We start from the raw sequence: 48,818 nt of genomic DNA, 5'->3' as shown, positions 1-48,818 counted from the left end.
TTGGTCTAAAAAGTCCGAAATTTTTAGCAAATAGAACCACTATTCACTAAAAATTTCCGACTTTTTATCCTCAATTTTCTGCCATCCTCGCTACGGGCGCTATTCTCGGACAGCCTCCTAGTCCCCCCCTGTCTTTTTTGCTGAAAAATAAACCACCATTCTGAGTGTTATTTAATTTGATCTCTTGATCGGGTGCATCCCTATGTATTACTGGTTTATGCTGTTTCTGGCCATTATTACCGAGGTGGCCAGTACCTCCTTTATGAAAATGGCTTCAGGAAGCAACCCTGTTATGGGCTATACATTGATGGCTATCCTGATTTCCATTTCCTATTTTTTCCTGTCACAGGCAGTTCGAAAAATCCCCCTGGCCATTGCCTATACCATGTGGGAAGGACTCGGTCTCCTTCTGATCAGCCTGATGTCCTGGTATTTCTTTAACGAAACGTTCTCAGCCAATAAACTCATTGCCATGGCCTCTCTGCTGACCGGCATGGTGCTGATGAACCTGGGAGAGAAACTGGCGGAAAGACGGGAAAATAAAGAGCCACTGATTAACGAGAAGGAGCTGCAGCCATGTCAGACCATCTGCAACTGATTGCTATTTTCTGGGTCGTTGCCGCTTCCAGCTGCGATATTATTGGCAATGTACTGACCAAGCTCTCCAACGGCTTCACCAGGAAGCGGTTTGCCGTGATGGTGATGGTCGTTCAGATTGCGGCCTTTGTTTTCCTGTCCTTTGCACTGGAAAGCATTGACCTTAGTGTTGCCTATGCACTGTGGGGAGCGCTGGGTATTATTGCCACTTCAATTATTGGCAGAATGATGTTTGGGGAAAGTCTCCACCCGGTCAAAGTGCTGGGTATAGCGGTAACATTGGTTGCCATTGTTTTTCTTAAACTGTCAATCTGAACCCGACTATTACTGGCTCGCCAGAAAGACGAGCCAGTATACCAGCAGCCGCTAACTTTCCCGGTGCAGATAGTCACCAAAATAGATGTCCGGTTTTTTCATTCTAAGCTCATTACGTTCCCGGGTTACATTTTCAAACTCTTTTGCCAACGGCATAAAATGGTAAAGGTTGCAGTCATCTTCCGAAGTACTCATCAGGGTCAGCCCGACGGGCATACCATGAACTTTATCATGACCTACAGGCAGAGTAATTGCGGGCACATCAAGCAAGTTAGCCAGACTGGTGAGCTGACTCAACTGCAATGAACTCCGTAAGTCCGCCATACCGTATTGTTTTTCGCCCCTGATAATATCTCTGCTCACTTCAGGAATCGTGGGCATCAGAATCACATCAACGCCCCGATCTTTGAGTGATTTAAGGTGCTGTTTGAATTGCCCACGGTTTTCTCTGGCAACGCGCTTCATCCGATCAGTAAACGATTTGGCCAAATTCATATTCAGCTTGAGTTCCGGATCGGCCTGGCTCCGTTGATCATCGGATAACACAGATGAATTAAAGGCTTGCAGTTCTTCAGAGCCAAACAGTACCACATGGGACAGAGCCAGTGACCTGGCATTCCCTGGAGAATTCTCAAGATCCATAAGATGGACTTCCTGCACATTTCTGGCCTTGCCATATTTACTCTGCCAGCAGCCAATGGCCTGTAGACATTTTTCTGCAACGGCCGGATTGGCAATGCCCATGGCATCCAGATCAATCGCCAGACCCAGCTTCTGGTAATCCAGACAGCGTTTATCCGGCCTGACACTGCTGGCCGCCAGAAACGCCTTGGCAATATCGACCACCTTGAGTCCTAAAATTCCTGACTTAACCATTGACTCCGGGTTATCTTTATAGGCTCCCCCTGTCTGATCAAGAAACGATTCAGCACGAACCTCTGCCTTGCCACACATCCCCCCGCCAATGCCCGTTGCTCCCGCGGGAATACGGACAGAACCACCACCATCACTGCCGATGGCTATGGGCACCAGACCACTGCTGACCGCGACGGCACCGCCAGAAGTGGAACCACCGGGAATTTTAGGTCGGCCATTTTTTCCCAGATAGGTATTCGCCAAAGGACCATCTTTGGGATTGATACCACTGGCACCGGCACCCAGTGCATGCTGGGTGTTGGTTTGCAGCAGGCAGAATTCATCAGAAGCACCAAGGATATCGAGAAACCTTGTGGTTACCGCTTGCTTAACGCCCTCCCCTTTCATTCCATGGGTTGCTGTCACCCCCTTTAAGTGAAATTCAGCCTTGACCGAAACGGGTATTTTATTATGTTGGAAATCACTGGCTTGCAACGGCTGCTCAAAAATACCCTGTTCGCTGATACACCCTCTCTGTGACTCTGATAGTTGATCTGATTGGCAGGCTTTTTTAATAGCATCTGAGATATTCTCAACATTAACGCCACACCAGTCAGACAATGGCTTATCCAGATGGCTATCAGGCTCCCGGTCAGGCTTGATTTCCGATAAAAATTGCAGATATTCAGTGTCGGTTATTGTCTCTTCATCACCAGCGGCCCGAGACGTAACAGCATTATCCGAACTCAACTGGTTTATCCCCTGATCATTGAAAGTCACTCTTTCGGGCATTGAATTCGATAATCCGGAAATAAACCGCATACCCGGTGTAGCGAATTCAAGACGAGACAGCGGTTCAAGAACATATTTCAGAAAAGGGCCTTTGTTTCTGTGGCCCGAAGGAACCAGATTCTCAGCCCGGCATTGAGGGTATTGTTTTATTGTGCGGTGGCAGAAGAACCCGGAGTCATTATCCTTTGATTGTGAACAGAACTCACATTCAAGAGCTGATAACTTTGACGCTGATAGTGCAGTTGACGCATCCATTTTGACCCTTTGCCCCTTGCTCTGTATGTTTATGTGTGTGCCAGTCGAATTTTCTCGCAAAGGCTTGAACAGTGAGTTTAGACAGTGAACCAGTAACATTAGTTCATTGACAATATCCCCCCTGAATTTGCCCTGTGAACTTTGAAAAAACATCATTGTCCAAGCGCGGGCTTTATCAAACTTATCGCCATACGACTATTTAAAAACAAGTACCAGCTAACTAACCACTTTTGTCTTCATATGATTTTTATATTAAGCAATTACACCTTTTAACCACTGCTGATTTTCATTCGGGTACATACAATGGATATCCCCATCGGGCAAAGTGGCTACCACCATAACAGTACAGTAACGCTTGCAGGCCAATCGGATGCAAATCTTTCGTATTCGGGTGAACAGCGGGATAATCAGAAAAAAGGTACTCCTGTCTGCCAGGCTGTACCAGTAACTCCGATGGTAGCGGCAAGCGACAATGCATTAATAAAACAAAACAAGTCACTGAGTGAGTATATTGCGCAACATTGTCACTCATTACGAAATCTGATGTCAGTGACAACACCGCAACCAGAAGTATCCCTATTGCCAGAAAACCTGTTGGATACGGCGGAACAGAGGCTGTTGTCAATAGCCGAGCTTGATGAGATGCAACGGCATATCCGCCTGCAAACGGACATCACGATTAATGGTAAACGCTATAAGCTGGAAACACTGCCCGATGATACACCGCTGTTTTACCAGTTTTATTGCCGGGATCAAAAGGCAAGCATTGATGATGAGTCCATTCGCATTTTCCAGAATAATTGCCTTATTGAACAATCCCGTGCTGCCATCATTCTCATCAATAACGATCTGATCAATAAAACAGTGGCCGCTCAGGTCAGGCAGTTGGAACAGACAGTTAAAAATGTACGTGTCGTTGATGTGGCAAAGTTGCTTCCTGAGGGCGACGTGGCCGGTATAAAAGTCACCCAGAACATGGAAGACCAATTTTATCTGGAACTGGATGCCCGGGTTTGCACACTGAAACAACATTATTTTACCGATGGCCGCATAAGAACTTACTCGAGCTTTCATGACATCATGGACATTCTCCAATTCGTAGCAATGTACCATTGTGATAAGGTCTGTGAATTAGCAGGAATTAAAACCAACAGTCGGGGATGCATAAAAATCGACTGGGATATGGAGTTAATAGCGCCCATTGGTACTGTTAAATGCCCGGATGGTATTAGTACTTTTGTTATGGACAGGATTCAAAGGACAGATGACGCCGGAAATAATGAGTTAATACATACTCTGCGATCGGAGAACAGCCTGGTAGCAGTAACCAGACCACAGCACCCCATCATGGCTGAGTCAGTTTGCCCTTACCCTGCAAGTATATTCTGTCAATTCTCTGGTGCTATCAATCAATCATTCAGTCAGTCACTCCACTCTCCAGACTATGATGTCAAACAATTCACCATAAAGGGGGATGGTGAGATCAATTCCCTGAAGATGTTATGTCGTTTGAAAGACCGGGAAAAGATTGCCGGTAATATTGACCCTGCTCAGCAACTAAGCCTCAGCTATAACCCACGGGACAGCTGGAAGCAGAAAATTGCTTTTCCATTAACGGGCATCAAAGCAGATCAAAGTCGGGTCCGGGGTATCAGCTCATGGCAGAAAAAGACACCAGAATCATAACCTGTGAGGCCCTGCGAAGATAAAAATATTCGTCACCCGGGCCATCTCTATGACCTGACTCCAAACAGGCTGAGCAGTGGCTCTTTTCAGCAAAAAAGCCCCTGTTCGATGAAGTTAGCTACTTGCTATCCCGCCTGCTTCAATTTTCTGAATATGGGCTTTCACTTCCTCTGGAATACTGGTCTTGCGATTGGTCAAGAAGTTAAACATAACGCCCGTTGCGGTACCGGTTGTGGTCACTCTGTTCAGGCTTTTACTGAAAATCGCATACTCCATGGTAAAACGGTCTTCCTGCACATCACGAACTCTTGAGCCCACCAGCAAGGTGTCTGGATAGGTAACCGGAACCTTATAAAAGCATTGGGTATGACTGATCACCGGGCCAATGCCACTGCCTTTCGCTTTTTCCATCATCTGCATTTTGCCGAAATAATCGATCCGGGCTGATTCAAAATAACGGAAATACACGACATTATTGACATGCTGAAGGGCATCCATATCCCCCCAGGCTACGGGTATCTCAGTGATGACGGGATAGTCTTCCAGCAGGTGCTCCACAGTAATGACTCCTTTTTTTTCTATTATTGTGTGCATTTAACAGAAATGCGCGTGCAACCATAAAGGGAATTCAGGCAATTAACAACAGGTTCCATCCTAAGGTAATTTCCGCAATCGGCTTCGGTTTATCATTGACTGACTTCGAATGACCGTTCTGTTAGCATGAATATCCGGCTATCAGGCCCTCAACCTGTTTCTTTATTGGAGGACCAATGTCGGAATATTCCCAGGATTACGCTCACGCTCCCGTTTCAGCTGCTGCCCGTAAAGGCTTCTTCCCCATTTTGGTGGTCATGGTCGGTTTTACCTTCTTCTCAGCCAGCATGTGGTCCGGCGGAACCCTGGGACAAGGTCTGGACTTTTCCAGCTTTCTGATCACAGTGATGATCGGCAACCTTCTGCTCGGTGCCTACACGTCAGGTCTCGCCTGGATGGGCAGTAAAACCGGCCTTTCCACTCACCTTCTCTCTGAATACGCTTTTGGTAAAATCGGCGGTAAGCTGACCTCCCTGGTGCTGGCCGCTACCCAGGTGGGCTGGTTCGGTGTGGGCGTGGCCATGTTTGCCCTGCCGGTGAACAAGGCCACCGGAATTAACACGGAGATTCTGGTCTTAATCTCAGGATTCCTGATGACCGTCACCGCTTTTTTCGGTTTCAAGGCTCTGACCATTCTCAGTTTTATCGCAGTTCCCGCCATTGCCCTGCTGGGCGGTTTTTCGGTCAGGGAAGCCGTGGCGAGCGCCGGTGGCCTGTCGGCATTGATGGCGATTGAACCGGCCGCCACTATTACCTTTGCCAGCGCCATCAGTATCTGTATCGGATCGTTTATCAGTGGTGGTTCCCTAACCGCGGATTTTACCCGTTTTGCCCGCACACCGAAAATTGCGGTCAGTGCGACACTGATTGCCTTCTTCCTTGGCAACAGCCTGATGTTCACCTTTGGTGCCATCGGTTCCATGGTGACCGGTCAGGCGGATATCGCCGAGGTGATGTTCCTGCAGGGTTTGATTTTGCCAGCTGTGATCACACTGGGCCTGAATATCTGGACCACCAACGATAATGCCCTGTACGTTTCCGGCCTGGGCTTTGCCAGTATTACCGGCAAGAGCAAAAACCTGATCGTGATGATCAACGGTGCCCTGGGAACCTTGTTTGCCCTGTGGCTCTACAACCACTTTGTCGGATGGCTGGGCCTGTTGAGTTCTGCACTGCCACCCGTCGGTGCAATTCTGCTGGCTGATTACTTTCTGGTAAGAAAAGGCCATTACCCGGACTATCAACAAGCATCTTTTGCGACTATCAACCCGTCAGCACTGATCGCCTGGGTTGCCGGCATTGCCGCCGCAAGCCTGTTGCCGGGTATTGCCCCCATCAATGGTGTTGTGGTGGCGGCTATCAGCCATGTCCTGCTCCAGAAAGCGCCCATTTTTCAGGGCCGCATGGCTCACACTGAGACTTCGATATGAGACTTGAAAACGTCCGTCTGCACCAGCAAGAAGGCCTGTTTGATATTGACATGGACAATGGCACGTTTACTGCCATCACACCTGCTGCCACGGTCCGAAATACTGCCCGGAACGAAGGAGTCGAGGTCATCGACGGTCATGGACGGCTGGTCCTGCCGCCATTTATCGACCCACATGTACATCTGGACACCGCTCTGACCGCCGGAGAGCCGGTGTGGAACCGCAGCGGCACCTTGTTCGAAGGCATTCACAACTGGTCTGAGCGGAAAAAAACGCTGACCCGGGACGATGTTAAAAACCGGGCCGCAAAAGCCCTGGAGTGGTATATCGCCCAGGGGGTTCAGCACGTTCGCAGCCATGTGGATACCACTGACCCATCGCTCACCGCTTTGCAGGCTCTGCTGGAACTGAGAGAAGAGATGCGGGAGCTGATTGATATTCAGCTGGTCGCCTTTCCCCAGGAAGGCATCCCCTCCTTCCCCAAAGGGGCTGAATTGCTGGAAGAGGCCCTGAAGCTCGGGGCAGAAGCCGTTGGCGGCATCCCACATTTTGAATACACCCGTGAATACGGCATTGATTCCCTGAAAACGGTGTTTGATCTGGCCGAGAAATACGATCGCCTGATCGACATCCACTGTGATGAAATTGATGATGAACAGTCACGCTTTGTAGAAACAGTCGCCACCCTGGCCCTGGAACGTGCCATGGGGCAACGGGTCACCGCCAGCCATACCACGGCCATGCACTCTTACAACAATGCCTATGTTGTTAAATTGATGCGCCTGCTGACAAACTCCGGCATTCACTTTATTGCCAACCCGGTCACCAACCTGAATTTACAGGGGCGCATGGATAGCTATCCAAAGCGCCGGGGTATTACGCGCATCCCTGAGTTGCTGGAAGCCGGGGTTAACGCCTGTTTTGGTCAGGACGACATTGTCGATCAGTGGTTCCCCATGCAGGGCGGCAATATGCTGCTGGTGCTGTTCACCGGTCTGGTCGGCTGCCAGCTTACCGGCTTTGACCAGATTAACCGGGGCATCGACCTGATTACCCACAACAGCGCCCGCTGCCTGAATATTCACGACCAGTACGGTATTGCGGTTGGTAAACCGGCAAACCTTATTATGCTGGACTCCGAGAGCGTATTTGATGCGGTACGCCGCCAGGCTTCGGTCACCCACTCTATCCGCCGGGGTAAGTTGATTGCCAGCACCGAGCCAGCCCGAACCAGGCTCTATCACTCTGGCCAGTCCAGGGATATTGACCTGAGCTGGTCGATTTAACCGGTCCCCTGCTCACCATATTTCGGGGAGCAGTCACTTTCTCCGCGCCATTTGCAACCCTTTCCCCATTTATCTGTCTATATTGTCTGAGGCTTCATGAAACGCTGGATTCACTGAGGAAGTACAGATGGCAATAACAAGATGGCTGATTTTCACTCTCCTTTGCGGGATAACCGGACTCGCCGCCGCTTATCCTGAAGCTGACCAACAGGGCGCTGTATTTAAAGGGCTGCAGGATGTCCATACCATCGCAGAGATGCAGGGAATCAACCCCCGGGATACAACAGTGCGATGGGAAATCGGCGACAATAATCTGCAGGAGTGGCTGCTCGCTCCCTGGAACAAACAGAAAGTGGACGAAGCCCTTGCCACTTACCAACAGCAGTACGGCTCCATCACCCAAACGGCTGCCAGAGTGGTCATTGGCGCTATCAGCAATAATTTTGATGCCTCTGGCCATCTGATTACCGAAGCTGAACGCCAGCAGCTTTTAGACCGGATTCAGCAGACTCAATACCTTCAGGGCTTTCATCCCGGAGCCCGGGCCATAACCATCGCTGATGCTGATGCACAGTTTTTCCCCAGTGATGTATTTTTTACCAATAATCTGGCTCAGGCTTCCAATGTTGCCGCTAACCAGAAATCATCCAGTACGCTTATTCTGAGAAACACCCCGGTCTTTGTGCTTGGTCAGTTAACGACTATTGACTCAGTCGGCCTGGAGTCAGCCGAAGATAGCTGGGTAGCCCTGTGGCGTCCGGAGTTTGGCCTTAAATTCACCAAGGCAAGGCATATCGCCTTTGTCGATGACTCTCTGGCTGGTGAACTTCCCGTTTCATCCCGGGATCCTGATCACCAACTGAAACTGACCGTCACCAGCCGGGTCAGAAGTCAGGACCTGAACCAGCGGTTGCCTTTAGGCACCCCGGTATACAGCCTCAGTGGCAGGTACTTTTTCGCTGCGCGAAACCATCAACCTCCGGCATCCCGGCAGATAGAATCGTCAGAGTTACGGCTTTATTCTGCCCAACTGTCCCCTGTGGAATTATCGGTTGATCCTGCGGGAAAACTGGATAACCAGGTTTTAAAAGTACCACTTCCCCTGAGTTACCAGAACTATCTGAACCAGCTGAGTAATACCCTGTTAAAATACCCGTCAGAATATGTTGCGCCGGAACACAACGAGAACCGTTACTTTGCCTTTGGCGAAGGAACCATTGGCCCTGACGGCGAAAGGGGAATGGACGCTTCCACTTTCGTCCTGAAGCTCATTCAGCCCTTTGGTAAATGGCTTCCCAGGTATTCCGTTCACCAGGTTGAAGAAGGCATCAAAAACCGTCTGATCAAGACCACTCAAAATGCATCCCCGGAGGAAAACTATCAGGCCATGCTCAATCACTGTCAGGTGGGTCATTTCGTCTCGGTGGGTCGTGGCAGTAATATGGCCTGTCTGGGCAGTATTACCCTGGATCAGCTGGGACAGCTCAGTGATCAAGCCTATGCGGATGCAGTAACTACCGGAGGGATGACAGTTCAGGACCGTATTCCACTGCTGGCACTCAGTACCGTCGGACTGACAACCATAGAGGATGTTATGATCAATAAACCGGCAGGTTCTATGGAATTCCAGGCAACCGGTGAAACGCTGCCGCTGTATCTGGCGGTAAAAACATCAATGGCCGTCTGGTATATCACTGGCAAGGCGGCGGTCTACCCCGTCTTTAAATCGGGCTATCTGAGCAGCTTTATCCGCGATGGCAGATCACTGACATTTTACCGTTATTTTGAGCCTGTAGGAGCGCCCCCCCAGTGATTGAGCTTCAGGGCACAAACTTTATGCAGAGAACCGATAGGAAGGCGCATTCCTGCCTTCCTGTTGTCTCATTCGGCTGATACATCACATTCCAATGAGTTTGATGAATACTATCTCCGTTCACCCTGAGCGGAATCTGGACTTCATTGATAGAAGGAAACCATCAATGGAACCTATTAATTGTTTTGAGGTCAAATTCCGGAATTTCCATTCCATGCGTGAAAGGTTTCATTCTGAGAGCAACAGCACCACCTTTCTACCCTTCGGGATCAGTTGATCGACGAGCTGCTTCAAGCGGGACTCCTCACCGCTCCCGAAGTGCATTTAACGGTAAACGAGTATCAAACCATCAGTCTCAGAGAAGTACGGCACCTCTCCATGTCGATAGTAAATGCGTTGAAGATGCCTTTTGGGATAAACAACCATTACAGGGACGTCAAGTCACCACGGCTGTTGTGCTTAACGCCTATGGGAACGATACAACGTCCCTTCGACCTGGCTTCTTCCTGCAAAAACTGTGCTTGCAGAATATTCTCCATGGCAATAGAAAAGTTACCCCGGATCAGGTTATTCAAGAATTCAACCGTAAGCCGGATCGAAATAATAAGTGCAAATTAGCCTTGGCGCGCTTTATGCAGCACTGTCTCCACAGGGGCATGCCGGTGAAGGGCCAGAACGTCACGCCGGATATGGTGGTTAAGTATTTCCCGGATAGTCCGGAAGGCAAACTGGGGTTAGCAAGGTTCAAAGAAGAATGTTGCCTGAATCGCCTGCCGTTAAATGGCCAGCAGGTCACGACGGAAGCGGTGTTCAGGAATTATCAGGCCGCCGGGGCAACACTGGAGCTGGTACGCTTCAAATCGGAATGTTGCCTGAGGGAGTTGTCGTTGCATGGTCGGCGGATCACCCCGGAGGCAGTGGTTAGAGGTTGTCAGGCTGCCATGGCAACACTGGAGCTGGCGCGCTTTAAGGAACAATGTTGCCTGAGGGGTCTGCTGTTGAATGGCAAGCAAGTCACACCGGATGCCGTGGTTAAGGATTATCAGACCGCCAACGCAACACTGGATCTGGCACGCTTCAAGCAAAAATGTTGCCTGAAGGGCCTGGCGCTGAATGGACAACCGGTCACACCGGACGAGGTCGTTCAGAGTTACCCGGATAGTCCGGAAGGCAGGCTGGGGATAGCGCGCTTCATAGCGGAGTGTTGCCTGCAGAAGCTGCCACTGAATGGTTGGGAAGTCACAACAGATATGGTGGCCAGGAATTATCATGCAGCCAATGCAACACTGGAGCTTGCTCACTTTAAGCAACACTGTTGCCTGATGCGGCTGCCGTTGAATGGTCAGCTGGTCATACCGGATGCGGTGGTTAAGGCTTTCCCGGACAGCCGGGAAGGCCAACTTGGCAAGGCGCGCTTTAAAGCAGAATGTTGCCTGAAGCGACTGGTGTTGAATGGCCAGTTCGTCAACCCGGATGAGGTGTTAAGGGGGTTTCAGGCAGTCAATGCAACACTGGAGCAGGGACGCTTCAAAGCGGAATGTTGCCTGAAGGGCCTGACGTTGAACGGCCAGCAGGTCTCACCGGATGCTGTGGTCAGGGATTATCAGGCAGCCAGGGCAACACTGGAGCTGGCACGCTTTACAGCGGAATGTTGCGTGAGGGGCCTGACATTGAATGGCCAGCCCGTCGCACCGGATGCAGTGGTTAAGAATTATCAGGCAGCCAGGGCTACACTGGAGCTGGCGCGCTTTAAGCAACAATGTTGCCTGAAGGGCCTGGCGTTAAATGGCCAGCCGGTCACCCCGGATGAGGTGGTCAGGGATTTCCCGGATAGTCCGGAAGGCAAACTGGGAATAGCGCGCTTTAAGCAATACTGTTACCTGAGGGGCATGGCATTGAATGGTCAGCAGGTTACATCGAATGAGGTGGTCAGGGGTTATCTGTCAGTCAGGGCAACACTGGAGCTGGCACGCTTTAAGGAACAATGCTGCCTGAAGGGGCTGCTATTAAATGGCCAGCAGGTTACCCCGAAAGAGGTGGTTAAGGGGTTTCAGGCAGCCAGAGCGACACTGGAGCTGGCGCGCTTTAAAGCGGAATGTTGCCTGAGAGGCATGCCATTGGGCGGCCAACAGGTCTCAACGAAAGCGGTGGTCTCTGCTTATCAGGCAGTTTCAGCAGTACTGGAGCTGGCGCGCTTCAAAGAGGAATGTTGTCTGAGGGGCCTGACATTAAATGGCAAGCTGGTTACAACGGACGAAGTGGCCAGGGGGTTCCCGGACAGCCCCGAGGGCAAACTGAGATTAGTGCGCTTTAAGGAAGAATGTTGCCTGAGGGGCCTGACCTTGAATGGTCAGCAGGTCTCACCGGATGCGGTAGTTAAGGATTATCAGGTAACCGGGGCTGTGCTGGAGCTGGCGCGCTTCAAAGCGCAATGCTGCCTGAAGGGCGTGCTGTTGAATGGCCAGCCGGTCATACCGGATGCGGTGGTTAAGGCTTGTGAATGCGGCGGCTGGTTACTTCAAAAAGCCATTTTTTATGCTCAGCTGGCATTGAATGGCAGAGAATTGGACAGCGCCTGTCCGGATGACCAGGAAGTATTAACAGCGTTTAATGAAGTACCCGGTAATCATTCTTCAAGGCAAACCAGGTATCTGATGCTAAGGCTGCAACAATCTCAGCGGAACCATGAAACCGGTGAAGCCCGGAGTTTGCTGCAAGAGGCCTGGCAAATCCTGAACAGCGTATCGGTCAAAGGTGAAGAGGAACTACGACTGGAATGTGTATTGACATTCATGGCTATGTATTATGAGCTGCCAATCAATCACCAGAGAGTGTCAGCAGAGCAGGTATTGCAATCCATCAAAACCCTGAGAAGTTCAGTTCAGACTTTACGTCTGCATTTCTTCTTCATGGCACACTGCTGCATCACGAAACAACCTGTAGATGGACAGGAAATCCATGAGGAACAGGTTCTGGAGTGTCTGCAGAGTTTTTCTGAAGGCAGCAAGATGTCCCATGCTTTAGGCTGCTGGTTTCAGTCTGGCCCCGAAGCCAATGTCATGGATGAGTTACTGTTGCTTCGGGAAAATTCCATAGCCCTCGACAGTGATTGGCAGCTGTGAGATGAGTTCTGATGCCAGGCTTTTTCAGGCTCTCAGGTAACTGGCTTGCTTTGAAGAATGATCCCCGGTTGTGATGATCAGGCGTTCTCCTTTAATACACGACGATATGCTGTGAACTGATGACCAAACGTGTCAATGCCTTCCTGGCGAAGTGCAGGAGCAAGGTGTGCCAGGTAGTGATCCAGCGCACCCTGCCCAGACACTCGATAGCGAATGGAAAAACCCGTTGAATAAGGTCTTGCTGTCAGCTGATCATCTACCGTCAGCTTCAGTATTTCCGCACTGTGAAACCCTTCGGCCTTCAGCACGGCATCAACATGTGGCGTTAGCCAGGCCCTGAATTCATCCACAATATCATTATCCACCAGACAATTGACTTCATAGATAATCATGAACGCCCCCTTTTTAAATACCCATTGGCCAGTAATGGATAATAGTGGATAAATGGCAGAAAGGCAGAAGTTCAGACTTTTCGCACAATATTTAAACCATGCCGGATGGGCAGCAGCACACTCTCAAGGTTTGGGTGCTGATAAATGTAACGATTCAGATCGGCAATCACCTGATCACGCTCCTCCTGAGGGTCAAGCACCTTCCCTTTCCAGAGGGCATCATCAATAACCACAAGCCCGTGAGGGTTCAGCATGGGCAGTACCAGTTCCAGATAATCGCGGTACTTCTTCTTGTCTGCATCAAGAAACACCAGGTCCAGTTTTTCCGCTGTTAATTCCGGGATGGTATCCAGCGCCCTGCCAAAGAGCACTTTGACTTTATGTCCATGGGGAGAGCGGTCAAAAAACTCCTGTCCAATGGCGATGGACCGTGGGTTGGTTTCACAGGCATACACCACGCCATCATCGGGCAAACCTTCTGCCATGGATAGCGCTGCGTAGCCGGTAAACATACCAATTTCCAGCACAGTTTTACTGCGGCTGATCTTAACCAGCATTTTCAGGGTCTGCCCTACCAGCCGACCGGAGAGGTTAACGGGGTAACGGGTTCTGTCCACCGTGGCCTGAGCCAGCTCGGCCAGAAGCGGAGACTCACCGGACGTCATCGTCTGGCAATAGTTTTCAATTGCTGGATCAACCATCCAATCCATGCACTGTACCTTTCTTGATAAAAGAACCTTGATAAAAGAATCTTGATAAAAAGGGCACTCTCCATGAAGATGAGGCCACAACTTATAAAGCGTTGAAAAATCAGCGGCGAATTTTAAGCGAGGGAGCCATGACAGAAAAGCCCGTTATTGAGATAGAGTACTGCAGTCAATGCCAATGGCTGTTACGTTCTGCCTGGCTGGCACAGGAGCTGCTAAGTACCTTTAGTACTGATATAGGGGAAGTTCGGTTAAAGCCGGGAACAGGGGGCATCTTTATTATAAAGCTGAATGGCGAAGAGATCTGGGAACGGAAAAAGAATGGCGGTTTTCCTCAACCCAAGGAAATTAAACAGAAAGTCAGGGACGTGATTGCCCCTGAAAGAGATCTTGGCCACAACGACCGTTGAGGGAGGTCAGATTCATTCTAACCTCACCTCTATGAACCCTGAGATAAACCCTAAACCCAGGCGCTCTCTTTCTTGCGGATTTTCAACATCGGCAGGAACAAACCAAGCAGAATACCCAGCAATATTGTGCCACCACCAAAGAGATACCAGCGCAGGCTGGTGTCTCTTAGCAGCTGACGATTTTCCGCCTGCAGCACCTGCAACTGGTTTTTCAGCCGTTCGTTTTCCTCAACCAGCTGCTGGTTACGACGATCTATCGCCAGGGGCTCAGCAGAAATATCCTGAAGTCGTTTCAGCTCCACCTGCTGGCGATCCAGTTTATTCTCCGCCTTGCTGAGCTCGGAGGTGACCTCTTGCAGCTGACCATCCCGTTCCATCAGGCGTATTTCCAGCGCTTTATTGTCAGCAGCCATTTTACTGGCCCGATCCAGGGCCGCGGGTAACTGGCGAAAAGCCGGTGGGTTGGTCATCAGATATTGTGTCGGTACATAACCTTCCTGATCACCGTGTTTCACTTTACTGAAGCCCTTGCCGGAATTTTCTTCCAGCAATACCAGTGAAGTACCGGTCTTCAGTCCACGGTGCAGAATCCGGTATTCATTACCGGGCCCGGTGCGCATGGGCACATAGGTAATATCAGTGATATATCGTGTCTCTGCACAGACCTGTCCGATCCATAACAACCCGAACAGAACAGCCAGCCAATGTTTTTGCATTTTCACAGGTATCAGCATCTCAAATCACGGCAGAACTTTTTTAAATGGCTTAACGATAACCTGTCGATAAACGCCAGCCTCAATATAGGGATCTGCATCTGCCCAGGCCTGGGCTTCGGTTAAACTGGCAAATTCGGCAACCACCAGACTGCCGGTAAAACCAGCCTCTCCCGGATCATTGCTGTCTATGGCAGGACAGGGACCAGCCAGCACCAGCTGCCCTTTGTCCTTTAATTGCTGAAGCCGCTCAAGGTGTGCGGGGCGCGCCTTCATCCGCAATGGCAGGCTATTATCGACATCTTCACTGAAAATAGCGTAGAGCATTTATTTCTCCTCAGTCTGAATATGTTTTGAAATCACCAGAAACTGACCAATCACAAACAGGAATGTTAAAATAAGGCTGCCGAACACTTTAAAGTCCACCCAGATATCGTGGAAGGTAAATGCCACAAAGAGGTTGGCCGCCCCCAGAAGAATAAAAAATATCACCCAGCTGATGTTCATCTTGAGCCAGATATTGTCCGGCAGTGTCAGGGCGTGTCCCATCATCCGTTCCAGCAGGGTCTTTTCACCAATAAACTGACTGCCCAGAAAAGCAACCGCAAAGATCCAGTTGACGATTGGGGTTTTCCACTTCAAAAAAGCTTCATCGTGAAACGTCAGTGTCATGCCCCCAAACAGCATAACCGCCGCGAGAGTAACCACATGGCTTTTCTCCAGCGCACGGTTTTTCAGATACAGGCTGCCGTACACCAGAATGGAAGCAACCATCAACACCAGAGTTGCGCTGAACGGTCCACCCAGTTCAAAGTCATTTGCCCCCAGACTGACCGTTCTCGGGTCCATTTTATAGACGACAAAGAAAAGAATCAGAGGAATAAAGTCAATTATTTGCTTCATATTTGGCCAATCAGAGTAGAATAGGAGGCACCAACTTATCACCACGTTAGTGAATAACGGTCAGGGAGTTTGAGCCTGCTGGCAATAAGTAGTTAACTACATAATAAACTAATTGAATTTCAGGGTAAGAGGCAATTTTGATTTCCATTGATTTACACAGCCACACCACCGCTTCCGATGGAACTCTTGACCCAGTTGAACTCTACCTGCGGGCTCAGGAACGACAGGTCCATACTCTGGCCATTACCGATCATGACACTGTTGCTGCCCACTACTTCCTCAGAGACCACCAACCTGAAGGGGATGTTCGATTAATCACCGGCATTGAACTCTCCACTACCTGGTCCGGCGCAGAAATTCATATTGTCGGTTTGAATTTCTCCCTCGATCACCAGGATCTGGAGCTGATCATAAAAACCCAGGGCGAATCCCGCAGAAAACGCTCACATCATATAGCCGAACGGCTGGCCCGTCGTTTGCCAGAATGGAATGCCGATCAGATTTTCCGAAACGTCCTTGAGGTTGCGGTTGAACAACAGCAAAACAGCCATTATGGCTTTATGCTGAAACCGGACGACGTGCAGATTGGGCGGCCACACTTTGCCCGCTGGCTGATCAGTGAAGCACGATGCCATGATATGGATACTGCGTTTCGCAAGTACCTCGACAACAGCAAAATTGGCAACCTTAAAGCCTTCTGGCCTAAGATGAGTCAGGGCGTTGCCTGGATTCGGGCACTGGGAGGAACGGCCGTTCTTGCCCACCCCGGAAAATACCGGATGACCGCCACCAAACTCCGGGCTCTGATCAAAGACTTTACCCTGGCAGGCGGGCACGCCATGGAGGTTCAGGGCTCTAACCACCCACATAGTCAGGTAGAGCAAATGGCACGCTATTGCCGGGAGTTTAACCTGATGGCATCACAGGGCAGTGATTTTCATAACCCGGACTATCCATGGGTTGATATTGGTCGATTGCCTCCTTCTCTCCCTGAAAGTCTGACACCGGTCTGGGCCATCTGGCAATAGGGCCTGCTGCGCCAAATCATTGTTCATTGGAACCAACAGGTTGTGCTGTGGTCTACGGTATTTTAAGCACAATGAAATATGGTAATTATGGATAAAATCAACAATGCCGCTGTTGCAGAAAAAGCTGTTTACCCTCCCCCGGAACAGCCAACCGGAGAGGCTGGGGCTGCATTTGCAGGCCATGACGTCAATATTACGAATCGGTCCGCTCCACCCCCTTATTCAGTGGTCGACCCGGAACCACCGCCTGCTTATACTCCGGTTTGCGTTGACATTACTGAGCGCCTGTGCGCAACCTCAATCAACGACGCTCCTCCTGCGTCCCTGGAGGAGTGCTTCTTTGCCCTTGAGCAAGCCTACAACACTAATTTTGAATATCTGGCAAATACCCTGAGCCTTTGCAGGGACTACAGTAGTGCAAGTGTTATCAATCCATTCTGGTGTATCCTGAATGAAGTTATTAACAAAACTCTGCCGCCAAATAACAATAATAAAAACCTGAAGCTATTGGCTGAAAGGTTATGGACATTTGTCCTGGATGCCTATAATACGCTGTCAGGCCACTCATATCGAAAACTCAGTCAGTTGACCGTCGTAGCCAGCATGTACTTCCTCGAAGAACATTTCAAGAGCCAGTATCCGATGCCAATCACCAGGGATGATAAGGTGAAACCGGAGAGCGTGGCAGGTGCTTCAAGCGACGATGAAAGTTTGTTGCCTGCCATGGTCAGAAGAGAGTTTTTCTGCAAGTTGTATTCAGCCATGCACAAGTGCAACAGGGCTGATGCCCTGGACTATTTAGACGAGTTTGTGGCAACAAACCCGTCAGGGTTAAAGAAGGATCTGGACCATCAGCAACCGGTTACCGTCAACCTGAAGTTTTCCGGACTACGGTACGAAGATATTCCTGGTACGACCCTATCGAAAAAATATACGCCCAAGCTTGAGGAGTTTAGTCGAGCATATAAGATCGATCTTGCCCGTTTAGTGGAGGTAATAGGTCAAACACGGCCAGCATGCTCCGCGAGCAAGGACATTTTGGGTGAATCCATGAAACAGGTTGCTCGTGAAACGCTTAACAAAAGTTTTCATCCAAAAAGCTTCTTCGCAGACCAGTCAGAACTCTTCCGGGATCGAAATTCGAGGTGTATTTTGACATTGATGGACTATTGTCAACGTCAGGTTTTCAATGCCGCCCGTAATTCAGCAAGACCTGAAGCACCTGAAATTGGCGAAAAATGTAATGTTGCACGTCGGCCCGCTCACGAATCATCCGCAAGCAGCCAGCGGGACATTCAGCAGGTGCTGGATAAACTCCTTGAACTGCTGGTAGTGGCCGAAAAAATAAAACTCTACCCCCATGAAAAGGATCCCGAAGTATTACAACATATAAAAACTTTTTTTGAAGCAGCAGCCGCAAACAATGGTTGGGGGTGAATACATAAGTTTAAGCGCCCATGAGCGGATTTCTGATGTTTTCCAGTAAATAAAAAACTATGTCATGGAGAAAAAAATCTTTTCCTCTGTGCCTGACATTATTACGGGGCAATTCCCAAGTACGACATGCTACGAGAACAGCAGTCTATTTTCGGACAACCTGTCGGGCACTTCTTTCCTATTGACCTGAGTGTTATGATGCGCCACCGCTTTCGCGCAACCACCACAGTGCTCTTTCGCTGAAGCATTACTCTTTAGGCTGAAGGCTATTTGCTTAACTAAAGGCTATTTCCTTAGCTAAAGGCTTCATTCCTTCATCACTCTGAGTTATGGCCGACAAACTTTTGTGTTTGTCACCCCAACACCCCGGGCCATAGGCAGAGTGAATAACCCTGATGCTGACGATTGCCATGAGCCAGTTCTTTCAGATTCACCCCGACAACCCACAACTGCGTTTGGTCCGTCAGGCTGTCGATATTATTCGCGATGGTGGTGTGATCGCCTACCCTACCGACTCAGCCTATGCCCTGGGTTGTCACATTGGCGATAAAAAGGCGGTTGAGCGCATCCGGAAAATACGCAGGCTGGATGAAAAGCATAATTTTACCCTGGTCTGCAGAGACCTCTCCGAACTGGCGACCTATGCCCAGGTGAATAATACGCAATATCGAATGCTGAAAAATCACACACCGGGCCCCTATACCTTTATTCTGAAAGGGTCCAGGGAAGTACCCCGACGGTTGATGCACCCGAAGAGGAAGACCATCGGCATACGTGTGCCTGAGGGTGCCATTGTGCAGTCGCTGCTCAGCGAACTGGGCTGCCCCATTATGAGCTCAACACTCCACTTGCCTGGTGACGAGTTCCCCATGATGGATCCTTACGATATCCGCATGACTCTGGAACCCCAGCTGGACCTGATTATTGATGGCGGATTCTGTGGCATGGAGCCGACGACGGTGGTCAGCCTGATGGAAGATGTCCCGGAACTTCTCAGGGTCGGCAAAGGTAATCCTGAGCCTTTTATGATTGATTAGTTTTTCTTGCGGTAAAGTAAGAATCAGCTGTTAGTTCACACAACTATCCATGACATGCCATGATATGGAATTAACAGCAAAAACTATGTTTCTACTATTCAGAAAAATCGTCTAGGATTGTAAGTCTGATTCCAAAGCCTGAATCCCACGCTGCATCCAACAATCAAGAATTAATCAGTGAATAGCCGAAATCAATCAATTAACAAAGCATTTATCAAACCATGCCAATATCAGCAGTCAAAAAACCGGAAACCAAAAGATACCAAAATAAATTATTCATAATAATCTTTGGATTTCTTATACACCCTTTAGATATTCAGGCTGGACTTGGTATAAAAAACACCTATCAAACATCACAGCAACACTTTTCTCAAGCCTACCCGGACTCTAATGAAAAAATTGAATCAAAAGAAGTTAAAGGTGAACTTCCTGATATTATTCTCACACCCGGAGAAAAAAGAAAAATCGTATTAAAATCACTCACCCAACACACCGTCGACCAGGCCAGTTCAACAAACAAAATTCTGACACATTACGCCGTTAAAGACCTGGATTTATTAAATGGATCAACGCAGTCACCCGACCACAGCATTCTGAAAAGCCTTGGAACCCCGATTACCGTATCCGGAGAAATCATGTTAGCCAATATGCTGATTACTCCAACAACCGATATCAACGTACTGAAAAAAAGACAATCCACCATACAATACCTGATCGATCATCCAATAATCATGGCCAGGCTGGAGAATCATTTACAACGGTTCTCCACCAATGAGGATGGCATCATTTCTCTGCTTGACCCCTCCGATACTGTCTATAAAGGACTTTTCCAGAGCCTGGATGCTACCACTCAATTTGGTATGAACCCGAAGACCAGCAATGAAAAAGAAGCCTCCCGTCGTTTTATTGAAAGCCTGAATTTACTGGGTCTCGGGTTTATGCCTACCTACCTTTATTACAATTCATCACATCCATTGCATCTGGTCAGCGGCCTGACACTTTATGGCCTGACACTTTATCTGACACAACGAAGTGCCAAAAGAGAGAAAAATTATTACACCTACGTAATGGAACGTAGCAGACGCCCGGGTCTTGCCTTATTTGAAGCCAGAAAACTCTGGATGACACTTGAGAACCATCCACCGCTTCATGAAGTGTTGTTATCCTACCCGGAGCTTTCAAGGCTGGATTACTCGAAAGAATTCCGTGAAATACTCACGCTATTGAAAGAGCCCCCTGAAAGCCCTGTCCGTTCCACCTGGCAATACTACACCTCTCATATGGGGTGCTACCACATGGCATTAGAACTTATGCAGAAGCACAAAAGTTCTATGTTATACATCCTCAAGGCAGTGGGTGAAGTGGATGCCTGGCTGACCATTGCCAAACTGGTAAGCCAGGGTCAGCAAAGAGAAAGCAACCCAATTACCTTGGCAAAATACATTCCGGAACACGCTTCACCCTACTTGAGACTCGACCGATTCTGGAATCCACATTTATCACCAGCAGTAGCCGTGCCAAACAGTATTGAAATAGGCGCGCAATTACCGTTGAACACCATCATTACAGGCCCTAATGCCGCCGGAAAATCAACCAATATGGAAGGCATTGCCATTGCCGTCCTGCTGGCACAGACCTTTGGAATTGCACCAGCGCACCATATTGAAATAACCCCGTTTTCACTGATCCATACCCATATGGATATCAGCTCAGAGGTTGCTGCCGGGCTGTCAACATTCAAGGCAGAATCGGTGAGAGCTATTGAACTGATGGAGCATATTGAAAACATGGCAGAGTATCAGTTCAGCCTGACACTGATGGATGAGATTTTCAGCAGTACCAATCCGATAGAAGGTGAGGCTGGCACTTATGGCTATCTGAAAATCATTTCCAACAACCGGAACTGCATTAATATCTGCACAACCCACTACCCCAGACCCACATTGCTGGCTGATGAATACCCCGGAATATTCCAGAACATGCATGTTCACGCAGACATCACCAGCGACGGCAGACTGGTTTATGACTACCTTTTAAAGTCCGGTTTTTCTGAACAGCATATTGCCATCAAGATTCTTGAAGATGAGGGCATTCAATCAGAATTTCTTGATATCGCCACTGACATCATCAAATATCCAGAACGATACCCTCTTCAGAACCGGAGGCACTAACCAAACGCTTTATCAATGTCTTGTTCAGGGGAGCATCCCGTCTTTTGAAACTGGCAAAAAGATCAATCATATTATTGGCCACTAAAGCCAGTAATGCGCGGCAGGTAATACTGTCCTGCCCCTCTTTCCCCTGGATTAAAACTATCGTACCCTGTCCTCTCAGGACTAATTTGGGAGAGCCCTTTGAGCGCTGTAGACCCTCAGTCGCGTGTTTTATCTGGCATGCGACCCACTGGCCGATTGCATCTTGGCCATTATCACGGTGTTTTAAAAAACTGGCTGGCACTGCAACACGAATACGACTGTTTTTTCTTTGTGGCAGACTGGCATGCATTGACCACTCACTATGAAGATACCCAGCACCTTCAGCAACACATGCTGGATATGGTCACTGACTGGCTGGCCGTTGGTGTGAACCCTGGCTCTTCCACCATTTTTATTCAGTCCCGGGTACCGGAGCATGCCGAACTTCACCTGCTGCTTTCCATGATGACACCGCTGTCATGGCTGGAACGGGTTCCAACGTACAAAGACCAGCAGGAAAAACTCAGAGAGAAAGATCTTTCTACCTATGGTTTTCTGGGATATCCCCTCCTGCAAAGTGCTGACATTCTGGCCTATCGGGCAGGCAGTGTGCCCGTGGGTGCGGATCAGGAAGCCCATGTGGAGATTACCCGGGAAATTGCCCGCCGTTTTAACCATCTCTATGGCCGTGAACCCGGTTTTGAACAAAATGCCGAAATGGCCATCCGGAAAATGGGCAGAAAGCAGGGTGAAATATACCGGAAGCTGCGCAAAACCTATCTGGAAAAAGGCGATGAACAAGCCCTGGAAACAGCCAGGGCCCTGCTGAAAGAACAGAACAATATTACCCTGGGTGACCAGGAACGCCTCTTCGGTTATCTGGAAGGCACCGGCAAGGTTATTCTGCCAGAGCCACAGGCATTGCTGACACCGCAAGCCAGAACGCCCGGGCTGGACGGACAGAAAATGTCCAAGTCCTGCAACAACACCATCAGTCTCAGAGAGAGTGCTGACGAGGTGGACACCAAGATCCGGAAAATGCCCACGGACCCGGCCCGTATTCGCCGGAATGATCCGGGTGATCCCATAAAATGCCCGGTATGGCAATTTCACCGGCTCTATTCTGACCAGCAACGTCAGGACTGGGTACACAGTGGCTGTACCAGTGCCAGCATCGGTTGCCTGGACTGCAAAAAACCGGTTATAGAAGCGATCCAGGCCGAGCTGGAACCGATACGGATTGAAGCCCTGGAACTGGAAAATAATCAGGATGTGGTCAAGAGCATTATTACCGAAGGGTGTGAGAAAGCCCGCGATGAAGCCCAGGACACCCTGAAGGAAGTCCGGGATGCCATGGGACTGCATTATCGCTAGTAGGCTGACCGAGAATAGACTGCCCTACTGCGGTGGCAGCAAATTGGTCTAAAAAGTCGGAAATTTTTAGCAAATAGAACCACTATTCACTAAAAATTTCCGACTTTTTATCCTCAATTTTCTGCCATCCTCGCTACGGGCGCTATTCTCGGTCAGCCTCCTAGGAGGCTGACCGAGAATTGGTACAGTTCCTCTCTGGACAGACACCACCTCTGGCAGGCATGATGGAACTGATCAGCAAATAAGCCATCTAACCTCCCAGGAGGTACCGGCCCAGCAAGAGGTGAACTGCCCATGACCACGACGGAAGCCGTGGCCGAACAACCAGCACAAACGTCAGCCCCATCGGAAGCAGAATCCGTTGCACCTGAAGCTCCTCATATAAGAGCGGAAAAATCGCTGGCACTGGTAAAGGGTCAACCATTCACTAAACTGCCTGACGATCTCTACATTCCACCGGATGCCCTGGAAGTCTTTCTGGAAGCCTTTGAAGGCCCGCTGGATCTTCTGCTCTACCTGATCAAGCGCAATAACATGGATATCCTCGATATCCAGGTGGCCCAGATCACCCATCAGTACATGGAATACGTCAAACTGATGGAAAGTTCCCAGTTTGAGCTGGCGGCAGAATATCTGGTGATGGCCGCAACGCTGGCGGAAATCAAATCCCGAATGCTGTTGCCACGAACCGCAGAGGCTGAAGAGGAAGAAGACGACCCCCGTGCTGAGCTGGTCAGGCGACTGCAGGAGTATGAGCGCTTTAAGAAAGCAGCCGAAGACCTGGATGACCTGCCCAGAATGGGCCGGGATAACTGGCCAGCCAAAGTTCAGCCTCCTGAGTTTGAGCGGGTTCAGATACATCCGGATGTTGATCTTCAGGATATTCTGGTCGCCCTGAGCGAAGTCATGCGTCGGGCTGATATGTTTGAGCACCACCATGTGGCGGAAGAAGCACTGTCCGTTCGAGAGCGGATGAGCGAGGTGCTTGCCATGCTCTCCCCTGAACGCTTCACCCCCTTTGTGGCACTCTATCGGGTCAGTGAAGGCCGGCTGGGCGTGGTGGTCACCTTTATGGCCATTATGGAACTGATCAAGGAATCCCTGATCGAGCTGGTACAAAGCGAACCCTTTGGACCAATTCATGTGAAGGCCCGGGTTGAATAACATGGAACATATCAATGAGCGAAAAGCCTGATCTCTCACTGATTCTGGAAGCAGCGATCATGGCCAGCAGTCGTCCACTGACGATTGAACAGCTGGCGGCCCTCTTTCCGGAAGACAATCGCCCTGATGGCAATGAAATCCGTGCAGCCCTGGTCAAAGTATCTGACGCCTGCGAGGGCCGGGCCTTTGAACTGAAGCAGGTAGCGTCCGGCTTCCGCTTCCAGGTTCGTCAGGCCATGGCTCCCTGGATAGGTGGCCTGTGGGACGAAAAACCTCAGCGCTATACCCGTGCCCTTTTGGAAACCCTGGCCCTGATCGCCTATCGTCAGCCCATTACCCGGGGAGAAATTGAAGAGATTCGTGGCGTCAGTGTCAGCAGTAATATCATACGCACCCTGCAGGAGCGGGAGTGGGTTCGCGTTGTTGGCCACCGGGATGTTCCCGGCAGACCCGCCATGTTTGCCACCACCCGGCAATTCCTGGATTACTTCAACCTGCAGAACCTGAATGAACTGCCGCCACTGTCGGAAATCCGGGACCTGGAAGAAATCGCCAAGGCTCTGGAAATCCCGGAAGAGATTGCTGAAGCACTGGCAGCAGCAGGCGGTACGTTAGAACAGCCGGAGCTGGCAGACCAGGAGGTCATCAAAGAGCGTTCGGCCCAGGAGCTGTTCGATGAACTGGATGCCATGGAAGCCGAATTGCCCACTGGCTTTAATGACTTGATCAAGAAGCAGAAAATACCGGCCCTGCAACTGGAAGAAGATACCGAACAACAGAGTTCTGAACTCACTGAAGATAATTTAACCACACCTTCAGAAAACCAGACGTCTGGTGAGCAATCCTCTGAAGAAGCCATTTCTTCTCAGTCTGAAGATCCCGATAAAACCTTTCATTAATCAACGACACTCTTGAAGTATTCTTCCAGAGTGTCTTCTGGAATAGCCCCACCAACCTCAACCAGCGCCTGAAATACCGGTTGAAAATAAGCATCCAATTCACGGGCAAGGTGGTTCCAGTCTTTATTTTCATCGCCATCAAGAAGGTAAGTGAAATCGGGTAATTCTTCGCCATCAAAAAGCAAATCCGGAGATGGTGAGACTAATAGATTTTCCTGATAAAACGAGAAGGAAAGTATTGGCTTATGGACTTCTTTGCTCATATCTGTGCAAAGGCGGTGGCGGTGGCGTAGCATCGTTACATCACACCCCCCCAGATAACTATCAATTTTATCAAGCCCTTCGCCAAGACCAGACATAACACCTGTATTAACCATACCGTTGATAAGATCATCGAACTTTATTGGAACCATTCCACGGGTATTGAGATCGGGTATGTAAGTGTCGAAGGGGTTAACTTTACATTTTTCAAGTAATCTGCAATTCGTTTTCTGCCACGACTCGAGTCTACAGGCAATTGTATGCAATTCTTCCAGTCTGGCTGTTGTGAAAGAGTCAGCTATCGTTTGACCAAGTTCTTTCCTGACACTTTCAACGGCCTTATCTTTACCGCCCTTCCCCGCAGAAAACAATGACGCCAGTTTATTCAAGCTTGATGTCAGAGACTCCTCCAGAATCAGCTCACCTCCACCATAAACGCAGCCCCCTACAGCACCTTCAGCGGAATCCGCCTCCTTTACCAGAAGCAGGCTCTCTAAAGTTTGCTCCAACCCCATGAGGCCGCCAGGTTCTGAACCAGGACCTGAACTGAGGGAGGATAAGGGTGAAGCATCGTCATCAGAACTCTCATCATCTGAGCCAATCGTAAATCTCACAGCCGATGGATTATCAGTTCCACTTCCACCCAATGGTGGATTCATATAATTATGGGCGGGCAAAACAGGACTTGCAGCTCGAGCACCAACGGCCAGACTGTGTTGAAGGTCTTCAGTGGCACGACTCCGAAAAATACCGCCCGCATGTTGAGCATTCGCTGGCAAGGCAGAATCATTCTGGTCATAGCTGTTGCTTTGTGGTCCGTTAACAGAGTATGCCAATCCGGTATTTGCATTTAGCGGAGTCATAAATAAACCTTCTAATGATAGATATTTACTCCCCATAGACCACTTGCTTTCTCAATAGGTTCACCAGTCACTGGAATAATCTGGAAACGGTGTACGCCTTGCCCGATCAAGGGGATTATGCCAATGCCCGGGACCAGAACGGTTCACTACTGCATTATGCGGTACGGGAAGGTCAGAGTAATATTGTCGAAGTCCAGACGAATCAGGGTGCATCATCGCAAGCAGTGATTTGACAAATTCCTTCTTCTTGATTTGGTAATCATTAACTGGCTGAAAGGCCGATAGCCAGCCATTTACTCTGCGTTCAAAACCCTTACGCCACACATGGCTGAGCAATTTCATGTGAAGATTCTGAGTCAATGCATATAGGCGTTGCGGCTCTTCCTGCAGCTGGTAGGTCCGGTCGTCAGTTTTTTCGGGGTTTCCTTGCGAGTACAGTGCAATAAACTGCCTGGCTTTATTCAGGGTAAGCAAAGAGCGTATCAGCAAACCATAAATACGCTCACCGGTGTTTTGGGGGGTGTTAAAAAGAATGGTTCGAGGCAGGGCTAATGCCGCTCCTTTTTGCAACTGCTCAGTCAGCGAATCGAGGTTATCGGTGAAAAATTTCAGCGTATCGTTCAACAATCTGGTTTCTTCAGCAAACGACAAACACCACACCAACTTCTCTACGCCGGGAACATGAACGGCCAGTCGAGCCGCATTTTGATAGCCTACTCTGTCGTCCACGCTGACCTGCAGCCCCATTGCCCTGGCACCCAGATCACCGTCTGTCAGATGAATATTGAAAGCTTTTGGCAGTTTAATCGTCGGACATCCCGGGACTGGCCCGATGATGACACTTTTGGGGATTTCTGAATCCCTGTCGACATTCAATGCCCGCAGCTGTCCAAACAGGGCTCTGGCAGGCTCTTCTGCGGTGCAGATAAGGTCTATGTCGTTGAATGATGAGCAGCGGTTTTGTAAGTAACGCGCATAGGAACCGGTAATCAGGATGGGGGGAGAGGGATAAGCGTCATTGATTACCTGAATAATCTCCAGTGTTCTCAGCGTTAGCGCATTTAACTGCGGAACCTGATGATCCGGAAAACCCGCTCTGCCTGTAGTGAACGTATTTTCTGCTTTTTCTGCTTCACACCAGTATTCACGGGGCGGGTAAGAGAATGGATGTTCCCTGCCGGAATTGGCCACGGATGCTTCTACCGCTTTTTCTCTTCGACCAGGGTATTCTAAATTCGGGATCGCGTTGGGCAGTGGGCCTCTATAGCCATATCCGGCGTTATTGACACAGTTGGCTGAATATCTGTTTTCATGACCAAAGCCAGACCAGAAGTTATCTGTGGTCTGTCTATACGATTCAGGTCTGTACGATACCGGGCACTCTCTACGAACGGCAACAGAAGCCGCATGCTGACTGGCTGAGGCTGAGTATCTGTACCGACTATCACAGGCGACAGCATTTTCCCGATTAAACAGAAACTTATTCACTGTACCTGTTTCGTAGAGGCACTGTTCAAGGCCACGCCCTAAAGCATGGCGCAGTTTACTTCCTTCAGGAAAACCCTTAAGGCATTCCAACACCTGATGTCTTTGGATTCTTCGTCCATAAACAGGCTGTCCAGTGATATAGCAGTGTTTCAGGAAAAAGAAATAGATGCGCGAATTCTGAAATGAGGGCCTCAGTGTCTGGATGGATTGCAATACCTGTTCTGCGGACAATCTCTGATGATTAATGGTCAATCCATTCTGCATAGCCATGAATATCAATATACACCGCAATCGTTGTTGCTTATCTTTGATCAATATGCTGTCCAGAAGTTGCCAGGCCTTTTGGATGACATCCTGAGCATCATTGCTTTCATCGTATCGCTGAGGTTGTTGCAACCTGTGCATCAGGTATTCAACCTGCCTTGAGGCATGATTTCCGGGGGCTTCATTAAACGCTTCCAGTACTTTCAGGTTATCCAGATAGCGGCCATTCAATTCTCTGGCATTCAATGCCAACCGGGAATAAAAAATCGCTCTTTCGAGCAACCACCCTCCCCGTTCATAATCCTTAACCACGGCATCCGGTGTGACCTGCCGACCATTCAATCGCAGCCCCCTCAGGCAACATTCTGCTTTGAAGCGCCCTAGCTCCAGAGTTGCCCTGGCTGCCTTATAATCCCTGACCACGATGTCCGGTGTGACCTGCTGACCCTTAACTATCAGGTTCCTCAGGCAACATTCCGCTTTGAAACGTGCCAGCTCAAGCATTGCATTGGCTGACTGATAATCCTCAATCACCTCATCAGGGGTAACAAGTCGGCCATTCAACACCGTGCCCTTCAGGCAACACAGTTCCTTAAAGCGCGCTCTTCCGAGCTTGCCACCTGTATCATTATCCGGGAAACACTTAAACACAGCATCTGGCCTGACCGGCTGGCCATTTAACGCCAACCCCCTCAGCCAACACTGCTCCATAAAGTGCGCCAGCCCCAGTGCTGATTTAGTGGCCCGGTAACCGTGAACCACCGTAGCCGGTGAAACCTGCTGGCCATTCAACGGCAGCCCTCTCAGGCAACATTCCTCTTTGAAGTGCGCAATTCCCCGTTTGCCTTCCGGACTACCCGGGTAATCCTCCACCACCTCTTCCGGCGTGACCCGCCGGCCATACAACAGCAGGTCCCTGAGGCAACATTCCGTTTTGAAGCGCGCCAGTTCCAATCTTGCCCCGACTGCCTGATAGCCCTTAACCACTTCCTCCGTTGTGATCTGTCGGCCATTCAATGGCAGGCGTTTCAGGCAACATTCTGCTTTGAAGCGCGCGATCCCCAGCCGACCTTTCGGATTATCCGGGAAATCCTTCACCACCGCATCCGGTGAGACCGGCTGGCCATTCAACGCCAGCCCTCTCATGCAACACTCCTCTTTGAAGCGCGCTATCCCCAGTTTGCCTTCCGGGCTATCCGGGAAATCCTTCACTACCGCATCCGGTGTGACCGGCTGACCATTTAACATCAGGCCCTTCAGGCAGCATTCCGCCTTAAAGCGCGCTATCCCCAGTTTGCCTTGCTGACTATCCGGAAAATCGTTGACCACCATATCCGGTGTGACCGCCTGGCCAGCCAACGGCAGCCCCTTCAGGCAGCATTCCGACTTAAAACGTGCCAGCTCCAGTGTTGCTTTAATGTCCTGATAACCCTTAACTACCTCATCCGGTGTGACCTGCCGACCATTTAACGCCAGTCCATTCAGGCAGCATTCCGACTTAAAGCGCGCTATCGCTATTTGGTACTTATTGTTTTGATCCGGTTTCCGGTTGAATTCCTGAATAACCTGATCCGGAGTCACTTTTTTATTGTCATACAGAATGTTCTGCAGACAAAGTTTGAGCAGGAAGAAGCCACTTCTAAGAGACGATCTATCATTTCCGTAGGCTGCAAGCACACCAGCCGGAGTGATTCGATGTCCATATAATGTTTTTCTCCCCCAGAAGTCATCCTCAGTACACTTGCCGTAATCCTGGGTGGCAGTGGCCATTCGATGAGAGTGATAGTTTGCGACCCTTTTACCGTTAAATGTATTTCCGGGGTGTTCTGGAATCCCGCTGAAACCGGCTCTCTGGTCAACCCGGACAGCAGACTGTGCATGGTAGTAGGTTGGTAATATTGTTTTCAGAATAAACCCCTGCTGGCTGAGGCTATAAACACCGCCGTTTGACCATAAAATGATCATCAGGTTCCATTCCTTTTCTTTTTTCACCTGTTTACTCTATTTCACTGCGGCTCAACCGGATTGTTTGTACCCGAACCTCCCGTTATACTGCGTGCCCTCTTGTTAAATTCCGGGCGGAGACCCCGCCGATATCCCATGACCACAGAAACTACACTCCCTCCGCAGGGCGAAAAATTGCAAAAGATCCTGGCGGGCGCAGGCCTTGGCTCACGCCGTGAGATGGAGCGCTGGATCACTGAAGGACGCATCAGTGTCAACGGTGTCAAAGCCAGCCTGGGCGACCGTGCAGGCCTGGCCGACGTTATTGCCGTAGACGGCCGGGTTATTAAGCTGGACGCTTACGCCTCTGGTATTCGCCGTGTCATCGCTTATAACAAACCTGAAGGCGAAATCTGCAGCCGTTCCGACAAAGAAGGCCGTCCAACGGTATTTGATAAACTCCCTAAACTGAAGGGCGAGCGCTGGATCTCCATCGGCCGCCTGGACCTCAATACCTCCGGTCTGCTGCTGTTTACCAACGATGGTGAACTGGCCAGCCGCCTGATGCACCCCTCCCACTCCATTGAACGGGAGTACGCCGTGCGGGTCATGGGTGATATTACCCAGCAGAAAGTGAAAAACCTGTTTGAAGGTGTCGAGCTGGAAGACGGCATGGCTCGTTTTACCGATATTGTGGACTCCGGCGGTACTGGCATTAACCATTGGTTTCACGTCTGTATTCTTGAAGGGCGAAACCGTGAAGTCCGTCGTCTCTGGGAATCCCAGGATCTGAAAGTCAGCCGTTTGAAGCGGGTCCGTTTTGGCAGCATGATTATTCCTGATCACCTGCGTCAGGGGCAGTTCCAGGAGCTGGAAAAACAGGATATCGACGCACTTGCCGCACTGGTGGACCTGTCACCCGCACCCGCCTTCCACAAAAAGCCGCAGGATCGGCTGAAAAAGAATGAAGTGCAGGCCAGGAAAATCAAAGGCAGCACCAAACGTTTCAGCCCTCATCCGAAAAAGCGTTCCCGCTAACCTGAGTTCTCAGGATAGACATTCAGGAATTCTTCATAATGGAAAAATCCACCCGGCCCTCTCTCAGCGCTTGATGAGGGGGCTGGCGGTTGGCTTCTGATATCCACCTGGCACAGCCTGTCCGTATCATTTTTGCAGTAACAACCAGAAAAAGTGAACTTCATCAATCAGTTGTGATCCTTAATACATTACTCACAGCCGTAAAATGATGATATGAATGCAACACCACTGAGCAATCTCCCTGCACACATTATTGGTACGAGTGTAAGCGAAACGATGCAATGTCCGGATACTGACGCTAACGGCCCAGTGCCAGAAAATCTTATACACCACGATTCATTGTCGATTGATGCACTGTTCCCACATAAGGTTAAACTTTTATCGGAATTTTCAGCCATTAAAGTCCAGGAGACCGACCCGACCGAAATGATCCGGTTGATGAAGGAGGGTAATGTTTCCGATAACCTCTGCTATAAAATTAATGGCGACCTGTTTCCCACTCTCAGCCGGTCTCAGCGCAGCAAGATTCAGACTGTTCCCAAACACCTCCACGTGCTGTTCAGTGTTGATTTTGAGGGTTTCAGCCAACTGCCGGAGTTACCGCAAAACTTCTTCGTGGGACGGACCCTCTTCCTTAAGGCTTGCTCCCGCCTCAGGGCTCTGCCTGAAAATCTTACCGTAGGATTAAGTGCTGAACTTAACGAATGCTATGACCTGGAGACTTTACCGACAAATTTCTTTGTGGGGGAGAACCTTCTGCTCAACAGTTGCACCGGACTTAAATATTTGCCCGATAACCTGATTGTCAGGCGCAGCCTGTTTCTTGACGATTGTTACAATCTGCAAAAACTGCCGGAAAATCTCTCGGTACTGGCGACCCTTAGCCTTGTTAACTGCACCAGTCTCAGGGAACTGCCCAATGGTATGAACATACCGGAAAATCTATACCTCAAGGGTTGTACCAATCTGGAGTGGCTGCCGCAAACCCTCAAGGTGGGCCGAAACCTTATCCTTAAAGGTTGCACCGAACTGAGAATAGCGTCAGATACTCGACTGGAAATAGGTGGCGACCTTATCCTGAAGGATTGCACCAACCTGAGAGAACTGCCTGCCAGGATCAAGCTCGGTGGCGACCTTGATCTCTCTGGCTGTGTTAGCCTGACCTCCCTGCCTCCCTGGATTACAGAACTGGGCTGGAAGACGGACAGTCAGGAAATGCGTCTACGCAAGGTTTATCTGGAAAATACCGGGTTGTCAGCAGCGCAAATCGCCCGCCTTGAACATGAACAACCAGAAGGCATGCAATTTTATGTATCTGATCCGGAGGGGGTACCAGAGCAAACATTTGACACGTTTGAAGAGGCTTTTATATTTTGGGAAAATCTTGCGCAGTCTGGCACATCCACCCCAACACTGGATTTGCGGCCTGACCAGAAGCAAAGCCTGATTTATTATCTGCAACGCCTGACCGGTACTGCGGATTACCAGAACCTCGTAACACGACCGATTCTGGCCCAGCGGGTGTTAGGGGTCATATCGCTGCTCGGCAGTAATCAAGAGATTCAGGAAAACGCCCTGATGCGCATACACCATGCCACCAGTACTTGTGACGACCGGGTTATTCTGGCTCTGGATGACCTGGAAACACTGGAGTTGTCCAGATCAGCAGAAACCATGGCTATGCAGCAGCACAGCGACCCCGGAGAATTGCGCGCCCTGGGTCGGCAAATGATGATTCTGGATGCGGTGAAAGAGATTGCCAGACGTCATATAAACACCATGAATTTCGTCAGTCCGATTGAAGTAGAGCTGGCTTATCAGATTGGTTTGCGCAAGCGCTTTAACCTGCCGGGCGCAACCCGGGACATGCTGTTCAGAGCCTGTAGCCGGGTTTCCCAGTGGCATATAAACCAGGCCGCCATGGATATCAAACGGCACTGTACTGAAGATGCCCTGGAGGACTTCCTGAGAACATGGGGACCCTGGCAAAAATACCTGCGCAACCTGGCCATTCCAGCTTTTGAGCAGCTCCAGCCCAGAATGGTTGCGCGGATCAGGGAATGTCCGTTCTGCCTGGACAAAACAGACCAAATGGTTGTCTTTGATGACGATCACTATGATTACCACAGCCTGCGCCGGGCTTTCCTGGAAAACAGCAAGGATCCATTTTTCAAAAAGCCGCTGGACTGGTCAATTGTCTACCGGCTGACGGAAAAACCACGAGATGGCAGTTAGAACTACGTTCCTGAATATCTGATCAGCCTTTGATAACAGATTTCACTGAAATATCCTGAAAGAGATTATTGACGTTGCCATCAATGACCTCGTTTCCTGTCACCCGACCACCATCGTCTTCCTCATCCGCAGGGCGCTGACTTTCGAACAGCTTAACGTCGCTAATATTAATAACTATAAGTATTGAATGGTTTGTATCAGGGAGGAACTTTTATAAGAAAGAGTGATCTAAAGCTGTAATTCAACAATTCAACAATTCAATGGATTTCTTCAGTAGCTTACCTTCATCCGATCCTGCTTTTGGCGAACTCTGTTCCGGCTCATTGGATTTAATAGAACCAACATATCGATTTGATGCCAGGGAACAATCCTCGATATATCAAGGAATGTCTGTACAGACGCTGGATACTTCTTTTCCTGTTTACCATAACCATTCAGATATAGCCCAAAATAACGATGATCCATTGATTAAATATGATATCAGGCCTCTAACACTTTTAGAGATAGCAGGCTGTTTTTACACAGCCATTCCTGAAATACCACAATCAGTCCTTGATCAATATGTCCCCTGGAAACCTGATGAACCCGATGAACTGTCATCAAGACCAAAAATTGCTCTTATTCAGCCAATATACTTTTCAGGGAGTGAGCCTGAGATCAGGGAGCCAACACCAGCGAGCCATTTGAAGCCAGATTATCCATTAACTGATCTTCCTGACTTACTCTCTAAACCACAATATTTACAACCCTGTACTGTAGTTAACCCGCTAAACCTGAACCAAACTACAAGTGATAACCAAACGGCCCAGACAACAGAAATTGTTGATTATCACTCTTCAAAAATTGAGCGCAAAAGGAAGCGCCAAAGGGAGAGCATGAGAAAGCTTCGCAAAGATCCCGCTTACGTCCAGCGCGAAAGGGAGCGCCAAAGGGAGCGCTACCAGAATGATCCTGATTTCGCCGAGCGCGAAAGGGCGCGCAAAAGGAAGCGCCAAAGGGAGCGCTACCATAATGACCCGGATTTCGCCCAGCGCGCAAGGAAGCGCCTACATAAGCTTCGCAGTGATCCCGCTTACGTCGAGCGCGAAAGGGCGCGCAACAGGGAGCGCCAAAGGCAGCGCTACCGTAATGATCCTGTTTACGCCCAGCGCCAAAGGGAGCGTCAAAAGCAGCGCTACCTGAATGATCCTGATTTCGTCGAGCGCGAAAGGAAATGCAGGGCTGAGTACAGAAGTAAGCATGACAAAGATCCAGCTGTTCAAAATGGCTGGGCAGTTTATGTTTAGAAGGTGGAATTGCTATTAAGTAGTTGGCCAATAAAATAGAGCCCGACAGGCTCTGACTTTGCGAGGAGGTTCGGGGTTCATTCCCACGGGGGTACCGTGGGAACGAGGTGCAAAACAAAAACGTTCTCGGGCGAAGATCTCGCCCGGCAGGGCGGGGAGTCTCAGTTGCTCAGATCAATCTGGTATAGCGCAAAACCTGTTTCGTCCTGCCCCTGCTTTTTCAAGGGATAAGCGGCCCGTTTTGCAATGAAACGTTCCGCGCTTTTGGAGTTACCGGTTTCAAAGGTAATGTTCAGTTTTTTGTCTGACTTGATGGGTGCCAGACGCCAGTTGTTGTCAGCACTTGGTATTACCTGACCGTTCTTTTTGGTCTGAGCCGTAATATACGCAGAAAGAACCGAACGGTTCTCATCAGGAGAAGCAAACGCAACAAACTTATCCCCCGTCCCGGCAAAGTTTCCACCACCATAAGCGCGATAGTTGTTGGTAGCGATAATAAATGCCTGGTCCGCTTTCACCGGTTTACCCTGATAAGTCAGGTTGATGATACGGTGAGAGTCGTTTACCTGAATACCGTTCGCATCAAAACGGGCTGGCTGGGTCACATCAATCTGATACTCAACCCCATCCATCACGTCAAAGTTATAGGTCTGGAAACCATCCCAGTTCAGCAGAGGTTGTGGTTCGGTACTTTCAGGATTGATCTGATTGAACTGACCTGCGGAGCGTTCCAGCCAGTTTTTCACCTCTTTTCCGGTCACTTTCAGGGCAACCAGTGTATTGGGATAGAGGTACAGGTCGGCAGCATTACGGAAGGTCAGAGTGCCTGCCTCCACCTCGGTGTAGCCAGCCGGATCATTTTTACGGCCACCGGCTTTGAAAGGGGCAGCAGCGGAGATAACAGGAATACCTTCCAGATCAGGATCGCCCTGGATAAAGCGTTCAACGTAATCTATCTGCGCATTGTTCACGATCTGCACGGTAGGGTCGTCCTGAACCAGTGACAGATAGCTGTACATCTGATCAGAAGCCTTGCCAATAGGCTGGTTAACAAAGTCCAGGGTGCCCTGGTGCTCTTCTTTGATGATGTTGACTATGTCCCTGTAAGACTTAGCCTTGGAGGTATTGGTCCTGGTATTAAAAATAGCGCGTGTGGTTGCCCGGGCATCAACCACTTCCCATTTGCCACTGCGGTTGTCCAGTTTCAAATCAACCAGCCCCAGATGGCTGCCCCAGCGACCTGGCATAACCGCGGGTACGCCGTTGATCGTCCCTTTTTCCACATCTACGCCGGGGATATCAGCATAAGCCTCTGCCGGAAAAACGCCGTGGGAGTGACCAAACATAAGGGCATCAATGCCTTCCACCAGAGACAGATAGTAGGTGGAGTTTTCCGCCATGGCTTTGTAGGGCTCGCTGCTCATGCCGGAGTGTGGAATGGCAATGATAATATCAGCTCCTTCGGCTTTCATTTGTGGCACGAACTTTTTTGCCGACTCAACGATGTCGAAAGCGACCACTTTTCCTTCGAGATGTTTACGGTCCCACTGCATGATCTGTGGTGGTACGAAACCGATGTAGCCAACCTTGACGGTCTGCAACTTGCCATCCGAATCCTTAAACTGCTGGCTCTTGATGAGATAAGGTTTGTAAAGGTTTTTGCCAGTTTTGGCATCCACCACGTTAGCGCTTATATAAGGGAAGCGGGCATCATTAATGGCTTCATTCAGAAAGTCCAGACCGTAATTGAACTCGTGGTTGCCAATGTTACCTACGTCATAGTCGAGCAGGTTCATGGCTTTGTAGACCGGGTGCATATCCCCTTGTTCAAGACCTTTGTCGGCCATGTAATCGCCCATTGGCGAGCCCTGCAACAAATCGCCATTGTCCACCAGAACACTGTTTTCAACTTCGGCACGGGCCTGTTTGACCAGTGTTGCTACACGGGCAAGTCCAAACTGTTCGGTGGGCTTTCCCTTGTAATAATCAAAATCCATGACATTGGCGTGAAGGTCGGTTGTTTCAACAACCCGGAGGCCAATCGTAGCAGCGGAGGTCAGACCACTGACAGAAACCAGGGCTGCAAAGACAGCCATGGAAACAGGGGAACGTCGAAAGTACATGCAAAACCTTTCATTCAATGATTGCTGAGTAAGACGGTGAATTGTCGTATCACCAAATGACAAAAAACGCATAGTACAGCAGCTTTACTTTGAGTATCTATCAGGATTTGCAGGTTTTTTTCTGATCAGAGGATTTTACAGAAAGAGCCCAGGAATCCAGCCTTTTCCGGTTCAGGCTGAACTCTTACTGGTGGATTCGCAGATTGAAATTCTGTGGCTTTGGCATCCTGACAGTATACATGCCAACAATCTATCAAAAAGCCATTTCTTTGCAGGTCAGATACTATGTCATCGTAAATGTGGACACCCCTACCCCACTCAATAGATAACATTTTTGCAAGAAACACCCTGAAGATGATGTCTGACCAACATACCTCAGGCTCCCGGAGCATTTGCAATTGCAATTTATCCTTAATTGCAGCAATCGAAGCCAGATAATTATCCCGCTGTTCAGGAAGTATCGCCAGCAACTGGTTTAACCGATAAATATCGCTGTTTTCTGCGTTCATTTCTGCGGCTTTTGCCTTGCGAAGAGCCATTGGCCCATGATCACCTGGCGAAAAAGGATTGACAGATACCATGCAATGTTTTGTGTAAACCAGTTCCGGGGGAATATAATTCTGTGGTGAGGAATACGGACCTTGGGCAGTCAGGACAAAACAGTCTGGATTGTTTTTTATCAGTGTGGTGAGGTTAAAGTCAGTAACGCCCTGTGCAATCTCCCTGCTCAGTGCTTTTGCATCTGAGGAGGAGCCTGTACAAGGGCGGATGGCGGTAAATAAAGTGGTTAAAGGTGAAGCATTCGCAATTTCCTGGGCCGGGAGTATGTTGATGGGGAATGGCTTGATATCGTTTGCACGACCGTCATAAAAATTGAATACCTCCACAGGAATCACTTTAATCTGGAATCCCCGCTCCCTGAGATAGTTTTGCATTGTCAGGGAAAAATCTCCGCCATCACAGCCAACATCAACAATGTATTCGATGTTGTCGATTTTGCTCAAAAAATCAGCCAGAAAACTGAAGTTAAACACCTCCGCAAAAGCCCGGCCTGCCGCCATGTTTGGATCAACGAAGGATTGATCCAGCGTCATCAGTTCCTGGTTGCCAATCCGGACAGTTTCAGGTTCATACCCCTTCGGTATATTGGCATATCTCGCACAGTAATTGCCCGGGGGATCATTATTCATTTTGGATTCTGCTTCCTTGGGAACACCTGGATATGGCTTGCGAGGAGCCATCTGTTGTGTGGGAGGGTTATCTTGTCCATTGTGCCCACTTGCCTCAGGAACCCCCTGGTCGTGCAGGACAGTAGACGACGAAGTATTTTCAAGATGCAAGTTGTTTAAACCTGAGCTCAAATCAGTAATGGTACGACTCGAAAGATCGACGGTTTGTTGTTCATGAGTTCCATCGCCAGCAGTTTCCAGATAAGGGACGACATCATGACTTTGTGGACCATGACGGGGGATAGTTTCTTCCTGTGTTTTAATTTGAACGGGTGGATTAACAATTTCTTCGCCTCTGATCATGCCTTGCTCCATGTCGATGCTATCAGGGAAACCTTAGGATCAAACATTTCATCCAGCTTAAACTGGTTAGAAATTTGTACTAAACCCCTCAGACCAAAATATCAGTTCTTAGTTCAATTCCTGTCATAAACCCGGCGTTGTTCTGGCCGAGTCTGATTGGGTGACTTGCGAGCTGAAGAGACTGCTTCCACAACCCCTCGTTAAACCGGAGTCTGAACAAACTCCTCCGCTTCATGAGTGCCCGGTCCATAGTCTGCAGGCCCCGGGCACAGCACACCAGTTGTGCCACTGACCATTGCTGGTATTCCAGGCCATTGTGGCTGAGGGTGTTATCACTCTCCTTGATGTCCTGCACTGCCCGGGTATTGGCACTCTGGATATTGCTGATGCGCTGGCTATAGGCTCTGTAAATCCGGCCGTAAAGATTGATAAACCGGTTAAAAACCCTGCTATCGCTTTCCGCCGATCTCAGAATGTACTATGTTTTGGCAGAAAAAAGGGAGTTATGACCATGAGCCAAAACACTCCAGCACCTGTCGCCGATAAAAAGCACTTTGCCAATTCCGCCCAACAATCCAAGCGGCTTTATCCCGAAGACCAGCAGCGGGTCGATCAGTATTTAAAGGAAGGAGTGAATGAAGTCGAGCGTTCGCCATTCACAAAACCGGGGCCATATATGGTCCGCCCCGCTTTGCAAGGATAAGTTTTCCATCATGAACCAAATAAGTCTTGCTCGAGAATTACCATGAATGTTATCAGCGGCATGGATACCTCCGCCAACCTGTACCCTCATCCCCAACCAAAGCCTGACACCCAGCCGGTAGCGGTGTCTGGCCAATGGATAACCTGCGAACCGACCAGCAAGCTGATACCCCGGCATCCCAGGGAAGATGAGCGACAAGTGCTACTTCGGGCAGCAGAGAGCGGGTACCTGGCGTTTCGGCGAATTAAATTGACTAAAGAAAATGATTACTTTTCGGGTAAGGGTGCACCAAGGCCATTCACCCTCCTCCTGCCGGGGAGGATGATGCCCGTAGCACCCGTACCAGGTGGTTTTGGTAAATGGATGGTAGGCATTGTTAATCCACAATGCCTTTATGTTTATAAACATAATTCATATACGGAGCCCGACATGGATCCGGATAAACTGCCAATAAAATTACTGCCTGATCTGCAATCATTACACGAGAAATGTCTTGAAAATGCCAATCAAGCCATTTGGAGGGTTTATCCTCCTTTCACCTCGGGACATCTGCGAGCAGATGGGACTTTCAGCTTGCCTGGATTGGTAATCTTGAATCATTCCGACGCCTATAATTATCTTGATTTTCCGGAGCTGGTGCTTACCAACTACAGCAAGAAAGACATCAGATGCTTTTGTGTTTACCACGACACTCAGATGAATATTGCCGATATCCTGCAGGATAAACGTCATTGTGAAGAGGTGTTGCAGCTTGAACAACCGTTGCCTCTGGTTATTTATTGTCACCGCACAGGTTCTGTACAGGTTTGTTTTGATGATGAGCTGGACAGTAAACACCTGGCCCTGAATGAGCATTCTCTGGATGATTTTGCATTCTCACAGGGCATAGACCGGGAAAATTTGAGAGCCATGCTGAATCTGCTGCCAATGCCTTTGCGTACAGAGGCACTGAGTTCGGAATTAACCGCCTCACCGGATGTTTTTCACAAATTGCAACAGGCCATCAAGCTGGTGAATGGTCCCTGTTGTTACAGTTCCGAGAGGCTTCTGGAATTAAAACAGAGTGGCTTGCCAATTCACAATCGTTTTTTTCATAAAGGACGTGTTACATCGTTGCTTTACGAGTTTCTGAAAGCTGAAATGCTCAGAAATGATCAGCCTGGACAGGAGCAAATCCGGGAACAAGAGGAAGAAGCTCGCCGTTTACTTCAGTTGCTTCTGCAGAGCGGGTCAAGGATGGATCAGAAGGTTACTTCGGTTTTTTACCAGACGCTAAGCAGGCCAGAATCGGCGGTAATGCGAGCGTGCACAATGAATTATATGGTGGCCGCCTTTGCTCCATTTGAGTTCCTGAGCCTGGAAGATCTCAAGTGGTTGCCGTTGAACGGTTGTTCGGGAAGCGTCGTTGAATTTGACCGAATCTGCCGGGCGCTCAATCAGCAGCAACGGCAGAGCCGTCTTGAAGAGCTACTATGTGATTACCTTGGTTACCCTTTAAACCTTGATATCTTTGAGTCCCACCTACTCGCCCTGTTTCATTATGGAGCTTCCCTGAACAAAGATATTAAGGCCAGGGTTAAATGTAATCTGGACGATTGGTGCCGTGACGGTAGTAAGGTTATTGGTAATTTATCCGTGGCTGGGTTCATCCAATGGTTTGAAGGACTATGGGAGCAACGAAACAAGCATCCTTTCTACCTGAATTGGTCAGAGCATGTCCGACAGGCCAATCTGGAAATCGCGGATCTGAAACAATCGCTCGGTCTGGCGGACGATGCTTGCCCATTGGCGGCACCTGTGGAAACCGAGGTACCAGCGGCATTACAGTTTATGGTGGACGCGTTCAGCAAACCGCCCATCCTGCCTGATAATGTCGGCGATAATGAAAGCACCATCCTGAAGGTATTGCAGCATTATTACCGCCGTCCGGGACCGGAACGCGTGATCCAGAGCCTTGGCAGACATACCTTGCCAACCGTGTGGAAACCGCTGCACAGCTGCAGTCATGTCCTGCGGGCCAGGAATAATGGGCTCTGGTATATGGAATTGCTGAAAAAATTTCAGCTGCATTACCTGCGCCCGGAAGAAAAAGAACTCCTGGCGCTGGCGATTATCTACCATGATGCTGCTGCCGAAGATGTCGACAAATCAGCGGAAGAAAGAAAGTCAGCTGACTACTTCAAACGGGACCTGACCGGGCACTATCCTGAACCGCTGCTGAAGGATATGGCAAAGGCGATGGTCAGCAAGGAAAATGATGTCAATGGCGCATATGAGCAGAACCTGTCTGACTCCGTGCGCTGGTATCTGCGCATATTACGCTTTGCAGGTCGTATGGACATTATCCGTTGTTGCGGGGTTGGGGCTGATTTTCCCGGATTAGCGGTCGGGGGGTTTGACGCTACACGTCTTGACCTGCCGACGCAGTTGCCCTGGGATTTTACCTCCGGGCCTGGCAACGGGACTGAATTTCAACGGCATCTGGTAGCCGCCATGCACGGTGCGGCTGATCTGGCGCAAGTAACCGGGAAACCCAACGATCACCGCGAAAAAAAATATACCGAGGTCTACGGTCTGATTGACAATGGCTCAGAGATTTCTGAGCACTTTGAATGGACAACTGAGCCAGTGGAAAGAATGAACCGGTTTATTGATGACAATGTTCGGCGCACAATTGCTCAGGCCGCTGGAATTATTGTCTGTTCAGACCCCTACCACCAGGCTTGCAGGGCTGATCAGAGCAAAGGCATCACTTATGGCATTCATAACAGCTGGTATGATCTCCACCAGGTAGAGATTCCGGCCGACATGACGCTGCTGGAAAAGATGCAGTACAGGCATAACCCATCGCTGCTAAGCCCGTCAACACAACAGGCATTGGAGCAAGAGGTGCAGCGGCTGAAGAGCCAGGGAATACGAATGAATCCAGGGACCTTGACGCAGAAAACACTGGCTTCGTCGAAAGCGCAGAAAGTGCTGAAAGAACGAGGTATTGCCGTGGTTTGTGAGAAGCGTCCCTACTGTACCGACGATGACCGCCAGCTAGAGGCCGTAATGTTCGTGCCGAAGCAGATACCTGAACCCGCGCGTTCACAACCAGGAAATCAGCCTGAAAAGCCCACAGACCAAGGCTTTTCGTGTCAAATCCTCTGAACCCAAGGTCACAGTATACCTGGCAGGGCTGGCTACCAGAGTTTTAGACCTGACTTGAGCTGGAAATTGAATAGCTGATTCCCGGACAGCCTTCTGGACAAAATAACTGTATTTATATACAGTACAAAGAACCCATTACAGGAGGAAGCCCATGTCCATTACCCCCATGTGGCGAGTTGACCGGGACGGAAGCATGTTTACTGATAAGAAAGCCGCAGAAGAACACGACCGTATGCTGGAGCTGGCTGACGGTATCACGGGTATGCTGGAAGCCAATTTCAAGATCGATGAACAACTGGCGGAAGAGATCGGCCTGCTGCTGTCACGGAACAAGGATATTCTCGCCAAAGCTCTTAAAGGCAAGCCTGAAATCCTGCAGGAGGTCAAACTGGAGAGCGAACCTGCAGAAAACAACACCGTAGACATTCGTGAAGCGATTGCCTGATATTGATATAAGCCACAAAGGCGTGATGCTCATAGTGAAATATCCTTTGTGGTTACCAATATCATGAATACTTAAAATAACAGCTGATTCGGTACTTTCCATGGGCCAATAATGGCCAAAAAACCCGGCTGCCGCGATGAAGGTTCTTCCTGATCCAGCCCCACGGTGTATAATCACCGGTTTATCCAAACCCGGAGCCCCCTGCTCTTCAGGAGTTCCGGGAACAGTTGGAACCTCTACTGGAAAAGCAGTTATGGAAAAGACGTTCAACCCCCAAGCCATCGAACGCACGCTGTATCAAAACTGGGAAGAGAAAGGCTATTTTGCGCCGGCTTCTGACCAGCGCGGTGACCGCACGCCCTACTCCATTATGATCCCCCCTCCCAATGTCACCGGCAGCCTGCACATGGGCCATGCCTTCCAAGACTCCATTATGGATGCCCTGATCCGCTACCACCGGATGAAAGGCTGCAACACGCTCTGGCAGGTGGGTACTGATCATGCGGGTATCGCAACCCAGATGGTGGTTGAACGCAAGATCCTGGCTGAAGAAGGCAAAACCCGTCACGACTACGGACGTGAAGCCTTTACCGATAAAATCTGGGAGTGGAAGGAAGCGTCCGGCGGCACCATCACCCGTCAGCTTCGTCGCCTGGGGGCATCTGTTGATTGGGATACCGAGCGCTTCACCATGGACAAGGGCTTCTATGCCGCTGTTCAGGAGGTCTTTGTCCGCCTCTATGAAGACGACCTGATCTACCGGGGCAAGCGTCTGGTGAACTGGGATCCAAAACTGCACACCGCCATCTCCGATCTGGAAGTGGAAAACAAAGAAGTCAAAGGCAACATGTGGCATCTGCGCTATCCACTGGCGGATGGAGAGAAAACCGCAGAGGGCAAAGACTATATCGTGGTTGCCACCACCCGTCCGGAAACCATGCTGGGGGATACCGGTGTGGCGGTTAACCCGGAAGATGAGCGTTACCAGGCCCTGATCGGAAAAACGGTTATTCTGCCCCTGGTCAACCGTCGCATCCCGATTGTCGCTGATGAACACGCCGATATGGAAAAAGGCACCGGCTGCGTAAAAATCACCCCGGCCCACGACTTTAATGACCACGAAGTTGGCAAGCGCTGCAACCTGCCAATGATCAATGTTATGACCCTGAACGGCGATATCCGGCAGCAGGGAGAAGCCTACAATATTGACGGTACGGTTAATCAATCCATTGATACCGCTATTCCTGAAGCCTACCGGGGCATGGAGCGCTTTGCTGCCCGTAAGCAGATCGTCGCAGACCTGGATACCCTTGGTCTGCTGGAAAAAATCGATGACCATACCCTGATGGTGCCTTACGGTGACCGTTCCGGCGTGGTGATTGAGCCGCTGCTGACTGACCAGTGGTTTGTCCGCGCTGCGCCGCTGGCCAAACCGGCTATTGAAGCGGTAGAAGACGGCCGTATTCAGTTCGTGCCCAAACAGTACGAGAACATGTACTTCTCCTGGATGCGTGATATTCAGGACTGGTGTATCTCCCGTCAGCTCTGGTGGGGACACAGGATTCCTGCCTGGTATGACGATGCCGGCAATGTTTACGTTGGTCGCAATGAAGCCGAAGTACGGGAAAAGCACAACATCCCGACGCCTGTTGTCCTGACACAGGATGACGATGTTCTGGATACCTGGTTCTCTTCGGCACTCTGGACTTTTGGCACCCTGGGCTGGCCAGAGCCGACCGATCGTCTGAACACCTTCCACCCCACCGATGTGCTGGTCACCGGTTTTGACATTATCTTCTTCTGGGTCGCCAGAATGATCATGATGACCATGCACTTTATGAAAGATGAAGACGGCAAGCCACAGGTGCCGTTCAAGTACGTTTACGTGACGGGTCTGATCCGGGATGAGCATGGCGACAAAATGTCCAAGTCCAAGGGTAACGTCCTTGACCCTCTGGATATGATTGACGGTATCGACCTGGAAGCTCTGGTTGAGAAACGCTGCGGCAATATGATGCAGCCGCAGCTGGCGGAGAAGATTGAGAAGCGTACCCGCAGCACTTTCCCTGACGGTATTTCTGCCCACGGTACTGACGCCCTGAGATACACCCTGTACTCACTGGCCTCCACCGGCCGTGATATCAACTGGGATATGAACCGTCTGGAAGGCTACCGGAACTTCTGCAACAAGATCTGGAATGCCGCCAATTACGTTAAAATGCACACTGATGATCAAGACTGCGGTAATGGTGATGAGCCTGTTGAACTTACCCTGGCCGATCGCTGGATTATTTCCCGACTGCAGCGGGTTGAAGCCCAGATCGAAAAAAACCTGTCCGAGTTTCGTCTCGATCACGCGTCCCAGAACCTCTACGACTTTGTCTGGAATGAGTACTGTGCCTGGTACCTGGAGCTGTCCAAACCGGTATTGTGGGATGAGCATGCACCGGCAGAACGCAAGCGTGGCACCCGTCGTACACTGGTTCGGGTTCTGGAGGCCATTATGCGCCTGGCCCATCCGTTTATGCCTTATATCACTGAAGCGATCTGGCAGAACATCAAGCACAGTGCTGGCGTTGCCGGTGACACCCTGATGCTGCAGAGCTACCCGGTGTCTGACCCGGCCCGTATTGATGAAACGGCTGAGCGTGATATTGAGTGGCTCAAATCGTTTATCACCGGTATCCGTAACGTTCGTGCCGAGTTGAACATTGGCCCAGGCAAGCCGCTGAATGTACTGCTGCGTAACACCTCTGCAGACGACGTTGCCCGCCTGAATGACAACCAGACCTTCCTGAAGTCCCTGGCCAAACTGGAAGACATCAGGGTTCTGGCCGCCGGTGAAGAAGCCCCCATGGCAACCACTCAGCTGGTAGGCTCCATGGAAGTCCTGGTACCAATGGCTGGCCTGATCGACAAGGACAAAGAGTCTGCCCGACTCAATAAGGAGATTGAGCGGTTTGCCAAAGACGTGGCCCGCTTTGAAGGCAAGTTAAACAACGAGAAATTCATCAGCAAGGCACCCGCCGACGTGGTTGCCAAAGAGCAGGCCAAACTGGCTGAAGCTCAAGCCGCCAGAGCCAAGCTGGAAGAACAGCTGGAGGCAATCAAGGCTTTGTAAACCTGAGCATTGTTAATATAAAAATGGCTGCAATCACTGCAGCCATTTTTTTATGCACCATTTTTTTATTTTCTTTTTGTTGGTACGTATTATTCATTTGGTCAGTCTTGTTTCAGCCCGATTCCTCATTGCACCCGCTGGATGATAGTAATTCTGACATTCATGTTATTGAAGTACTTGTTAATATCTTAATACCATCAAATGCAACAACTAAGGGTGTGACTTTAACAATTTACATCTAATGAAACATTGCGAATCAATCTATACAAATGGAGGTGTAATATGATTCCTGACGGTTACGATCTGCCTGATACAACAGGTCAGTATGCTCTGCCCTCCCAGCCCCCTTTTCCGGGACCAGATGAAGCAACTCTTTCTGGCAAACTTTCCGGAAAAACAGTAACAAGTGTGGCGCAACCCGATGAAGGCCGCCATATACCTGAAGGGGACAATGGCTATGAGGGTCGGCCACTGCAAGCCCGAAAAACCAAGCGTGTCCTGGCCACATTGTCAGCAATCGCGACGGGTGTTGCATCAGTATTATTCATCATGCCAATTGTCGCTTCCTGTGGGGCTGGCATTTTGGGTGGCATTTGTGCCACGGGTGGGCTGATAGCAGGGCCTAAGGGTATGTTTCTTGGTAGCGTGATCGGTTGCTCTATTGGGGCTTTTATAGGTTTAACCGTGACAGCCTACTTTATCCCTTGTTGGGTAGCAAAGGTTTACAATGAGGTCCTGGAGGCGACAAATGGCCATGGCTTTGAAAGGTCCAGTCTTGCTGATAGAATTGTCGCTCATTATGAGGGGGAGGTGCCAACATCAAGAAAGGCATAAGCCCAACGCAATCTGAATTGTTAATAATAAATCGCTGTAACCGCCGCAGCGTTCTTTATGCTCTGTTTTTGCAATTTTCTTTTTATTGGCACTCTTTATTAATTGAATCTGTTGCATTCAACCTGATCCCTTATTATATCCGTTGGACGTTATCAATTCTAACCGTCATGTTATTGAAAAGTAATTTATCTCAATAGCTTATTGCTTTTAAAAACTGCTCTAAAATCACATCCATATTTCTGCAGGTGCTACCCGAAAAGCTAAAACCGTTTTTGATTTGCACGCAGTGGATGGCGACCTTTTCCAAGACTGAGTAAAATGATTTATTCTGAGACAAATCCTTAGTTCATCAATCGATTTAAATTGAGCTGTTATATGAATGCTAACGAAACCACCGAATCTTATTTCACCAAACAATACAATCCGTCAACTGTAATCAGTTTTCCGGCTGAAACTAAAGCCAGGCATTCTGGCAAAGAAGTGTCTATTGATATGTACCCTAATAAAGGGTCCCAGATATCGGAACAAAACAACAGATACGATGGGCCGTTACTGAAAACCCGAAAAACCGAGCGTGTTCTGGCCACATTGTCAGCGATCGCAATGGGCAGTGCATCAGTGATAATCACGCAAGTTGCCGCTCACGTCGGGTGTTTCACTCTGGGTGCCGCAGGTGCGATGTTAGGAGGGATGATAGAAGGACCAGAAGGTCAATTAACAGGAGGTCGGATAACAGAAGGTCAGTATATTGGTGTAGCGGTTGGTGGCGCTATCGGGTATTTCACAGGATTCAGCGTTGCTGCCTACCTTAGTCCCTACATGGTAGCAAAGGCTTACAATTTTGTTCTGGAGGCGTCCAATGGAGCCGGCTGTGAACGATCGAAACTTGCTGACAGGGTTGTGGCTTACTATGAGCGGTAAATATTGAACCTGATCGGTTAGAAAACGGGAACAAAATCCTGTCTCTATTGTCGGATAAACAGCACAGTGCCCAAAAATCAACAAATACTACACACGCCGTGCTTTTCTTCCTTTCATCCTGCCACCATTGAGTCGCAGAATATAAACAGGAGCAGTTACCACCATCACTTAGGTTTGCTTGTAGGTTTGGTGCTGCTCCCACCCAGATAAGCATTGGATGTTGACACTGAAGAAGTCCAGGAAGAATGCGTAGCACTTACTTCGAATTTAGGGGGGGTTGTTATGCTGGCGGCTATTAATTGCTGGGTGACAGGGTGAATGGTGTTGCTGACAGTTATACTTCTACCACTGTGGGTATGAAGAGCCGGAGTACCTCCAGGACCAGTGAGGTCCGAATTGCCATTGGTGTTAGTGGTATTGCGCACGGGCAGGTTCTTATTATCTTTACATTCGCACTTAACGCCCTCCAATCCAGCCCACATCCCTAATGCCCCTAATGCCGCGCCTCCGATAAAGGCCACACCGAGACCAATAGCAACGCTTCTGTTTTGATTTAAGGTTCTAAAGAATCCTCCTGTATTTTTACTGGAAGCTGTTTGATCCTCGTTCTGAGATTGCAGAGGTATTAATTCATAAGATACATTACTTACCGTTGTATCCAAGTTATGACTCCTTAGCGTTAACGTTTTATTAGACTAGACGTCAGTTCCGTGCGATCAAAAAGGAACATAGGCCGAGTGCCCAAACAGTTATCAGTCTGACTATTCTGCCTACCAAGGAACGAGTGAGTTAAACTGTTTGCGAAACCAGCCTAGCCTTTCAACTCAACACAATTCAGTTTTTCTGAGATGTATTTTTAATAAGCAATTTTGATCTATATGAAGTTACTTGCCATTCAAGCGTGGAGTTTACCTGAGTTGGTGGCACTGCCGAGTATTTCACAGGATTGAGCGTTGCAGCCTACCTTGGTCCCTACATGGTAGCAAAGGCTTACGCGAAGGCCGATTTTTTCTGATTAACAATAAACTCGCCCACCTTTTGATTCCCAAGACTCCTGAAGAATATGCTGCACATTTATACATTTAAAATGCAGCAAGACCGTCAATATTGAACAGCATCTGTCTTTTAAATTGTGTGAAATAAATATTGTAACAAGGTCCCATACTCATTTCTAAGCCTTGGTAGTTCTGAAAAGTCCCACTGCTGGGATCTACAGAAAAAATCAGCCTTTGCGTAATGCTGGGAATGGTCGGTATAAACCAGAATATTCTCGGATAATTTACCCTGGGGTCCATCCGGCCACTGCTGCCGACAGGTAGCAGTGGCCTCCTTCAAAACCTTTATCTCATCATAACCGCCGCAGCTGGCTCAATAATCCGGTTAAACGGCGGCAGTGAGTTCATGATCATCTGACCATATCTGGCGGTAACCAGCCGTCGATCCATAATCGTGATGCGACCACGATCCTGCTCCGTTCGCAATAGACGACCACAAGCCTGTATCAGGCGGATCGCCGCATCCGGCACGGTAATTTCCATAAACGGATTCCGCCCCTGGGCTTCCAGCCACTCAGAGAGTGCGGCCTCCACAGGGTCGTCCGGTA

The 48,818-nt window shown here is 49.5% G+C and carries 38 protein-coding genes; 24 read left to right on the top strand and 14 right to left on the bottom strand.

The genetic code is table 11. The features are described from left to right. Nucleotides 1-202: 202 nt before the first annotated feature. Nucleotides 203-598 (top strand): DMT family transporter, encoded by a 396-nt coding sequence (locus J7438_RS19895; RefSeq protein WP_209277931.1) that lies wholly within the window; start codon nucleotides 203-205, stop codon nucleotides 596-598. Next, nucleotides 577-912 carry an SMR family transporter gene (locus J7438_RS19890; RefSeq protein ID WP_209203393.1) on the top strand — a complete coding sequence of 112 codons (336 nt, stop codon included), beginning with the start codon at nucleotides 577-579 and terminating at the stop codon, nucleotides 910-912. Before J7438_RS19895 ends, J7438_RS19890 begins: the two co-directional genes overlap by 22 nt. A 51-nt stretch (nucleotides 913-963) precedes the next feature. On the opposite strand, the gene J7438_RS19885 is transcribed toward J7438_RS19890, so the two are convergent. Further along, nucleotides 964-2,559: an amidase family protein gene (locus tag J7438_RS19885; protein WP_209277930.1), complete on the bottom strand. Its 1,596-nt coding sequence runs from the start codon at nucleotides 2,557-2,559 to the stop codon at nucleotides 964-966. Nucleotides 2,560-3,117: 558 nt separating this feature from the next. On the opposite strand from J7438_RS19885, the gene J7438_RS19880 reads away from it, so the two are divergent. Further along, the gene (locus tag J7438_RS19880; RefSeq protein ID WP_209277929.1) at nucleotides 3,118-4,500 is read left to right on the top strand and encodes a hypothetical protein; all 1,383 of its coding nucleotides are present in this window, start codon (nucleotides 3,118-3,120) and stop codon (nucleotides 4,498-4,500) included. Nucleotides 4,501-4,614: 114 nt separating this feature from the next. Here J7438_RS19880 and J7438_RS19875 read toward each other — a convergent pair whose 3' ends face one another. Next, nucleotides 4,615-5,058, bottom strand: coding sequence for an acyl-CoA thioesterase (locus J7438_RS19875; protein WP_209203396.1), 444 nt, complete (start codon nucleotides 5,056-5,058; stop codon nucleotides 4,615-4,617). A 212-nt stretch (nucleotides 5,059-5,270) separates the two neighbouring features. On the opposite strand from J7438_RS19875, the gene codB reads away from it, so the two are divergent. The 4 genes from codB (at nucleotide 5,271) to J7438_RS19855 (ending at nucleotide 12,745) form a co-directional block, all read left to right on the top strand. Next, complete coding sequence (gene codB, locus J7438_RS19870) at nucleotides 5,271-6,524, top strand: cytosine permease (protein WP_209277927.1); 1,254 nt, start codon at nucleotides 5,271-5,273, stop codon at nucleotides 6,522-6,524. Further along, nucleotides 6,521-7,810 carry a cytosine deaminase gene (gene codA / locus J7438_RS19865; RefSeq protein WP_209277926.1) on the top strand — a complete coding sequence of 430 codons (1,290 nt, stop codon included), beginning with the start codon at nucleotides 6,521-6,523 and terminating at the stop codon, nucleotides 7,808-7,810. The genes codB and codA overlap by 4 nt, the downstream gene beginning before the upstream one ends. 127 nt (nucleotides 7,811-7,937) lie before the next feature. Then, a complete protein-coding gene (locus tag J7438_RS19860) occupies nucleotides 7,938-9,623 on the top strand; it encodes a hypothetical protein (protein ID WP_209277925.1) in 1,686 nt (561 codons plus the stop codon). A 218-nt stretch (nucleotides 9,624-9,841) separates the two neighbouring features. Beyond that, the gene (locus J7438_RS19855; RefSeq protein WP_209277924.1) at nucleotides 9,842-12,745 is read left to right on the top strand and encodes a hypothetical protein; all 2,904 of its coding nucleotides are present in this window, start codon (nucleotides 9,842-9,844) and stop codon (nucleotides 12,743-12,745) included. Between the two features lie 77 nt (nucleotides 12,746-12,822). Here J7438_RS19855 and J7438_RS19850 read toward each other — a convergent pair whose 3' ends face one another. Together J7438_RS19850 and J7438_RS19845 are read right to left on the bottom strand one after the other, a co-directional pair. Further along, a complete protein-coding gene (locus tag J7438_RS19850) occupies nucleotides 12,823-13,137 on the bottom strand; it encodes a DUF4286 family protein (RefSeq protein ID WP_209203401.1) in 315 nt (104 codons plus the stop codon). Between the two features lie 71 nt (nucleotides 13,138-13,208). Further along, the gene (locus tag J7438_RS19845) at nucleotides 13,209-13,847 is read right to left on the bottom strand and encodes an O-methyltransferase (protein ID WP_209203402.1); all 639 of its coding nucleotides are present in this window, start codon (nucleotides 13,845-13,847) and stop codon (nucleotides 13,209-13,211) included. 128 nt (nucleotides 13,848-13,975) lie between these two features. Between J7438_RS19845 and J7438_RS19840 the strand changes: the two genes are divergently transcribed. Further along, nucleotides 13,976-14,254 (top strand): Rdx family protein, encoded by a 279-nt coding sequence (locus J7438_RS19840; RefSeq protein WP_209203403.1) that lies wholly within the window; start codon nucleotides 13,976-13,978, stop codon nucleotides 14,252-14,254. A 50-nt stretch (nucleotides 14,255-14,304) separates the two neighbouring features. Here J7438_RS19840 and J7438_RS19835 read toward each other — a convergent pair whose 3' ends face one another. Genes J7438_RS19835 through J7438_RS19825 form a run of 3 tightly spaced genes read right to left on the bottom strand, consistent with a single transcriptional unit; the run spans nucleotide 14,305 to nucleotide 15,870 of the window. Next, a complete protein-coding gene (locus J7438_RS19835; protein ID WP_209203404.1) occupies nucleotides 14,305-14,970 on the bottom strand; it encodes a TIGR04211 family SH3 domain-containing protein in 666 nt (221 codons plus the stop codon). A gap of 24 nt (nucleotides 14,971-14,994) precedes the next feature. Then, the gene (locus tag J7438_RS19830) at nucleotides 14,995-15,294 is read right to left on the bottom strand and encodes a YciI family protein (RefSeq protein ID WP_209203405.1); all 300 of its coding nucleotides are present in this window, start codon (nucleotides 15,292-15,294) and stop codon (nucleotides 14,995-14,997) included. Continuing rightward, nucleotides 15,295-15,870 carry a septation protein A gene (locus J7438_RS19825; protein ID WP_101747779.1) on the bottom strand — a complete coding sequence of 192 codons (576 nt, stop codon included), beginning with the start codon at nucleotides 15,868-15,870 and terminating at the stop codon, nucleotides 15,295-15,297. A gap of 137 nt (nucleotides 15,871-16,007) precedes the next feature. On the opposite strand from J7438_RS19825, the gene J7438_RS19820 reads away from it, so the two are divergent. From J7438_RS19820 to scpB, 7 genes are all read left to right on the top strand, one after another. After that, nucleotides 16,008-16,898, top strand: a complete 891-nt coding sequence (locus tag J7438_RS19820; protein ID WP_209203406.1) for a PHP domain-containing protein — start codon at nucleotides 16,008-16,010, stop codon at nucleotides 16,896-16,898. A gap of 87 nt (nucleotides 16,899-16,985) precedes the next feature. Beyond that, entirely contained in the window at nucleotides 16,986-18,335 is a 1,350-nt protein-coding gene (locus J7438_RS19815; protein WP_209277923.1) for a hypothetical protein, read from the top strand. A gap of 410 nt (nucleotides 18,336-18,745) precedes the next feature. Then, nucleotides 18,746-19,372, top strand: coding sequence for an L-threonylcarbamoyladenylate synthase (locus J7438_RS19810; RefSeq protein ID WP_209203408.1), 627 nt, complete (start codon nucleotides 18,746-18,748; stop codon nucleotides 19,370-19,372). A 635-nt stretch (nucleotides 19,373-20,007) separates the two neighbouring features. Continuing rightward, entirely contained in the window at nucleotides 20,008-21,543 is a 1,536-nt protein-coding gene (locus tag J7438_RS19805) for a MutS-related protein (protein WP_286196739.1), read from the top strand. A 183-nt stretch (nucleotides 21,544-21,726) separates the two neighbouring features. Continuing rightward, nucleotides 21,727-22,941, top strand: a complete 1,215-nt coding sequence (locus J7438_RS19800) for a tryptophan--tRNA ligase (RefSeq protein ID WP_209277921.1) — start codon at nucleotides 21,727-21,729, stop codon at nucleotides 22,939-22,941. A 294-nt stretch (nucleotides 22,942-23,235) separates the two neighbouring features. Next, nucleotides 23,236-24,105, top strand: a complete 870-nt coding sequence (locus J7438_RS19795; protein WP_209277920.1) for a segregation and condensation protein A — start codon at nucleotides 23,236-23,238, stop codon at nucleotides 24,103-24,105. A gap of 14 nt (nucleotides 24,106-24,119) precedes the next feature. Further along, nucleotides 24,120-25,004: an SMC-Scp complex subunit ScpB gene (gene scpB, locus J7438_RS19790; protein WP_209277919.1), complete on the top strand. Its 885-nt coding sequence runs from the start codon at nucleotides 24,120-24,122 to the stop codon at nucleotides 25,002-25,004. Here the strand turns inward: scpB and J7438_RS19785 are convergent. Beyond that, nucleotides 25,001-26,164, bottom strand: coding sequence for a hypothetical protein (locus J7438_RS19785; protein ID WP_209277918.1), 1,164 nt, complete (start codon nucleotides 26,162-26,164; stop codon nucleotides 25,001-25,003). The genes scpB and J7438_RS19785 overlap by 4 nt on opposite strands. Before the next feature lie 24 nt (nucleotides 26,165-26,188). Next, complete coding sequence (locus J7438_RS19780) at nucleotides 26,189-29,845, bottom strand: hypothetical protein (RefSeq protein ID WP_209277917.1); 3,657 nt, start codon at nucleotides 29,843-29,845, stop codon at nucleotides 26,189-26,191. A 135-nt stretch (nucleotides 29,846-29,980) separates the two neighbouring features. On the opposite strand from J7438_RS19780, the gene rluB reads away from it, so the two are divergent. From rluB to J7438_RS19765, 3 genes are all read left to right on the top strand, one after another. Beyond that, the gene (gene rluB, locus J7438_RS19775) at nucleotides 29,981-30,862 is read left to right on the top strand and encodes a 23S rRNA pseudouridine(2605) synthase RluB (protein ID WP_209277916.1); all 882 of its coding nucleotides are present in this window, start codon (nucleotides 29,981-29,983) and stop codon (nucleotides 30,860-30,862) included. Between the two features lie 438 nt (nucleotides 30,863-31,300). Continuing rightward, a complete protein-coding gene (locus tag J7438_RS19770; protein ID WP_209277915.1) occupies nucleotides 31,301-33,097 on the top strand; it encodes an NEL-type E3 ubiquitin ligase domain-containing protein in 1,797 nt (598 codons plus the stop codon). Between the two features lie 386 nt (nucleotides 33,098-33,483). Beyond that, nucleotides 33,484-34,383: a hypothetical protein gene (locus J7438_RS19765; RefSeq protein ID WP_209277914.1), complete on the top strand. Its 900-nt coding sequence runs from the start codon at nucleotides 33,484-33,486 to the stop codon at nucleotides 34,381-34,383. A 161-nt stretch (nucleotides 34,384-34,544) separates the two neighbouring features. On the opposite strand, the gene J7438_RS19760 is transcribed toward J7438_RS19765, so the two are convergent. Together J7438_RS19760 and J7438_RS19755 are read right to left on the bottom strand one after the other, a co-directional pair. After that, nucleotides 34,545-36,506 (bottom strand): bifunctional 2',3'-cyclic-nucleotide 2'-phosphodiesterase/3'-nucleotidase, encoded by a 1,962-nt coding sequence (locus J7438_RS19760; protein WP_209277913.1) that lies wholly within the window; start codon nucleotides 36,504-36,506, stop codon nucleotides 34,545-34,547. Between the two features lie 125 nt (nucleotides 36,507-36,631). Continuing rightward, entirely contained in the window at nucleotides 36,632-38,038 is a 1,407-nt protein-coding gene (locus J7438_RS19755; protein WP_209277912.1) for a hypothetical protein, read from the bottom strand. Between the two features lie 316 nt (nucleotides 38,039-38,354). On the opposite strand from J7438_RS19755, the gene J7438_RS28445 reads away from it, so the two are divergent. From J7438_RS28445 to J7438_RS19730, 5 genes are all read left to right on the top strand, one after another. Then, nucleotides 38,355-38,741, top strand: coding sequence for a DUF3094 family protein (locus J7438_RS28445; RefSeq protein ID WP_209277911.1), 387 nt, complete (start codon nucleotides 38,355-38,357; stop codon nucleotides 38,739-38,741). A gap of 42 nt (nucleotides 38,742-38,783) precedes the next feature. After that, on the top strand, nucleotides 38,784-41,894 hold the full coding sequence (locus J7438_RS19745; RefSeq protein WP_209277910.1) for a hypothetical protein: 3,111 nt from the start codon (nucleotides 38,784-38,786) through the stop codon (nucleotides 41,892-41,894). 151 nt (nucleotides 41,895-42,045) lie between these two features. Next, complete coding sequence (locus tag J7438_RS19740) at nucleotides 42,046-42,339, top strand: YebG family protein (protein WP_209277909.1); 294 nt, start codon at nucleotides 42,046-42,048, stop codon at nucleotides 42,337-42,339. 253 nt (nucleotides 42,340-42,592) lie between these two features. Next, nucleotides 42,593-45,460: a valine--tRNA ligase gene (locus J7438_RS19735; protein WP_209277908.1), complete on the top strand. Its 2,868-nt coding sequence runs from the start codon at nucleotides 42,593-42,595 to the stop codon at nucleotides 45,458-45,460. Nucleotides 45,461-45,742: 282 nt separating this feature from the next. Continuing rightward, entirely contained in the window at nucleotides 45,743-46,294 is a 552-nt protein-coding gene (locus tag J7438_RS19730) for a hypothetical protein (RefSeq protein WP_209277907.1), read from the top strand. Here J7438_RS19730 and J7438_RS27900 read toward each other — a convergent pair. Then, the gene (locus J7438_RS27900) at nucleotides 46,280-46,411 is read right to left on the bottom strand and encodes a hypothetical protein (protein ID WP_286196738.1); all 132 of its coding nucleotides are present in this window, start codon (nucleotides 46,409-46,411) and stop codon (nucleotides 46,280-46,282) included. The genes J7438_RS19730 and J7438_RS27900 overlap by 15 nt on opposite strands. A 258-nt stretch (nucleotides 46,412-46,669) precedes the next feature. Between J7438_RS27900 and J7438_RS19725 the strand changes: the two genes are divergently transcribed. Further along, a complete protein-coding gene (locus J7438_RS19725; RefSeq protein ID WP_209277906.1) occupies nucleotides 46,670-47,215 on the top strand; it encodes a hypothetical protein in 546 nt (181 codons plus the stop codon). A 164-nt stretch (nucleotides 47,216-47,379) separates the two neighbouring features. Here J7438_RS19725 and J7438_RS19720 read toward each other — a convergent pair whose 3' ends face one another. Both J7438_RS19720 and J7438_RS19715 read right to left on the bottom strand, forming a co-directional pair. Beyond that, nucleotides 47,380-47,877: a hypothetical protein gene (locus J7438_RS19720; RefSeq protein WP_209277905.1), complete on the bottom strand. Its 498-nt coding sequence runs from the start codon at nucleotides 47,875-47,877 to the stop codon at nucleotides 47,380-47,382. Between the two features lie 678 nt (nucleotides 47,878-48,555). Beyond that, the coding region (locus tag J7438_RS19715; protein ID WP_286196736.1) for a helicase C-terminal domain-containing protein at nucleotides 48,556-48,818 on the bottom strand (263 nt) is incomplete at its 5' end.

The sequence above is a fragment of the Thalassotalea sp. G20_0 genome (assembly GCF_017744175.1).
In the GTDB taxonomy this organism is placed as follows: Bacteria; Pseudomonadota; Gammaproteobacteria; order Pseudomonadales; family Endozoicomonadaceae; genus Endozoicomonas.
Note: the sequence above shows the minus strand (reverse complement) of the source record. Positions and strands in the feature narration are given on the sequence as shown.

What these genes read in the sequence shown, in the direction of transcription:
- J7438_RS19770 (WP_209277915.1), top strand. Translation starts at nt 31,301, where the DNA reads ATGAAGGAGGGTAATGTTTCCGATAACCTCTGCTATAAAATTAATGGC.
- J7438_RS19895 (WP_209277931.1), top strand. Translation starts at nt 203, where the DNA reads ATGTATTACTGGTTTATGCTGTTTCTGGCCATTATTACCGAGGTGGCC.
- J7438_RS19795 (WP_209277920.1), top strand. Translation starts at nt 23,236, where the DNA reads ATGACCACGACGGAAGCCGTGGCCGAACAACCAGCACAAACGTCAGCC.
- J7438_RS19860 (WP_209277925.1), top strand. Translation starts at nt 7,938, where the DNA reads ATGGCAATAACAAGATGGCTGATTTTCACTCTCCTTTGCGGGATAACC.
- J7438_RS19845 (WP_209203402.1), bottom strand. Translation starts at nt 13,847, where the DNA reads ATGGATTGGATGGTTGATCCAGCAATTGAAAACTATTGCCAGACGATG.
- codB (WP_209277927.1), top strand. Translation starts at nt 5,271, where the DNA reads ATGTCGGAATATTCCCAGGATTACGCTCACGCTCCCGTTTCAGCTGCT.
- J7438_RS19745 (WP_209277910.1), top strand. Translation starts at nt 38,784, where the DNA reads ATGAATGTTATCAGCGGCATGGATACCTCCGCCAACCTGTACCCTCAT.
- J7438_RS19785 (WP_209277918.1), bottom strand. Translation starts at nt 26,164, where the DNA reads ATGGGGAGTAAATATCTATCATTAGAAGGTTTATTTATGACTCCGCTA.
- J7438_RS19890 (WP_209203393.1), top strand. Translation starts at nt 577, where the DNA reads ATGTCAGACCATCTGCAACTGATTGCTATTTTCTGGGTCGTTGCCGCT.
- J7438_RS19850 (WP_209203401.1), bottom strand. Translation starts at nt 13,137, where the DNA reads ATGATTATCTATGAAGTCAATTGTCTGGTGGATAATGATATTGTGGAT.
- J7438_RS19755 (WP_209277912.1), bottom strand. Translation starts at nt 38,038, where the DNA reads ATGATCAGAGGCGAAGAAATTGTTAATCCACCCGTTCAAATTAAAACA.
- J7438_RS19725 (WP_209277906.1), top strand. Translation starts at nt 46,670, where the DNA reads ATGAATGCTAACGAAACCACCGAATCTTATTTCACCAAACAATACAAT.
- J7438_RS19740 (WP_209277909.1), top strand. Translation starts at nt 42,046, where the DNA reads ATGTCCATTACCCCCATGTGGCGAGTTGACCGGGACGGAAGCATGTTT.
- J7438_RS19760 (WP_209277913.1), bottom strand. Translation starts at nt 36,506, where the DNA reads ATGTACTTTCGACGTTCCCCTGTTTCCATGGCTGTCTTTGCAGCCCTG.
- J7438_RS19835 (WP_209203404.1), bottom strand. Translation starts at nt 14,970, where the DNA reads ATGCAAAAACATTGGCTGGCTGTTCTGTTCGGGTTGTTATGGATCGGA.
- J7438_RS19825 (WP_101747779.1), bottom strand. Translation starts at nt 15,870, where the DNA reads ATGAAGCAAATAATTGACTTTATTCCTCTGATTCTTTTCTTTGTCGTC.
- J7438_RS19815 (WP_209277923.1), top strand. Translation starts at nt 16,986, where the DNA reads ATGGATAAAATCAACAATGCCGCTGTTGCAGAAAAAGCTGTTTACCCT.
- J7438_RS19885 (WP_209277930.1), bottom strand. Translation starts at nt 2,559, where the DNA reads ATGCCCGAAAGAGTGACTTTCAATGATCAGGGGATAAACCAGTTGAGT.
- J7438_RS19780 (WP_209277917.1), bottom strand. Translation starts at nt 29,845, where the DNA reads ATGATCATTTTATGGTCAAACGGCGGTGTTTATAGCCTCAGCCAGCAG.
- J7438_RS19810 (WP_209203408.1), top strand. Translation starts at nt 18,746, where the DNA reads ATGAGCCAGTTCTTTCAGATTCACCCCGACAACCCACAACTGCGTTTG.
- J7438_RS27900 (WP_286196738.1), bottom strand. Translation starts at nt 46,411, where the DNA reads ATGCAACAGATTCAATTAATAAAGAGTGCCAATAAAAAGAAAATTGCA.
- scpB (WP_209277919.1), top strand. Translation starts at nt 24,120, where the DNA reads ATGAGCGAAAAGCCTGATCTCTCACTGATTCTGGAAGCAGCGATCATG.
- rluB (WP_209277916.1), top strand. Translation starts at nt 29,981, where the DNA reads ATGACCACAGAAACTACACTCCCTCCGCAGGGCGAAAAATTGCAAAAG.
- J7438_RS19880 (WP_209277929.1), top strand. Translation starts at nt 3,118, where the DNA reads ATGGATATCCCCATCGGGCAAAGTGGCTACCACCATAACAGTACAGTA.
- J7438_RS19735 (WP_209277908.1), top strand. Translation starts at nt 42,593, where the DNA reads ATGGAAAAGACGTTCAACCCCCAAGCCATCGAACGCACGCTGTATCAA.
- J7438_RS19805 (WP_286196739.1), top strand. Translation starts at nt 20,008, where the DNA reads ATGTTAGCCAATATGCTGATTACTCCAACAACCGATATCAACGTACTG.
- J7438_RS19840 (WP_209203403.1), top strand. Translation starts at nt 13,976, where the DNA reads ATGACAGAAAAGCCCGTTATTGAGATAGAGTACTGCAGTCAATGCCAA.
- J7438_RS19830 (WP_209203405.1), bottom strand. Translation starts at nt 15,294, where the DNA reads ATGCTCTACGCTATTTTCAGTGAAGATGTCGATAATAGCCTGCCATTG.
- J7438_RS19730 (WP_209277907.1), top strand. Translation starts at nt 45,743, where the DNA reads ATGATTCCTGACGGTTACGATCTGCCTGATACAACAGGTCAGTATGCT.
- J7438_RS19765 (WP_209277914.1), top strand. Translation starts at nt 33,484, where the DNA reads ATGTCTGTACAGACGCTGGATACTTCTTTTCCTGTTTACCATAACCAT.
- codA (WP_209277926.1), top strand. Translation starts at nt 6,521, where the DNA reads ATGAGACTTGAAAACGTCCGTCTGCACCAGCAAGAAGGCCTGTTTGAT.